Below are 57,671 nucleotides of genomic sequence, written 5' to 3'. Positions count from 1 at the left end.
ACCGACAGCTTGATCAACGGATGTTACGGTGCCACCTGGTGGTTGTGCGATCGAAAGCTTGCTAAGAAGTGCTTCGAATTTCTTACGATCTTCCGCTGTATCGATACTTTCTAGGTCAGAACCTAGGATACGAACGCCAGCTTTATGCAAAGGTGCTGCTAAGTTGATCGCTGTTTGTCCACCGAATTGGACGATAACACCGATTGGCTGTTCACGCTCGATCACGTTCATGACATCTTCAAAGAACAAAGGCTCGAAGTACAAGCGATCCGACGTATTGAAATCCGTTGAAACGGTTTCAGGGTTGTTATTGATGATTACCGCTTCGTATCCAGCAGCTTGAATAGCCCATACCGCATGAACCGTGGAGTAATCGAACTCGATCCCTTGACCGATACGAATTGGACCCGATCCAAGAACAACAACTTTCTCTTTGCTTGTTTCCGTTACTTCATCTTCTTGCTCATACGTGGAGTAGTAGTACGGTGTTGAAGCTTCGAACTCCGCTGCGCAAGTATCTACCATTTTGTAAACTGGTTTGATGTTTTGTTGCAAACGGAATGTTCTTACATCCGCTTCTTTCGTGAAGGTCGAGCAGCCTGCCAATGTACGGATTTCCGCAACAGCACGGTCTGTGAAGCCTTTACGCTTGATTTCGAAAATAAGCTCAGCCGTCAAGTCTTTTGCTGCAATTTCCGTCTCGTATGCGATAAGTGCAGATAGTTTATTCAGGAACCACCAGTCAATTTTCGTCATATTTTGCAACTGCTCCACAGTATACCCTCTGCGGAACGCTTCAGCTAATAAGAACAGGCGCTCATCGTCTGGTTTTTGCAAACGTAATTCTAATGTTTCTTTATCGAGTAGATCCGTTTCTTTCAAGAACAAGCGGTGAACACCGATTTCTAGGGAACGAATCGCTTTATGAATCGACTCTTCGAACGTACGGCCAATCGCCATAACTTCGCCTGTCGCTTTCATTTGTGTGCCTAGCTTACGGTTAGCTGCTGTAAATTTATCGAACGGCCAGCGTGGAATTTTGGAAACGATATAATCGAGCGCTGGCTCGAAGCATGCATACGTTTGACCTGTAACTGGATTGACAAGCTCATCAAGCGTGTAACCAATCGCAATTTTCGCAGCCATTTTCGCAATCGGATAGCCAGTCGCTTTGGAAGCAAGCGCAGAAGAGCGACTTACACGCGGGTTAACCTCGATCACGTAGTATTGGAAGCTATGTGGATCTAGTGCGTACTGAACGTTACATCCACCCTCGATGTTCAAAGCACGAATGATTTTCAGGGACGCGGAACGCAGCATTTGGTACTCACGATCGGATAGGGTTTGGCTTGGTGCTACAACGATACTGTCGCCTGTATGTACGCCAACTGGATCAAAGTTCTCCATGTTACATACAACGATACAGTTGTCGTTCGCGTCACGCATAACTTCGTACTCGACTTCTTTCATACCCGCGATACTGCGCTCTACGAGACACTGACCGATTGGGCTGTAACGAATACCGGAAGCTACGATTTCTACCAATTCTTCCATCGTGTTACAAATACCACCACCTGTTCCACCCAATGTGTAAGCAGGACGAATGATAATTGGGAAGCCGATTTCATTTGCAAAATCAACCGCTTGCGCCACTGTTGTTACGATAACGCTATCTGGTACTGGTTGCTCTAGCTCTCTCATCAAGTCTCTGAAAAGATCACGATCTTCCGCTTTCTCAATCGCTGTAAGCTGAGTTCCAAGAAGCTTAACGTTCTCACTCTCTAGAACGCCTGCGCGAGCAAGTTCAACCGCCATGTTAAGACCCGTTTGTCCACCTAGTGTTGGAAGCAAGCCATCCGGACGTTCTTGACGAATGATTTGAGTAACAAATTCAAGTGTAATTGGCTCGATGTATACTTTATCAGCCATGTTTGTATCGGTCATGATCGTAGCAGGGTTGCTGTTGATCAGGATTACTTCCATTCCTTCTTCTTTCAATGCTTGGCAAGCTTGTGTGCCAGCGTAATCGAACTCCGCCGCTTGACCAATTACAATCGGTCCGGAACCGATAACGAGAATCTTTTTGAGTGTATTATTTTTTGGCATATTGCAGTTCCTCCTTCACAGATGTCGATGCCGTGGAAGCATTCCACTGAGCAAGCATTTGCGCTTGGCGCGGCTGCTGTGGGTTATCTAGTTTATGCTGACGAATCAGCGAGATGAAATCATCGAACAGGTAGCTGGAGTCAAATGGTCCAGGGGCTGCCTCTGGGTGATATTGCACCGAGAACGCCGGGTATTGCTTATGGCGCAAGCCTTCGATGGTGCGATCGTTATTGTTAATGTGCGTCACTTCAAGGTTCGTTCCTTGGATGGAATCTTCCTTAACCGTGTAGCCATGGTTTTGTGAAGTAATGTAGCAGCGTCCAGAGATGAGATCCTTCACTGGGTGATTACCGCCGCGATGTCCGAATTTCAATTTATCTGTATCGGCGCCGCAAGCTAGTGCGAACAATTGGTGACCCAAGCAAATTCCGAATAACGGAATTTCTCCAAGCAGGCCTTTAATCATTTCTACTGCGTGTGGAACATCTTTGGGATCCCCAGGGCCATTGGAAAGCAACACGCCATCTGGTGCAAGGCGGCGAATTTGTTCAGCCGTTGCATTGTGCGGAACGACAACGACATCGCAATCGCGCTTGCTAAGATCACGGATAATTCCGCTTTTTGCTCCGAAGTCGACTAGAACGACGCGTTCTTTGTGCCCAGGAGCACCGAAAACGCTTTTCGTAGAAACTCTGGATACTTGATCCGTCATGAGCGGCGTATTTTTAAGAGTTGCCATCAATTCCTCAACGGATTTATTCGAAGTTGTGATGATACTTTTCATTACGCCATAATGACGAAGTTTGCGAGTCAACATACGTGTGTCGATGCCGCTGATGCCAACGATGCCGTATTCTTTCAACAGGCTGCCGAGCGTGTATTGCGCTCTCCAGTTACTTGGAATTTCTTCATGTTCACGCACAACGAAACCATGGATAAAAGGACGTACGGATTCAAAGTCGTCACGAATCACACCGTAGTTCCCCACCAGTGGATACGTCATCGTTACGATTTGTCCACAATATGAAGGGTCCGAAAGCACCTCTTGATAACCTGTCATACCTGTATTGAATACAACCTCGCCGACGGATTCACCTTCACTACCGAACGATTTTCCTGTAAAAAGAGTGCCGTCTTCCAGCAACAATCTTGCCTGCATGTTCTTTCAACTCCTTCGCTATTGTCAGGCGGTTCTCACGAACCGCAGATGTCATGCTTACGATTTCACATCATTCACGGACTTGCATAAAGATTAATCTTTCTGTATAAATATACACGATTTTTCATTCATCGTATAGATGCTTCAAGTGATTTAGGCTTCAAATCGGAGCCTTTTCCGAACTTTTTATGACCAAACGACCTTACCGGAAGCAATTGTAACAACTGGCCAGCCTTTCAGCTCCCAACCGATAAACGGCGTGTTCTTGCTGCGTGATACGATCTCTTCTTTGAGAACTGCTTTTGGAGTATCTAGATCAACGATCGTAATGTCTGCCGCGCTTCCCACTTCTAATGTGCCATAGGGAAGTCCGAATACATCTGCTGGTTTCTTCGTCATGCGATCCACCAGGAAGCCAAGTGTCCATTTGCCTGTTAGGACAAATTTCGTGTACAACAAGGAGAATGCCGTTTCGAATCCGAGGATACCGAATGGTGCTAACATCATGCCTTTCGCTTTCTCTTCTTCAGTATGTGGTGCATGGTCAGTTACGATGATGTCGATTGTGCCATCCTCTAAGCCTTCGATGACTGCCTGTACATCACGCGGCGTGCGTAGTGGCGGGTTCATCTTCCAATTCGCGTCCATTCCTGGAATGTCTTCTTCTGACAGCACTAGATGATGCGGACATACCTCAGCAGTCACCTTGATGCCGAACTGCTTCGCATGACGGATCAATCGAACCGATTGCTCTGTGCTCACATGACATACATGGTAGTGAACGCCTGTCGCTTCAGCTAGCAGCACATCGCGGCCTACGTGAATCGCTTCGGATTCATTCGGTATGCCTTTCAAGCCGTGCTTCTTCGCAAAAGTTCCTTCGCTCACTGGCGCGCCAACAACCAATGTGTCATCTTCGCAGTGTGCGATGATCGGCATACCGATGGAAGCCGCTAAAGCCATGGCATCCTTCATCATTTGCGCGCTTTGTACGCCAACCCCATCGTCGGTGTAACCGATAACGCCCGCTTCTTTCAATGCTGCGAAATCTGTTAGCTCACGGCCGAGTTCATTCTTCGTAATCGTTCCGTAAGGAATGACGCGCACAACACCTTCTGTTGCTGCTTTATCTAATATGTAATTCACCGTATCTACGGTATCAATAACCGGTCTTGTGTTTGGCATACAAGCAATCGTTGTAAAGCCGCCTCTTGCCGCGGAGCGTGTGCCCGTCGCAATATTTTCTTTATGTTCAAAGCCAGGCTCTCTCAAGTGAACGTGCATATCAATGAAGCCAGGTGATACAAGCTTGCCAGCTGCGTCAATCACTTCATGACCCGCAGTTTGTGGCACTTCACCATTAGAAGCGTCCAGCACCTGTGCGATCTTATCATTTTCAACTAAAACGTGTTTTTTCGTTTGAACGTTATTGGCATCAACGGTAAGTCCGTTTAGAATCCAAATTCCCATGCTGTGAAATCCTCCTCAAGTTTATGATAAAGCTCGTTCGATGACGGCCATACGTATCGGCACGCCGTGAGCAATTTGTGTAAAGATTTTGGACTTATCATGCTCGACCAGTTCATCATCTAGCTCAACGTTGCGATTGACTGGAGCCGGATGCATGATGATCGCGTGAGGCGCCATGCGGCTTGCGCGTTCTACGGTTAATCCGTATTGCTCGCGGTATTCCTCAGCCGATTTGATAAGCCCTGTGTCGTGACGTTCCAGCTGCACACGCAGCATCATGATCACATCGGCTTTCAAAGCCTCCTCGAAGGTCACATACGGTGCGAACTGCGCTAGCTCTGGAGCCTGCATACTGGCAGGAGCACAGAACTGAACTTTCGCTCCTTGGGCGATGAGGCCCCAGAGGTTCGATCGAGCCACACGGCTGTGCAGAATGTCTCCGATGATGGAGACGGTCAATCCTTTGATGGCGCCGAACTGCTTGCGCATCGTATAGAAATCAAGCAACGCTTGCGTTGGATGCTCGTTATTGCCGTCCCCCGCGTTGATGAGCGGGATTTTGATTTTCTCAGCAAGCTCTTGCAGCACGCCATTCGGTTTCAGACGAATCACACCAGCATCGATACCCATGGATTCAAGAGTACGAACTGTATCGTAGATGGACTCGCCTTTTTGCACGCTGGATTCAGCTGCCGAGAAGTTCAGCACATCTGCACCTAGACGTTTTTGCGCGAGTTCAAAGGAGAAACGGGTTCTTGTACTATTTTCAAAAAATAAGTTAGATACGAATTTACCTTGAAATTGGTTGGTTACCTTGCTCGGGTTATGTTCCCAATAGGCTGCACGATCAAGAATGCTTGTGATCTCCTCTGCGCTTACGCCTTTCAGTCCCAAGAAATGTCTAGTTGTATATGTACTCACGCTACTCACTCCTGTTTCCCCCTTAGAATAATGACTTCATCTTTATGATCAATTTCCGTTAGTAACACTGCTATACTCTCACTCTTCGATGTAGGCACGTTCTTTCCAACGTAGTCAGGCCTGATCGGCAGCTCACGATGCCCTCTGTCTACAAGGACTGCTAGCTGAATCATTTGCGGTCTTCCCAAATCAATCAGGGCATCCATCGCCGCTCTCACTGTTCTGCCCGTGAACAGCACATCATCAAAGAGGATGATTTTGCGATCCTGAATTTGAAGTTTGCCGCCTTCTTGCACATTCTCCACCGACTTTACCTTCACGCGATCATCGCGGTAGGAAGTGATGTCGATCTCACCCACAGGGATCGGAATCCCTTCAATCTCTAGAATTCGTTCTGCTACTCGCTTCGCTAAGTAAATGCCTCGGGTCCGAATCCCAATCAACGTACAATTCTCAACACCTTTATTCTTTTCCAGTATCTCGTGTGCAATCCGCGTAAGTGCTCTGCGAATTCCCATTTCATCAATAATGGTGTGTTCGGCTGTTTCATTCATCGTTACTCGCCTCCTGGCAAAACTAGCTTAGTCCGTATTCACTTTCGTTTCCTGGTCAAAAACCAAAAACTCCTTGCCCAATTCTTGGCAAGGAGTCACGACTGCATAAAGAGATAGAGCGGGGCTTTGTTGGATGCGCACACCCTCAAGCTTACTGAATGCACGATTCAGTATTTCCCGACTTTTCTTATCGTTTTACCTTGCCAGCCTCTCTGGACTGTTTTTAAAGGCACATATGTAATTAAAAGAATTATGCCACTTTCGACATGATAAGTCAATATATTTCCTGCTTCTTTTTTTGAGCAAGTTCAAGACCATGTGTTATAATTTACATATAAATTCATTTTTTCACCTAGTTATTCCCAAAATCAATGCGGCAAAATGTTAAGGAGGAAACTATGTTCAAATTGTTTAGATTTTTGAAGCCTTACCGGGTTTCAGTGGTTGTCATCATTACGTTGATGCTTCTGCAATCACTAGCTCAACTGTATCTGCCAACACTCCTTTCTGACATTGTGGATGTCGGTGTTGTGAAAGGTGATGTTGGTTATATTCTGCGATTCGGGGCTTATATGCTTCTCGTCGCGATGGGAGGGATGGCCTGTGTCATGGTAGCAAGCTATCTGCTCGCCAAGACAGCAACAGGCTTCGGAAGGGATTTACGACGCAAGCTCTTCTCCCATGTCGAGAGCTTTTCCCTCAATGAATTTGATAAGCTTGGTACGTCATCGCTTATCACGAGAACTACAAATGACATCGCACAAGTTCAGCAATTGGTTGTCATGATGCGGATGTTCATTGGGGCACCTACCATGCTCATCGGTGGTGTTATTATGGCTACCTACAAGGATGCTCATCTTGCTAATGTACTGATCGCTGTGATCCCGATTCTAGCCCTCGTCATTATAGGCGTAATGCGGCAAGGACTTCCGTTATTCAAGACATTACAAGTAAGGATTGATAAGATCAATCTTGCGCTGCGGGAACATCTGACTGGCATTCGCGTGATACGCGCTTTCAACCGCTCGGACCACGAAAAGCTTAAATTTGAACGCGCCAATCAGGATTTTACGCAAACAGCCATTAAAGTTAATACGATCATGGCCACAATGATGCCTATCATGATGCTTGTATTCAACCTCGGCATCGTTGTTATTTTATGGTATGGCGGCATTCGAATCGATAATAATCAAATGCAAGTCGGCGATCTCATGGCCTTCATTCAATATGCGATGCAAATTATGTTCAGTATGTTCATGATGACGATGATTTTCATGATGATTCCCCGGGCATCTGCTTCTGCGGTTCGCATTAATGAAGTGCTGGCTATCGAATCCGTCGTACATAATGCTAAGAACGCTGTTAACCTGAAAGAGGATCAAATTACTGTTAATTTTAACCATGTAACCTTCAGTTACCCCGGTGCAGAGCAACCAGCTATCGAGGATATTACTTTTAGCGCTAGACCAGGCGAGGTTACAGCCATAATTGGCGGTACAGGTTCAGGCAAAACGACCCTAATCAATTTGCTCTTGCGATTTTATGATGTCCAGTCAGGTTCAATCACATTAAACGGGCAACCGCTACCTTCTCTTGCGCTAGAAAGCGTGCGTGAACAAATTGGATATGTCCCACAAAAAGCCGTTCTCTTCTCCGGTACAGTGGCCGAAAACCTCCGATTTGGGAATGATCTAGCCTCTGATGAGGAGCTTACTCATGCAGCTTCTACCTCACAAGCAGCCGATTTCATTGGCGGTATGAAAGACAACTTCCAGTCCATACTTGCACAAGGTGGCACCAATTTGTCCGGTGGTCAGAAACAGCGTCTTGCCATTGGTCGAGCACTTGCTCGCAAACCGAATATTTATATTTTCGACGACAGCTTCTCCGCATTAGATTTCAAGACGGATGCGAAGCTTCGAGCTGCACTAAAGTCAGAAACAGAACGTGCCACGTTGCTTATCGTCGCCCAGCGTGTTAGCACCATAATGGACGCTAATCAAATTATTGTCCTAGATGAAGGCAGAATCGCTGGAACTGGTACACATAATGAACTCATGAAAACTTGTGAGGTCTATCAAGAAATTGTTGCTTCTCAGCTATCAGAGGAGGAAAGTGCATGAGTGACAAACCAAAAGAACCACAACGACCCGCAGCAGGCATGAATCCAGGTTTTATTGGCCGTGGCGGTATGGCTGGCATGGGGATGCCTGTACAGAAGGCGAAGGATTTTAAGGGTACATTAAAAAGACTAATGACGTACATGCAGCCTTTTCGTGTCTCCATATCCTTTGTTCTCCTTGCAGCTATACTAAGCACACTATTTAGTATCGTTAGCCCGAAATTGATGGGTAACGCAGTTACGAAGTTATCTGAAGGCGCTATCGGCAAGTTCAAAGGCATCGCAGGAGCCAAAATCGATTTCGATGCGATCCTCCAGATCGTAATTATCCTAGCTGCTCTTTACATTTTCAGCTCCATATTAATGTATATCCAGCAACGAATCATGGTAAAAGTTACGCAGCGCATCGTATTTAATTTACGCAGAGATATTAGTGAAAAGCTTACGCGTGTTCCCTTATCTTTCTTCGATGCCAGAAGTCATGGCGATACCATGAGCAGAGCAACGAATGATGTGGATACGATAAGCTCAACGATGCAGCAAAGTTTAACGCAGCTCATCACGTCCATCGTCACTTTAATCGGGATCATTATCATGATGTTGACGATAAGTCCTCTTCTAACATTAGCTACAATTATTACCCTCCCGCTTAGCATTTTAGGAACAAAAATGATTGCTACCCGCTCTCAGAAATATTTTAAAGGGCAGCAACGTACCTTAGGTGAGCTCAACGGACATGTCGAAGAAATGTATACGGGACATACGATCGTGAAAGCTTTTGGAAGAGAACAGCAATCTGTTGATAAATTCAATGAAATTAACGATCGGCTGTATCATTCCGGCTGGAAGGCACAATTTATCTCAGGACTTATCTTTCCTTTGATGTCCTTTATCGGGAATATTGGTTATGTCCTCGTTAGCGTCATCGGCGGCATCATGGTTACGCATAATGCGATTAAAATTGGTGATATCCTAGCCTTTATCCAATATTCCGGTCAGTTTAGTATGCCGATTACACAAGTGGCGAATATTGCTAATGTCATTCAGTCTACGATTGCTGCTGCTGAGCGCATTTTTGAATTATTGGATGAACCGGAAGAAGTATTGGAGAAAAAGGTAACAGATACCGATATTCAAGTGAAGGGGCATGTGCAATTTGAAGATGTTTCCTTCTCCTATAAATCAGATACACCGCTAATTGACAATATGAATATCGATGTGAAGTCAGGTCAAACCGTAGCAATTGTCGGACCGACAGGCGCAGGCAAAACAACCATTGTCAATCTACTCATGCGTTTCTATGAATTGCAGAAGGGGTGCATCTCAATTGATGGCGTTGATTCACGGGAAATGTCACGCAGTCACCTTCGTGGATTGTTCGGTATGGTGCTGCAGGATACTTGGCTATTCAATGGCACAATCCGCGACAACATCGCTTATGGACGTCATGGTGCCACAGAGGATGAAATCGTCGAAGCCGCGCGCGCGGCCTACGCCGATCATTTCATTCGTACGTTACCAGATGGGTATGATACGATTTTAAATGAAGAAGCATCTAATCTATCCCATGGTCAAAAGCAGTTGCTTACAATTGCCCGTGCGATCCTAGCTGATCCAGCCATCTTGATTCTCGATGAAGCGACAAGCAGCGTCGACACTCGGACGGAAGTTTCTATCCAACGCGCGATGAATAATTTGATGGCGAATCGCACAAGCTTCGTGATTGCCCATCGGTTATCCACGATTCGTGAAGCTGATTTAATTCTTGTTATGAATCAAGGAACCGTCATTGAACAAGGTACGCATGGCGAGTTGCTCGCACAAGAAGGATTCTATGCCGAGCTGTATAATAGTCAATTTGCACAAAAAGCCGTGTGAAACAGATTGGCTCAAACGCCTCCTTTCTGCTAATATAGGAGAGTCAATCATAAATTTGAAGGAGATGTCACCATGACCGAAATGAATACCTTAGAAATTATCCAGTTTATTAAAGAAAGCAAAAAGAAAACTCCGGTGAAAGTATATGTAAAAGGAAACCTTGAAGGTCTTGAATTTGGCGAAGGCAGCCAAGCATTCATTTCCGGCGGTAGCGGTGTTGTTTTCGGTGAGTGGAGTGAGCTTCAACCCATCCTTGAAGCAAACAAAGATAAAGTAACTGATTTCGTCGTTGAAAACGATCGTCGTAACTCTGCTATTCCAATGCTAGATTTGAAACACATCAATGCTCGCATTGAGCCAGGTGCAGTTATCCGCGATAAAGTACATATTGGCGATAACGCAATTATCATGATGGGCGCATTGATCAACATCGGAGCTTCTGTTGGTGATGGCACGATGATCGACATGAACGCGGTACTTGGTGGACGTGCACAAGTAGGCAAAATGTGTCACATCGGCGCTGGTGCCGTTGTAGCTGGTGTTATCGAGCCTCCTTCCGCACAACCATGTGTGATCGAAGATGACGTTCTTGTTGGCGCTAACGCAGTTATCCTAGAAGGTGTTCGCATCGGTAAAGGTTCCGTTGTTGCAGCTGGAGCTATCGTAACACAAGATGTTGAAGAGTACACTGTCGTTGCAGGCGCACCTGCTCGTGTTATCAAAAAAGTAGACGACAAAACAAAATCCAAAACCGAAATTCTACAAGATCTACGCACCCTGTAAGGTGATCTGGAGGAAATCGTTATGTTTAGCCCTTTTGTAGAGCTGCGACGTCAGCTTCATCAAATCCCAGAACCGGGATTCCAAGAGTTCAAGACGCAGCAGCTTCTGCTTGACCAGTTGGCCAAGCTGTCACAGGAACGACTTACGATCCGCACTTGGCGTACGGGCATTCTGGTCTATATCAAAGGCTTAAACCCGAGCAAACGCTTCGGTTATCGCGCCGATATGGACGGGCTTCCGATCACGGAAGAGACTACACTTCCCTTCCCTTCTCAGCATCCAGGCTATATGCATGCATGCGGGCATGATTTTCACATGTCCATCGGGATGGGAGTTGTGACTCACTTCACGGAAAATCCGATGCAGGATGATCTCGTTGTGTTGTTCCAACCAGCAGAAGAAGGTCCTGGCGGTGCGTTGCCGATGCTTGACGCAGAGGAGTTGCAGGATTGGATGCCTGATCAGATGGTCGCGCTCCATATTGCACCGGAGTATCCTGTCGGAACGATTGCTGTCAGACCTGAAATCTTGTTCGCCAACACCTCGGAGCTATTCATTGATTTGCTAGGTAAAGGCGGCCATGCGGCCTATCCGCATCAAGCGAATGATATGATCATCGCGGCAACGCAGATGGTTGGGCAGCTTCAAACCATCGTGTCACGGAACGTGAATCCGCTGAATTCAGCTGTCATTACGATTGGTAAAATGGAAGCTGGGACGAAGCAGAATATAATCGCGGAGAAGGCTCGCTTAGAGGGGACAATTCGAACGTTATCTGCTGCTTCTATGGACAAGATCAAAGGACGCATTGAAGCCGTTACCGCAGGCATCGAAGCTTCATTCGAATGCAAAGTCTCCATCGATTGGGGCTCAAATTATCGCCAAGTCTATAATGATCCGGCATTGACAGTGGAATTCATGGACTGGCTTCGCGGACGTGACAATGTTACGTTGTTCGAATGTACAGAAGCGATGACCGGTGAAGACTTTGGTTACTTTTTAGAGAAGATCCCCGGCTTCATGTTCTGGCTTGGGGTGGATACACCACATGGCCTGCATAATGCCAAGCTTGATCCAGATGAGCGCGCGATTGATGTAGCCATCGAAACGATTACAGCGTATCTGCGATATAAATCTAGCTAAATTGAAAAACCTCCAAATCCCATGAACGGTGGTGATTTGGAGGTTTTTATTTATTGGATTGATAGTTGACAAGATGCTGACAACACATGCCTATGACTCGCGAATCCACTACCACCTCGCATCAAGCCGCATATGTCGATTCGGGAGAAATGGATTTACTAGCTATCAAAAAAAGGAACCGAAACTGCATCTGCAGCCAAGGTTCCTTTTCCTTTAAAGCTTACTCACAAACCGCTGAAGTCGATCCAGCGATTGCTCCAACACTTCCTGTGCATAAGCATATGAAATACGGATATAGCCTTCTCCGTAAGGAGTAAACGCATCTCCAGGTACGACCGCGACATGCTCTTCATGCAGCAGTCTCATCGCAAACTCTTGCGAGGATAAGCCGTACTGCGCAATGGATGGGAACAAATAGAACGCCCCATCCGGCTTTTCTAGCTCGATACCCATCGCGAGCAACCGTCCGTAGACGTAGTCTCTACGCGCTGCATAAGCCTCGCGCATGGGCAGCGCATCGTCGATGCCAACCGTCAACGCCTCCAAAGCGGCGTACTGGCTTACAGAGCTAGCGCAGGTTACATTATACTGGTGAACCTTCACCATGTGCTCTGTGAGATAGGCAGGCGCCATTGTGAAACCAATCCGCCAGCCTGTCATGGCATGCGATTTGGACAAGCCATTAATGACAATCGTCTTCTCTCTTAGCTTCCCTACGGATGCGATGGAATGATGACGAACCCCATAAACCAACTCGCTATAAATTTCGTCGGACAAAACAAACAAATCGCGATCCGCCAACAATTCCGCTAAATCAGTAATTTCCTGCTCCGTCAGTACCTGCCCTGTTGGATTCGATGGATAACATAGAATAACACAACGCGTTTTATCCGTTAAGTATGGCCCCAACAACTCCGCAGTTAGCTTTAAGCCGTTCTCTCTTGTATCCACATAAACCGGAACGCCTCCAGCTAAACGGATTAAAGGTTCATAACCAGGATAAATCGGAGCCGGAATGATGACCTCAGCGCCTGGGGTCAGAATCGTCCGCAATGTGATATCGACGGCTTGGCTAGCCCCAGCTGTGACGATAATTTCATCCGCCGCGCGATATACCTGCCCGTATTTGACCTGTACAAAGTTAGAAACAGCTTCACGAAGCTCTAGTAGTCCCGGATTTTGCGTGTAGACGGTTTTGTTCTGATCCAAAGCTCTTTGACCCGCTTCGATTATATGTCGCGGCGTTGGGAAATCAGGCTGCCCAATTGTTAACGTTAACGCACCAGGAATAGTGCTGACCAAATTCGAAATTTTGCGAATACCGGAAATTTGAATGTCTTTCACTTGCGGATTAATCAAATGTTCCAACATATCCAGCTCTCCTCTCTCCCTCGAACAAGAACTAGGTTGTCCGTATCGTTTGTATCAGGTTCTCCATATCCGGAGGAATAGGCGCTTCAAACTGCAGCCATTCCCCAGAACGCGGATGTTTGAAGCCTAGAATCGCAGCATGCAACGCTTGACCGTCCATCAGCATGCCTTTGCTTTTCCCGTACATCGGATCTCCTACGAGTGGATGGCCAATGAACTTCATATGTACGCGAATTTGATGCGTACGCCCAGTTTCAAGCTTCAACTCGACTAGGGTGAAGTCCCCAAAACGCTCCATTACGACAAAGTGCGTCACCGCGGTCTTGCTGTTTTTCTCTGTCACCGTATACATCTTACGATCATGCGAATCCCGGCCAATAGGTGCATCGATCGTCCCTTGATCATGCTGAATATGTCCGTGGACCAAGGCAATATACTTACGGTTAACTGAATGTGATTTCAATTGCTCAGCAAGACTCGCATGTGCTTTATCATTTTTGGCAGACATAATTAATCCTGAAGTGTCTTTATCTATACGATGAACAATACCTGGGCGAAGCTCGCCATTAATACCAGATAAGTCTTTACAGTGGTACATTAAAGCATTCACTAAGGTACCCGAATAATGTCCAGGCGCCGGATGAACGACAAGACCTCTCTGCTTGTTTATTACGATGACATCGCTATCCTCATACACCACATTTAGCGGAATGTTTTCAGCTACAAGCTCTACGCCTTGAGGTTCAGGAATTTGCAACGCTATCACATCTTGCACCGATAATTTATAATTTGGCTTTACCGCTTTCCCATTCACCTTAACGTGACCGTCTTTGACCCATTGTTGGACAAGTGTTCTTGAAATATCTTCTTCCAACGCTTCTGTAATCCATTTATCAATCCGTTCGTTGGCAAATTGATCTTCAACTGTCCATTCAATCGGTTCTTGGGATGTGGAATCAGGTGAGGTCTGGTTTGTGTTCATGTGTTGCTCCTTTTTTCTCGTTTCTTGCTGCAAATATGGATTCAATAAAGATTAGAATAACCCCTACTACAATACAGGAATCAGCAACATTGAAGATCGGGAAAATATAATCAATCTCTTTGCCAAAAAAGCTGAAATCAAATGTAAACTGGAAGAAATCGACGACTTCCGCAAACCAGACGCGATCCACAAAATTACCGAGTGCTCCACCAAATAGTAAACTAAGTGCGAAAGGTAATAGTATCTTGCCTTCCTTAATTGTGCGACGCATGTACCAAATAATGGCACATAGCACAATCGTCGTAATCACAATAAAAAACCAACGTTGATTTTGTAAAATGCCAAAAGCGGCACCACGATTACGATGGGAAGTAATCATGAAAAAATCGCCAATGACTGGGCGTTCCTCGCCGAGTGGAACCTTTTTTACGATGATCCACTTCGTTACCTGATCCAAGATAAAAGCAAGAAGCGCATAGGCGTAATATTTCAAATATTTCATGTTTATTCCTCCTACAATATTGAGAGCATGTACATACCTAATTTGCAAGGAATTACCTCACTAAAAAAAGCGGTCTATCGGCATGATAAACGGTATGAATGAGCTGTTTGAAGGGAGCCGTATGACCTATGAGCCATTTAACTGAAGAACAATTAAAAACGTTATATGTACAACTATTGGAGGAAAAGGTTGCACTTGAAAAACATTTTGCTACTAATGACAAATTCGGACTCGCTAATTCCTTCTCTGATTCCATTGGAGAGTTATCCATGTATGATAATCATCCAGGAGATATCGGATCCGAAGTTTTCGAACGAGCGAAAGATATCTCACTCAATGAACATGCTGAAATGCATTTACAACAAGTCAATGAAGCTTTAGCTCGTATGGAAAGCGGCGAATACGGCATTTGTGTATTTAGCCATCAACCTATTCCCTATGAACGCCTACAAGCCATTCCAACCACTTTATACAGCATCGAACATGTTCCCGATCCAGATCAATCTTTCCGACGCCCTGTGGAAGAGCAAGTTCTTTATCCGCCTTTCGGTCGAACGAGCTTCGATGAACGAAACGACGAAACCGAATTCGATGGTGAAGATGCTTGGCAAATCGTAGAGAGTTGGGGAACCTCGAACACACCTGCATTCGCCGAAAGTAACCAAGTTGAAAGCTACAACGACATGTACATCGAAGCCGATGAGTTAGAAGGCTATGTGGAATCTTTCGAAAGCTTCGTAGCCACGGATCTATATGGTGAACATGTTACCATTGTAAGAAGTAAAGCCTACAACGAATATATGCATAGTGATGAAGGTGATCCTTTCCTTGAACCTGAAAGAACTGCCGATTTGGATGATGAGTGAGAAAAACTTCTATCGAAGTAATTCGAGGATGAGCGACCACATCTAGAGATTGTTTTTATCGCTAATAAGAATTTGTTTTTCCGAGCACCGAAAACTTATTCATTCTTATGTGGTAAATAGCCCGATTAAAAACAGGACAAACGAGCTTCGCATTGTGCGTAAGCTCGTTTGGTTCCTCTACTCGTGATAATGAGCAGTCACAACATCGTTACATCTGACACAGAGTGTTGGATGCTCTTTACTGTGCCCAACCTCTGGTGTCACTATCCAACAACGTTCACATTTTTCACCGTCTGCAACAGCGATTGCAATGGTAACATCTTTGGACTGAAGAGCACCTTCAGGTACTGATGACGTACCTACCGGGTGAAGGTTAACAGCGGATACGATGAATAACTGATCCAATTGCTCGAATTGTGTTAACAACGCGAACATTGCTTCATTCGGATACAAATTCACAGCTGCTCCCAAGGAATTACCAATGACTTTCTCCTTACGCGCTTCTTCTAATGCTTTCAAAACATCATCTCTTACTTCCAAGAAGGAGTTCCATTTATTTTCCAATTCCTCGTTATATACATTCGCCTCTACTTCCGGTAATTCCGCAAGTTGCACGGAGCTTAACGTTACACCAGGGATGTATTTCCAAACTTCATCCGCTGTATGTGGTAGAATCGGTGCGATCAGTTTCGTAATCGCTGTAAGTGCAGCATATAACACGGTTTGTGAAGCTTTACGTGCTGGATCCTCAGCCGCATTCGCATAGAGTCGATCCTTGATGATATCCAAATAGAAGGAGCTCATTTCCACAGCACAGAAATGGTGAATTGTTTGATATACCACATGGAATTCGTAGGCTTCATAAGCTTTGACAACCTTCTCGATCATACGGTTCAAACGAATGAGCGCATAACGATCTAGCTCGGATAAACTCGTAGTTGCGACGCGATCTGTTTCAGGGTTGAACTGACTCAAGTTCCCTAATAAGAAACGCATCGTGTTACGGATTTTACGATAAACCTCTGTCGTTTGGTTCAAAATATTATCTGAAATCCGGTGATCGGATTGATAATCCACGGAAGAAACCCATAGCCGAAGAATATCTGCGCCTAATTTGCCACACACCACATTCGGATCAATCGTGTTGCCGATCGATTTGGACATTTTTCTGCCTTCGCCATCCAGCGTAAAGCCATGACTGAGAATACCTTTATACGGCGATTTCTCTCTCGTAGCAACACCCGTGATCAGGGATGAATTGAACCATCCACGATATTGATCAGAGCCTTCGAGATACAAATCAGCAGGCCATTGAAGCTCTCGACGCGACTCAAGAACTGCCACATGACTGGATCCGGAGTCAAACCATACGTCCATAATGTCTGTTTCTTTACGGAACTCACCTTGCCCACATTTGGAACAGCTAGTGCCGTGTGGAAGGAGATCCTTCTCATCTTTGATGAACCAAGCATTCGAGCCTTCTTGCTCAAATAATTGCGCTACATGCTCAATCGTTTGCTCGTTCACAAGCGGCTCATTACAGCTGCGGCAATAGAAAATCGGGATTGGAACCCCCCAGGCCCGTTGTCTCGAAATACACCAGTCTCCACGATCTGCGATCATGTTATGCAGGCGAACTTCGCCCCACTCCGGTGTCCATTTCACTTGCTTGATTTCGTCCAGCATCTCTTGTCTGAATTTATCGATCGACGCAAACCATTGCTCCGTTGCACGATAAATAACAGGCTTCTTCGTACGCCAATCGTGCGCGTATTGATGCTGAATATCTGCAGCTTTCAGCAATAGACCAGACTCTTGCAGCTTCTCGATAATGAGCTTGCCGCCTTTTTCATAGAACATGCCTTCATAGCCTGGCGCTTCTGCCGTAAAATGACCTTGGTCGTCCACGGGACACAGCACACCAATATTATAGCGTTGTCCAATCGCGAAGTCGTCTTCCCCATGTCCTGGTGCGGTATGAACGCAGCCAGTACCTGCCTCTAGTGTCACGTGCTCGCCAACCATCACGAGGGATTCACGATCGTAGAAAGGATGTTGGCACGTTACAAACTCCAACTCACTGCCTTTTACCGTCGCTAGAACTTCGTACTCGCTCCAACCGATTTCTTTAGCCGCTGAAGCTAGTAAGCCTTGTGCTAACACATATTTCTTGCCATTCGCTTGCACAACCGCATACTCGAATTCAGGGTGTAGAGAGATACCCAAGTTCGCTGGTAATGTCCAAGCTGTTGTTGTCCAAATGACGATAGAAGCATCTTGAGGAAGCTTACCTTTGCCATCTTTTACTGGGAACGCCACATAGATGGAAGTTGATGTTTTCTCTTTGTACTCGATTTCCGCTTCAGCCAAGGCGCTTTCGGAGGAAGGAGACCAGTAGACAGGCTTCAACCCTTTGTAAACGAAGCCTTTCTGCACCATCGTACCGAAAACCCGGATTTGCTGTGCTTCATAGCCAGGTTGCAGCGTGATGTAAGGGTTCTTCCAATCTCCGCGAATACCTAGACGTTGGAATTGACTTTTCTGCTTCTCAACCGATTGCAGCGCGTACTCTTTGCAATATTCACGAAACTCAGGAACAGTCATCTTCTTACGATCGACTTTCCCGCTGTTTGTTATCACTTGCTCGATCGGCAAGCCATGCGTATCCCAGCCAGGCACGTAAGGCGCGTCGAAACCTTGCAGTGTTTTGAATCTCACGATAATATCTTTCAGCACTTTGTTTAGTGCATGACCGATATGAATATCTCCATTCGCATAGGGTGGTCCATCATGTAAAATGAACTTCGTTCTGCCCTTACGACTTTCCTGTACTTTGGCATAAATGTCTTCCGCTTCCCAATGCTCTTGCATTTTCGGTTCCGCTTGCGGCAAATTACCTCTCATCGGAAATTCGGTTTGTAATAGATTTAATGTTTTGCCATAATCCATGCTTACCACTCCATCCCTACTTCAATCTGTGAGAAAACCTATATCGAGGTTATTCAAGGATGAGCGACCGCGTTAGAGGTTAGTTTTATCGCCAATAAGAAAGCCGTTTTCAGAAACCGAAAACTTATACTTTCTTATGTGGTAAAAACAAAAAAAGCCTCTCATCCCCAAAAAGGGACGAGAAACTCAACTCGCGGTACCACCCTCGTTAAAAAGCATCATGAACACACGCCTTAGGCGAGCCGAACACAGCTTCTTCACTCGATCATGTGTAACGGCATGACCCGTTTCTCCCTACTCACTTCAAGAGACGCTCCTGGGGGATATTCGGTACGCTGCAGAGATTAGGCTCACACCAAAACCCTAATTCGCTGACACTGCTCATAACGTCCTACTCGTTCCAGTCATAGCTTTATTGCGATACATTTAACAGGAGTATAACCAATTCGACAGTCATAGTCAATATGAGAATGGCCTATGGCACTATGCCTACTCTTCCGTATGTTCAAACTGCATACTTTGCCAGCCTTCTGTGTTCAATAATTCAAGTTGAGCTTCAAGTAATGTCCGAAAGCGCGTGCGATAGATGGAAGCTTGCTTCTTCAGCTCTTCAATTTCAAGAGCTACTTTGCGAGAGCGCGTCAACGATTCGTTAATAATGCGATCCGCATTCTTCTCTGCTTCCTTCAAAATAAGCTGTGCTTCTTTCTTCGAATTGCTTCTGACTTCATCCGCTGCTTCCTGTGCAACGATAATCGTCTTACTCAACGACTCCTCAATATGCGTGAAATGATCCAAACGCTCTTGCAAGGCTAACGTTTGATTCTGTAAATCCTTATTCTCACGAATGAGGGCCTCGTAGTCTTTGATGACTTGATCTAGGAATTCGTTAACTTGATCTTCATCATAACCGCGAAACGAACGTGAAAACTCCTTATTATGTATATCTAGCGGTGTTAATGGCATCAGTGCCCCTCCTTAGCGTTTTGCGTAGCAAAATTGACTTCGTAAGTATATGCTAAGCTTATCTGAAAGCTAGCCTACACCCATGTCTATACAGTTCAGTTCGACAGAAAATTAGCAATTCCTGCAAAGTTCGTGGATAAATTATCCACGATCATGCAAACTTGCCAATCTTCACACGAATTCGACCTTTTTTCGATACGCCTTCCACTTCAAGCACTTTAAATCTACCAAAGCCCTGCAAGGAGATCATATCCCCTTCCTTCAGCGGCTTACTTGGATCTTCTTCCACCTTCCAGTTCACGCGGCATCGGCCTGCTTGGATCGGTAGCAGCACTTTGGCTCGACTTAATCGGAATACATCGCTTACAATACCGTCCATGCGCATGGAGGCAACGGATAGATGAAGCTCATCCAATTGCACTTGCGCTAGCTCTAACTTATCTAAAGAGAGCAACTCCGTTTGAACATGTACTCTATGTACTTGGGACAAATTTAAATGCAAATAATCGGCTGCATCCTGGGTCACCAGACAATGGCAGCCACCCTCTATAACATGAATATCGCCAACCTTGTCTCGCTTCATGCCGAGTCCAAGAATGGCGCCCATGTAATCTCCATGTTCTAATGTTAGAAATTTGCCATCCCCTGAGGAAACAGCTAGCACAGCCATAGCCATGTCTTCGCCTTCCAAGCTCCGATAATCAGGGGCAATTAAGGCTCGCCTGCGTTCTGCTGCCTCATAACCGCCATCCAAACGGCAATGTACATCCGGGTGTCGGTTGACGAGTGAATTCAGAATGAAAGCTTGTCTAGGATCGAGAAAATCGGTTAATTTCACAGCATGCTGCTCTGCAGCTCGCTCAACCCAATCCCAGGCCTTATCGACAAAATGATGCTCGTCGGAGTGAAAATGACCATAGAGTTCATTAACCAATGTTAAAATAACCCCGCGATGAACTGAAGCACTGCGATAATCCCCATCACCACGAATTTCAAAGCGATCAATCCCACAATTGGCGAAAGATCAATGAAACCTATGCTAGGGATGATCTTGCGGAACGGACTTAAATACGGTTCAACCAGCTTCGCAAGCAGTCCACCGACAAAACTGCCACGTGCATTTGGAAACCAGGATAAGATCAAGTAACCAATAATCATGAAATAATAAATTTCTTGTAAAATAATTAAAAAAGAGTAAACGTTATCCACGTAGTTTTCCACCTCTATCTCTGTGTTTGGATATGCGTCTATTCTTCGCCCATCATCTCGGAGATGTGGCCATGAATATCTACTGAATCTGGTGTACAGAGAAAGATATTCGGTCCAAGCTTAGAGATAGACCCATTCAATGCGTAAACAGTACCACTCAAGAAATCTACGATTCGTATGGCTTGATCACCACGAACGCGCTGCAAATTAACAACAACAGCTCGACGGGCACGTAGATGGTCTGCGATATCCTGCGTTTCCTCATAAGTGCGAGGCTCACTTAGGACAACGCGTGAATTCTTCTGTGAATGTATACTAACGACATTCGCCTTATTTTTATTACGTAATTCATAGGGATTGGTTTCAGGTTCTTCTGTTGCTTCTACAATCCGTTCACGCTCTACAATTTCTTCCTCTTCCTGAAGCCCCAGAAAATTCATAAATCGGTTATATACACCCATATTGGTCCCCTCCTGACGAAATCATACATCGGAATCAAGTTTTGACTCCTAGCCCTCTTTGCCTACCAAAACTGTACCTAAGCGCACCCAAGTTGCACCTTCTTCAATCGCAACCTCAAAGTCGCCTGACATACCCATCGATAACTCATTCACTTCATAAGGAAACAGATTGCGTTCATTCAATTGATCCCGCAACTCTCGTAAACCTCGAAAAACGGGTCTCGTTTCTTCGGATTCGAGCTCATAAGGTGCCATTGTCATCAAGCCGCATACACGAATACGTGCAAGCTTACTTACTTCCTCAGCAAAATGGAAGAACTCATCGGTTGCAACTCCATATTTCGTTGCTTCGCCGGAAATATTCACTTGCAAGAAGCAATTGACTTCTATCCCTAATGCGGCTGCCTGCTTGTCCAATTCCTTAGCAAGAGACATCCGATCAAGAGAGTGAATATAGGCAAATTTGCCGATAACATCCTTCACCTTATTCGTCTGCAGATGACCAAGAAAATGCCACGTTCCTCGCTCATGCAGGGCTTCCCATTTTGGTTTGACATCTTGCCAACGATTCTCACCAATATGCAGTAGACCCGTGTTCAACACTTGTTCAGTTGTTTCTAAAGATACATATTTGGTAACAGCAATGATCTTAATTTCATTCTCTTGACGGCCTGATTGCCGACATACTGCTGCAATCCGAGCTTCAACCTCTTGTTTGCGTTCTAATACGCTCATTTTACCCTACACCTCAATTCAACACACCTTGCTAGTTCCTCTCAACGTAGACCGATCCAAGCAATCATTCGTCCTGTGGAACCCCCCTCTTTTCGATGTGAAAAGAAGAGATCTGTTCGGCAACTCGTACATAACTGAGTTACTTCGATATGGGACGACAAAATTCCTGCTTGCTCGATCAATTTTCGATTTAATTGTCGTAAATTCAACATATACTTATCTTTGCCCTTATCGGTGATAACAGCTTTTTGTGCTTCTGGTGACGTCTGAGTTTCCTTCAGGACTTGCCTTACACGGGATGCTACCGTTTCATCAACCTCATAGCAGCACGCGCCAATCGAGGGGCCAATAGCCGCATGGATATCAGACGGCTGGCTACCAAAAGTATGTGTCATTAAGGATATTGTAGCCATGGAAATGTTTAACACAGTTCCTTTCCATCCTGCGTGCGCAAGCCCAACCACTTGCCTAACAGGATCGTAGAAAAACAAAGGAACACAATCAGCAAACTGCGCGCAGAGAACGATACCTTTCTCCCTCGTAATAAAACCATCCGTTGCTTGAAAAGCAGTTTCCCTGCTTTCTCGCCCCATTCCTTGCTCCTTTAGACTAACGATAGCGATGTCTTTCCCATGTACCTGCTCTGCATACGTAAAGGACGCGAATGGCTGCCCTAGGGCGTCAGCAATGCGCTCACGATTACGTACGACATCTGTCCTATTATCGTTCACATGCAGCCCACAATTTAGCGTGGAAAAGGGAGCCTGGCTAACTCCGCCTAAACGAGAAGTAAAGCCCGCAGTGAGTTCAGGAAATCTATCCATCCATGGCGCAATGGTTAAAAGGACCGGTTGATCCTCGTTAGATTCTTGTGATTGTACGATAAATGGTTCCAAACCCAATCTCCTCCATCTTTTCTCTTCCTTCTACTTTAACACACAAAATAAACGGAAACACGTCCATCTTAGATCGTTACATTTATCAAGAAATAGTGCCGACTGACCAAGTGAAACAGATACATGCATCTATCTAAACAAAAAAACACACGCTGGCTGTAAACTGCCTATATCACTAAGCAGCCTAACCCCGTGTGTCAACCGTCAATTCCGAAATTGACGGTTAAATTCATATACCCCCTCCGTCTCGTCCGTTTGACGGTACGGCCTGACATCTTCTAGCTTCACGAGCACAACATCAGCACCAATTTTCACGATATGCTTCCAAGGTATAATGACATCAGTCCCTGAACCGAACAGTCCGAAAAACCGGCTCTGATTCGGAACAACAATAGACTCGATTCTTCCTTGGCGCAGGTCAAGCTCCAAATCACTGATTTGTCCAAGCTTTTTGCCGTCCACAATATTAATTACGTCCTTCGTCTGGAAATCAGATATTTTCATGAGGCCTATCACCACATATCTCATTAGTATTTGTACTGATTTTTTATTAGTATATGTGCATGATGGGCAAAATGTCCTGATCCGCGAAAAAAGACCTTCACGGCTTGTCTACCAAGGCCGTTCCAGTCTTTGTTAATAACTTTTAGGATTTTACATGTTTCTGCATCTGACAAATAGCTGATTTCTCTAGCCTTGAGACCTGTGCTTGAGAAATGCCAATCTCATCTGCTACTTCCATCTGGGTTTTGCCTTCAAAGAAGCGCATGGAGAGGATCATTTTCTCTCGCGCATTCAGCTTATGCATCGCTTCGCGCAATGCAATTCCCTCGATCCATGACATGTCCTTATTACGTTCATCGCTTATTTGATCCATGACATAGATGGGATCGCCCCCATCATGATAAATGGGCTCGAATAAGGATACAGGATCTTGAATAGCATCGAGTGCGAACACCACATCTTCTTTAGGTACATTCAAGGCTTCAGAGATTTCGTAAATGGATGGCTCTCGTGAGTTCTGATTCGTCAGGCTGTCTCTAACTTGTAATGCTTTGTAAGCAATATCTCTCAAGGAACGAGAAACGCGAATCGGGTTATTATCTCGTAAGTAGCGGCGTATCTCACCTATAATCATCGGTACGGCATAGGTCGAGAATTTGACATTTTGACTTAAATCAAAGTTATCAATGGCTTTCATCAAACCAATACAGCCAACTTGGAAGAGATCGTCCACATACTCTCCACGATTGTTGAACCGCTGAATCACACTCAGTACCAGCCTTAAGTTGCCATTGACCAATTTCTCTCTTGCAGTTCTTTCCTGTTTAGTTTGCAGGTCAGTGAACAACTCACGCATCTCTGCATTGGTCAGCACAGGCAGTTTGGCGGTGTCAACTCCACATATCTCAACTTTATTTCGGGTCACCGTGATTACCTCCCAAGGAGAAACATTACTGTTAATTATCCCCGTGAGCGGTCGATTTATTCCTGCCCTAACCCCTAGCGAGCCACTTGACAAAAGGGTACCAACTTGCTCCCTCCCGTGACTGCTGAACAATTTCGACATTTCCTGCCAAAAAAAATTTTCAGACCATCTTGTTAAATTCTTTACGGAGCCTCTTTATGATCCGTTTTTCCAATCTAGAGATATACGATTGTGAAATACCCAGCAGATCAGCAACGTCTTTTTGCGTTTTCTCTTCCCCATCCTGCAGCCCGAAACGCAACTCCATGATGATCCGCTCACGTTCACTTAGCTTATCCAGTGCTTTATGTAAAAGCTTCCGATCGACTTGCTCTTCAATGTTCCGATAAATCGTATCATTCTCTGTTCCTAACACATCGGATAGGAGAAGTTCATTGCCATCCCAGTCAATATTCAAAGGTTCATCAAATGAAACTTCGGTTCGAATTTTACTATTCCTGCGTAAATACATAAGAATTTCATTCTCAATACAACGCGAGGCGTAAGTTGCCAGCTTAATCTTCTTTTCTGGATCAAACGTATTAACGGCTTTGATAAGTCCGATCGCGCCAATCGAAACTAAATCCTCAATGTTAATGCCCGTATTTTCAAACTTCCTAGCTATATAGACAACCAATCTCAGGTTCCGTTCAATCAACATGGCTCGAATTGCTGCGTCCCCGGATGGTAATTTTTCCAATAGGTATTCTTCTTCTTCACGAGTAAGCGGTGGAGGCAATGCTTCGCTGCCGCCAATGTAATAGATTTCCTCACCTTTGAGACCAAAGAACATCAAGATTCGATAATACGCTAGTTGAAAAAGCAGTTTCCACTTCAAGAACATGTTAGTTTCCTCCTAAGAGTTTTGCTGTGGCAAAACTTTCTTCGTAAGCGTAATCTGAGTTTTGCCTTGGCAAAACTTTCATCGTAAGCATAAGCTGTGATTTCCCTGGAAAAACTGACTTCGTAAAAGTGAACTTTGTTTATCGTCGTAACTCCTCTTGGGTCATGAACACGAATCCTGAGAATTGAAAGCGTTATCCAGCTGATATTAACGCAGGATGGATAATCGCTTGGTAGGAACCATCGCTGCACAGCTTTCCTCCGTCTAGCCCGATAAGTACCTTAGTTGCCTCCTGATGCGAATCATTATGAGTGATCACCACCTTATCAGGTTTTATGGCCAGCATGAATTGGGTATTTCGGTTAACACCTCGATAAGGAACTAAACGCAAACGATCTTGCCAGATAAACTCTTCTACTCCGATACCACTAATGATTTGATCCACATCGGCCGATCTTATCCTTTGCAGCCACGCGACAGGAAGTACATCTCCCCACTCGGCAACCTCCATAACCATAACAGGGGTACGCGTTAATGGGTCATAAAGTTGATTCCCAGTATCAATTAGCCCCTTGCAGGTGGCAACGAAGTCCCCTACATAAATCGTAACCTCCGCCAAATAAGTCGCCATAACCTCACGTTGCTTTGTACTTTGAAACACCGTTCGAAACCACCAAACGAGCGGAAGCAGCAATAGGAGCACAAACAGGATACTACCAATTTGAAATTGAAAGACAGCTACACCTGATTGGGTAAATACGATACCTTTCATGACATCAGAGGAAGATGCAAGTACATAATGGAGTCCGAACATCCCTCCGGCAACTGCGAAATTAATAAGTAGAAACGTCCCCATATTCCGCAATAAATTTTGTAAGGAGCCGTAGCCAAAAGCGGTCATAATCATACCTGTACAAAACATACATTTCACAGAAAATGTAAAAAGTATGGTTGGAACTGGTAAGAACATCATGACGACATACGAGGCACCTAATGCTGCTGAAAGCGTGATTCTCCACCATTTGAACGCTAATTTCCGCGTTTTCGCCGTGACAATGAGTAAGGCCGCATCCACAAGAAAGTTCAGCAGGAAAATGAGATCCGCATAGACGACCATACCATGCCTCACCCCCAAGACGAACACTATCTAGTAATTTCGTGACGAAACTTTCTGCTTCTAAATCAGTATAGGGGATTCAAAATTCAAAGTCTGTCTAAACTTGCTAGTAGGGTGCTACTTTTTTTGTCAGTTGGCGCGGCTTGCTCTACGTGAGAAAACCTTACAGAACAACAAAAAACCGAAGCTCCTACATCAAGTAGGGCTTCGGTCTCTAGACACATATTGTGTAATTATTTGTCAGTATTCCGTCCGCGGTTACGCAAGAAAGTCGGAATATCCAATTGATCATTCGAAGGCTGTGCGCCAAATGGTTTGAGATTATTCAGGCGATTGTCAGGTGCTGCTGTCTCAGGCTGTCCTGGTGTAATCGGACGTTTGATAGACTGATGAACAGGTGCTGCTTTATGTTCGAATCCAGTTGCAATAACAGTAACTAGAATCTCATCTTTCAGCTTCTCGTCAATAACAGCACCGAAAATCATGTTAACCTCAATATCCGAAGCAGATGCCACAATATCAGCGGCCTCATTCACTTCGTACAAGCTAAGGTTCATACCGCCTGTGATGTTCATCAAGACACCGCGTGCGCCTTCAATTGAAGTTTCCAACAACGGACTGGAGATCGCCTTTTTCGCTGCTTCCGCCGCACGATTCTCACCCGTAGCAACGCCGATACCCATAAGAGCTGAACCGCGCTCTGTCATAATCGTTTTAACATCTGCAAAGTCCAAATTGATAAGCCCTGGTACTGCGATCAAATCGGAAATCCCTTGTACACCTTGACGAAGAACATTATCCGCTTCGCGGAATGCTTCAAGCATCGGAGTCTTTTTGTCAACGATCTCAAGAAGACGATCATTCGGGATAATGATAAGCGTATCTACTTTCTCTTTCAATGCTGCTATCCCTTGCTCTGCTTGCAAAGAACGTTTGCGTCCTTCGAAAGTGAACGGACGAGTCACAACACCAACCGTAAGTGCGCCTACTTCTTTCGCAATTTCCGCAATGACTGGGGCCGCTCCGGTACCTGTACCGCCGCCCATACCTGCCGTTACGAAAACCATGTCAGCGCCGCGAAGTGTATTCAGAATCGTCTCCCTTGACTCTTCTGCTGCCTTCTTCCCGACTTCAGGGTTTGCACCTGCACCTAGACCACGGGTCAATTTATCCCCGATTTGCAATTTATGTACGGACTTGGCCAAATGAAGCGCCTGTGCATCCGTATTCACGGTAATAAACTCAACACCTTTTACACCGTTTTCAATCATGCGATTTACTGCATTGCTACCGCCGCCACCAACACCAATGACTTTAATTTGAGCCAATTGGTCTAAATCCATATCAAATTCAAACATATGAGCCATATCCCCCTAACTTAACGTTCACTAAATAAATTCACTGAAGAAATTTTTAACCCGTTCAACCCAGCCTGGCTTTTGACTATCGGAGGATTTTTTGGTAGTCTTGACTGCCAGTTTCTTGGTGAAACCTGAATTACGATTCTTCATGTATTTGTAGACAAATTGAATAATACCAACACCACTCGTGTAGGATGGATCACGCACCCCAATGAAATCAGGCACTGCAATACGAACCGAAGTGGCAAGCTCGGATTGTGCAATTGCCAGCATGCCTGGCATACAAACAGTTCCGCCTGTAAGCACATAGCCGCCTGTTAGATTACCATAGCCTAAACGATGAACTTCCGCGCGAATTAATTGAAAAATTTCTTCTACTCGGGGCTCAACGATATTTGCAAGATCAACTTGCGAGAACTCTTTTTCGACATTGCTGCCCATTCTCGTTACTTTAAACACTTGATCAGGCGCGGCGTCTTCTACAGATGCACAGCCATATTTCAGCTTGATTTTCTCCGCAATTTCCAGTTGTGTATGTAGGCCAATGGAGATATCATTGCTAACAAATTCTCCGCCGATTTGAATCGTGGACGTAGCGACTAGATTACCTTCATCGAATACGGCAATTGTCGTTGCACCGGCACCAATATCAACCAACACGGTCCCTACTGCCTTCTCATCTTTGGAAAGAGCCAGATTGCCAGATGCGAGCGACATTAGAATAAGTCCCGCGACCTTCAGTTCGGATTTTTCCACAACACGGATTAAATTATGTATGCCTGTTTTCGCTCCAGTGATGATCGTCGCTTCTACTTCCAAACGAACACCGATCATACCGCGTGGATCATTAATACCTTCTTGTCCATCAACCAAATATTGCTTAGGTACAACTCCAACTATTTCACGTTCGGGAGGTAATGCGATGACTCTTGCCGCTTGAATGACGCGATCAATATCTTCTTCTCCGATTTCACGGTCTTCATTAGAAACTGCAACAACACCGTGACTCGATTGAAGAGAAATATGATTTCCTGAAATTCCAACGTAAACCTCGGAAATTTGTATACCGACCATTCGTTCAGCATGATCAATGGCACTGCGAATTGAATGCACAGTTTGATCAATGTCAACGATTGCGCCTTTACGAATACCCTCTGACTCGGCAGATCCCACTCCTATTATATTAATGGTTCCGTTAACAACTTCCCCAATAATAGCTCGAACTTTGGATGTACCGATGTCTAAACTAACAATGATATCATTGTTGCTCAAGCCCCTGGCACCTCCTGTAACTTAGGTAAAATTGCAAAAACTCCATAAATACTTCTATACGTATTCCACACAACCGCCATATTCCCTCTTTTTTCTACATTTTTTTTGCATTTAAAAACCAGCTTCAATTTCTCATCTTAGTGTTGTGAAATGCAAACGTTCTCGTCTAGTAAAACCAAGAAAAAATAGAGTAAGCAGATAGATCCTATTTAACCATAAAACTAATTTTAACATTTTTTTCAGAGATTGAGTAGTCTCTGTCATGTTTTTTTGTCAGTAAGCGAGCACGGTTGCAATTGTTACGGTTTCGGCGTTGGTTTTGGCGTGGTCTTGGGATCTGTTTTGGACTCTCCATTTGTTGCAAATGGCGTGTGATACTCCGCTTCTAGCATCGTAATCACACCGTTCGTAATATGGTCTTCTTGTAGTCCAGCAATGTAGCCTGGCAAATTATCAATTTTATCAGGCAGGTAAGCGATTGTTGTGTGGATCTCGAATTGTGATCGCGTGTAAATTTTAATTTTGTCTGGGTAAGATTCGGAAGGATCAGGCTTAATCTCAGAAACATCGGACAACGCACTTTGCGGGATTTCGCCGAGCACTTTGCAAAGTGCCACCTTATTAGGATCCTTATCGTCCCACCCGGTTAAAATCGGCATATCGAGCGGAATACTGGTTCCAGCAGGCAATTGAATTACACCGCCGTCTGCAAGCACCGCTTGCTTTTTCCCGTCAGGATCGATTTGAAAAGCCACTTTAGGGTATTCCTCGACCTGAATGTGAATCACACCAGGAAAAGTCTTCTTCACAACGGCACTCTTGATCATAGGAACCTTAGAGATTCGCTGCCCAATCGTCTTGGAGCTCACAGCAAAAAAGCGATCACCCACAACAACCTGACTAGCTTGTCCAATTACATCCGCGGCTAATAATGTGTTACCCTCAACCTCAATATGACTAATGCGACTTAGGGAGGATTGGAAAAACAGAATGATGAGCACCGTTATGAAAAAAATGATCAAAAACGAGAGCAGCTTCCGATTCGTACGCGTTCGCGGCTTAGGTACAGGCAGCGTTGGTACTTTGTTATCTTCGGACAAGAGGGACACCACCAATTTATATTTATGACTCAAAATAAAAGGCTACTCCGTCCTACTTGGACGGGTTGCGTTTATCAAGAAATATAGCTTAATTACCGAGTGAAACATATAAATTCTTATTTCCATAGAAATGAAAACCGTGAATCCCCTCCTGCTCGCAGGAAGGGATACGCGATTGTCACACAAGATCTTATTCACTGGGCACCGGAGCTTGACGAAGTACAGAAGCCCCTAGTCTGACTAGCATATGTTCTATCCTATCATACCCTCTATCGATGTGATGAATTTGTTCAACGATCGTCGTGCCATGCGCAGCTAGACCGGCGATAACAAGAGCAGCACCAGCTCGCAAATCAGTCGCTTCAACCGTAGCCCCATATAACCTCGGTACGCCGCGGATAAAGGCTGAATTCATATCTACGCGGATATCTGCACCCATACGGGACAGTTCATCCACATGCTTAAATCTACCTTCAAATATCGTTTCTTTCATCACACTTAAACCATCTGCTAGAGATAAAAGTACCATGACTTGTGATTGTAAATCCGTAGGGAAAGAAGGATGCGGTGAAGTCACGATACGTTCAACTGCCTTCGGTCTTGCCTTGCAGCTTACATGTATTATATCACCGTCTGCGATGATTTGAACACCTGCACGCTTAAGCACATGGATGACCGAGGTTAAATGAGCAGGGTTCACACCTTCCAAGGTAATATTCCCTTTCGTTGCTGCAGCAGCGACAAGAAATGTACCTGCAACAATGCGATCCGGAATAATCCGATATGTGCAAGGTGAGAGCGTTTTAACCCCACGAATCGTAATGGTATCTGTCCCTGCCCCGATAATGTCAGCACCCATCGTGTTCAAGAAATTTTGCAAATCCTGTATTTCCGGTTCACGGGCTGCATTATAAATGGTGGTGGTACCTTCCGCTTTCACTGCGGCCATCATAATATTCTCTGTGGCTCCTACACTTGGAAAGTCCAGGAAGATTTCATTACCTTGCAGTGTATCTGAGGTACATACGATCCTATTGGCGAATTCTTCAATTTCGGCTCCAAGAGCCTGCAATCCTTTGAGGTGCAAATCGATTTTACGTTCGCCAATTGCACAGCCACCCGGTTGATACACGGTGACGGTGCCGAATCTAGCGAGTAGTGGACCCATAAGAAAGATGGAAGAACGCATCTGACCCATCAATTCTTCGGGGATGTGGGAGGATTGAACTGTGGATGTTGTGACGGTTACCGTATCTCCTTGCTGCTCAGCTCGACAGCCCAGTGCACGAAGAATGCACAGCATGGTGTCGATATCGAGCAGTTTCGGAACATTGTGCAAAGTATGCGTGCCACTAGCAAGTAGGCAGGCAGCTAAAATTGGTAATGCGGCGTTTTTCGCGCCGTGTATCTGGATGGCTCCCGTAAGAGGTCTTCCACCTTCGATAACGAGCTTCTCCAAAATTCCACCTCCGATTTACCTCTCACCCATTACCAGAACCTCAGGTACTAGCTTGATGCCGTAGACTCTCTCTACGATCTGCTGTACTTCGTTGATAAGTGTGAGAACGTCCTCGGCTGTAGCATCTCCAGTATTAACAATGAAATTGGCGTGAAGCATCGAGATTTCTGCTCCACCGACACGTTTGCCTTTCAGGCCTGCTTCTTCGATGAGCTTAGCTGCGAATCCCCCTTCGGGGTTGCGAAATACGCTTCCTGCGCAAGCTAATTGTAGCGGTTGCGTGCGGAGACGCCGATCCCGGTAAGCCGCCATAGCCCCCGCGATTTCATTGCGATCTCCTGCCTGCAATTCAAAAACAGCCTCTGTAACAATGCCAGGCAGTGCGTGCAAAATAGAATGTCGATAAGCATATTGTAAATCTTCTGCCTGCATGACGACCAATTCCCCTGTATCCAGGATAACTTCAGCCTGCTTGAGTATGCGTGACACATCGGACCCATGAGCCCCTGCATTCATGTAGACGGCGCCTCCCACTGAACCGGGAATGCCTGAAGCAAACTCCAGTCCGGTCAAACCTTCTCTGGCTGCTAGTACGGACAATTTAATGAACGAATAGGAACCTCCAGCGAAGACCCTCGCGCCCTCAAAGCGAAGTGTATCTAACGTCTGACCTAGCTTAATGACGACGCCTCGAATCCCTTTATCTCGAATCAGCAAGTTAGAGCCTCGACCGATTACAGTCCAAGGTTCGCCACGTTCATGGAGAAACTTGATGGCAGCAGCTACCTGCTCTTTGGAGTGAGGAATAATCAGGCAATCAGCCGGACCGCCGATTTTCCAAGTGGTATAAGGAGCCAGTCGTTCATTCGTTCTTATCTCGCCAATATTTGATGCCTGTAAGTCGGCTATTAACTTCTGCATGGGAAAACCTCCTTCACAGAACGTAGGGCGAAATGTAAGGACTAACAGATGGGAGTTCCTACATTTCATTCATAAGGAGCTTAACGAAGTTGGCCGGTCTTCGTTCCTTGAACACTTATGAAGCCTTAGGTGTCTGTCACGGTTATAGTGTAGTTTATGTAAAATCGGATAGAGTGTGACAATCGCCTATACCCTTTAACAAAATCAAAATGATTTACTATGCGTTTCAATCAGTTTCACAATGGCAGCGACAGCGTCGCTTTCTTTACGCGATTGCATCGATGCCTTGTAAGTCTCACGGTTCGCGTATAGCTTCTCGACATGTTCAGCAAGTCCTTCAACAGTTAGATCCTCTTCTTGAATCACATCGGCATAACCAGCCTTCTGGAAAGACGCTGCATTCAGAATCTGATCTCCCCGACTTGCTTGACGGGAAAGCGGGATTAACAGCATTGGCTTTTCTAAGCCTAGAAATTCGAAAATCGACGTTGCCCCTGCTCGAGAAATGACAAGATCGGTCATCGCCATGACGTCTGGCAGCTCCTCGTTCAAGTACTCGAATTGTTTGTAACCCCGGGTATGAAGATGCTCTGCAGACACATTTCCTTTGCCGCACAGATGTACAATTTGAAACTGAGCTAGTAAACGATCCAAGTTAGCTCTTACAGCCTGATTAAGCACTTGAGAGCCCAAGCTGCCACCTATAACTAAAATAACGGGTTTCTGTGAATGAAAATCACATAGCTGAAGGGCGCGTGAGGCTTTCCCACTGTTAATATGTTCACGGATGGGCAAGCCAGTAAGAACAGACTTTCCACCCGTTATATGCGATAGGGACTCTGGAAACGTTACACATACTTTCGTTGCAAAAGGGATTGAAATTTTATTGGCCAGTCCTGGGGTCATATCAGATTCATGAATAATAACGGGTATGTTGTTCAGACGACTCCCAAGAACGACCGGAACGGAAACGAACCCGCCTTTCGAAAAGACGATGGCGGGCTTCAAGCGTTTAAGTAATCGATAGGATTCATAAACACCTTTCATGACTTTGAACGGATCTTTTATATTTTTGAGATCAAAATAACGTCGTAGTTTCCCTGATGAGATCGGGTAAAAAGGAACCCCTTCCCGCTCAATAATATCTTTTTCAATACCAGTAGCCGAGCCTATGTATGTAATTTCCCAACCGAGTTGCTTCAGCTTATGCATCAGCGCTAGATTTGGCGTAACATGGCCTGCAGAGCCACCTCCGGTAAAAACAATCGTTTTCATTCCCCTGTCACCTCGAATAGCGGGATATATTAAGCAGGATGCCAACAGATGTCAGCATGAGCGTCAACGAAGAGCCTCCTGCACTTATGAATGGCAGCGTAATGCCGGTTACTGGGAACATCCCAATGACAACGCCAATATTAATAATGACTTGAACCGCGATCATGCCGATAATGCCGACCGCAATTAAGCTAGCAAACGTATCTGGTGCCGTGATTGCTGCGCGCATCCCTCGCCATACTAAGATGGTGAAGAGCAGCAAAACCAGTGTGCCTCCGATAAAACCAAGTTCTTCAGCGATGATAGAAAAAATAAAGTCTGTTTGCGGTTCCGGTAAGTAGCTATACTTCTGCCGGCTCATCCCTAATCCAAGCCCGACAAGACCTCCTGGTCCAATCGCATACAACGATTGAATGGATTGATATCCCGCACCGAGCGGATCCTGCCACGGGTCTAGGAAGGCAGTAATCCGTTTCAAGCGATAAGGCGCAGCGATAACCAGTCCTATAAAACCAGCACCCCCTATCATACCTAGATAAGAGAGATGAAGCAATCTCGCACCTGCGGTATAGATAATCAAGAGGGAAGCTCCAACGAGAACAACACCTGTTCCCAAATCCGGCTGGAGCATGATCAATCCGAACGCTAAGCCCATTATACCAAGAGGTGGCATTAAACCTTTGGTCAACAGCGTAATCTTGGATTGATTTTCGGATAGCAGCTTAGAAAGATAGAGAATCATCCCGATTTTCATGAACTCAGAAGGTTGAATCCCGAAAGCCCCGATACCTAACCAGCTACGCGCGCCGCCGCGAATAACCCCGATACCAGGAATCAATACGATAACCAGCAATCCAAAGCAAATAAACAGAGCAATTTTCCCAAATCGTTTCCATACCAAATAATCCACATTCATCGTGAAAAACATCGCAACAATGCCCAGGACTGCGAAAATTAATTGTCTTTTTAAATAATAAAAGGAATCGCCAAATTCACGAAACGCAAGAACACTACTAGCACTGTAGACCATAATAATGCCAATTGTCAAAAGCAGCAAGGTCGGAATAATAATCCAAATGTCAGGAGCGGAGCGTGCTTTACCCATTACAGACACCTCTTTGTCAGTTGTGGGCATCCATCTAATGAGGAATTAATTGACAAGGGTCAGTTAATCTACTAGTCCATTAAAGTGGATAAGCCCTACTTAAAGGTTATGCACGGACTCCTTAAACATGCGTCCTCTGTCCTCATAGGATGGAAACATATCCCAACTCGCACAAGCAGGTGAAAGCAGAACAATATCCCCCTGCTCACTCATTTGCCAGGCAAGCTGAACGGCTTGTGAGACCGCGTCCGCTGCATCTTTAGCAGTATCGACGGTTTGGACCTTGCTAATCCCTGCCAATTCGGCAATATGCATGATTTTTTCTCTTGTTTGACCTAAAGTTACAATTCCTTTGATGCGTTCACGGAAGGTTGGTAACAGTTCCATGTAGTCTGAACCACGATCCAAGCCTCCTGCGATCAAAACAATTGGTTGATTAAATGCTTCAATGGACTTCACAGATGCGGCTGCATTCGTTGCTTTGGAGTTATTATAAAAGGTTACGCCATCCAGCTCTCTCACAAGCTCCAGACGGTGCTCTACGCCTTGGAAACTTCTCAACACACCTGCGATAGCTGCGAGGTCAACCCCAACCGTAATGGCCGCTGCAGCGGCTGCTAAAGCGTTCTCCACGTTAAAGCTGCCTGGGATTCCCATTTCAGCAGCAGGCAAAATTATTTGAATGTCATCCTGACCATTTGCGTAAACAAGGCAGTCTGTTTCATCATCCAGATACACACCAAAATCAAGCTTTTCTTTCATCGAAAAAGGGAACTGTTTTGCCTTCAGACTCGGTATGAGACGTTGGCAAACTTCGTCATCCCAGTTCAAAATCGCGGTATCGGCTTCGGTTTGATTGTCAAAAAGTTTGGCCTTAGAGGAGATATAGTCCTCCATGGAGCCATGATAATCTAAATGAGTTTCATATAGATTCAACAGAAGGCCAATTGTCGGGCGGAAAGAGGTGGTCCCTTTTAACTGAAAAGAGCTCAATTCCACGACCATCCAATTCTCAGCTGTCACTTCGGGAGTCGCTTCAGTAAGTGCACGACCGATATTTCCTGCAACAACGGGCTTCAAGCCAGCCGCATCCAGCATTAAGCCGATAAGCGTCGTCGTCGTCGTTTTACCATTGGAGCCCGTGATCCCGATGATCGGAGCTTCACAAAATTGATACGCGACCTCAACTTCGGTCACAACCTCAATGCCCAGTTCTTCAGCTTTACGAATAGGCTCTATGGAGTAAGGAATGCCTGGGTTTTTGACAACGAGTGCAACCCCATCATGCACGAGGGACTCTGGATGAAACCCACATACAACAGAAATACCCAGAGCCTCCAATTCGTCGGCTTCAGGGCACGCGCTTCGTTCCTTTTTGTCGTTGACAGTGACGAGAGCTCCTTTTTGATGAAAAAGCTTAGCTGCAGCGACACCGCTGCGAGCCAAGCCAAGTACAACCACTTCAAGTCCACGATATTCCCGCGGATGCTTCATGTTCTACAACACCTCATTCATATATAATCCGAGCACGGCAAGCACGAGACCTACGACCCAGAAAGTAATTACAACTCGCCATTCGGACCAGCCAACTAATTCAAAGTGATGATGGATCGGACTCATTTTGAACACACGTTTTTTTCTAGTTTTGAAGGAAACGACTTGGATGACGACGGATAAAATTTCAATTAAAAATACGCCGCCAATAATAGCTAGCAGGAGCTCTGATTTCGTCAAAATGGCAACAGCGACAAGTCCACCGCCGATTCCTAGGGAGCCTGTGTCTCCCATGAAGACTTTGGCAGGGTGAGCATTGAAGACGAGAAATCCGAGTACCGCACCGACCATAGCTGCTGAGAATATCGCCGCCTCCGGCTGCGTATTATTCATAGCAATAATCGTGTAGGCACCGAAAGCAATCGCACTTGTCCCTGCTAACAAGCCGTCCAAGCCGTCTGTAAAGTTAACAGCATTCGATGCGCCTAGCATTAAGATCGCCATCAGCGGGAAATACAGCCACCCTGCATTGATGTGGTAGGAAACAAACGGCACGTAAATATCTGTACTGTGTCCTTGCATAATAAGTAAATAACAGACAATGGCTGAAATCAATAATTGACCAAACAGCTTTTGCTTCGCTGTAAGACCTAAGGATCGCTTAAAAATAATTTTGATATAGTCATCTAAGAAGCCAACAAGTCCATATCCTAATGAAGCTAATAAAAGAATGAGTAAATCTGTATTTTTATCCGCAAAACGAAGCGTAGCCAAGGAAAGCGCGAGTAAAATAATAACGCCGCCCATCGTTGGTGTTCCTTGTTTTTTGAGATGACCCTGAGGGCCATCTTCGCGAATTTGTTGCCCAAATTTCATGCGTCGTAAAATAGGTATACATAACGGCCCCATGATTAGCGCAAGCACAAATGCCACACCCATTGTTAATAAAACTGCGTTTTCCACGTTGGTTCCCCCTGCTCATTTCCGTCACTCTATTTCATATGCCTAATTCCATAACTCTTACTAGGCTAATAAGCTTTGTACAACCTGCTCAAGCCGCATCCCCCGCGAGCCCTTCACGAGCACAAGATCCTCGCCTCGTGCGATGGCGGCGAGCTCCTCCGCGAGCTGCGCCTTATCCTCATAGGCACGCACATGCGCCTCCGGGAAGGCTTTCGTCGCTTCATCCGCGATGAAGCGGCCAAGCCGGCCGAACGTGAAGACGTAGTCTACACGTTCGGGAGACAGCATCGCGCCAATGCCGCGATGGAACTGCTCTTCGTGCTCGCCAAGCTCCAGCATGTCGCCGAGCACGAGGAACTTCCGACCGAAGCCGCTCAGCTGCTCGGTCAAGGCAATCGCCGCCCGCATCGAGGCGGGGCTAGCGTTATACGCATCGTTAAGCACGGTCAGCCCAGAGGCTGCCGTGAGCTTCTCGATGCGCATGCTTGTCATCTGCAGCGCGCGAAGCCCCGCTGCAATGCCTTCAGGCGAGACGCCGAAGGCCTCGCCGACGGCGATGGCTGCAAGCGCATTAACGACGTTATGCGTACCGAGTAAGGGAATAAACAATTCCGGATATTCCGGTGAATGGATCGTGAAGTACGCCCCCTCCGCATCCATGCGGATATCCGTTGGATAACGATCATTGTTCTGACTATGACCGAAACGGATTCGACGTAAGCCGACCGGTAAGTCCAATTCGCCCAGTACTTGTTCAATTAACGGCTCATCCCCGTTATAAATGATCAAACTCCCCTCAGGCATACCTGTAACAATCTCCGCTTTCGCCCGGGCAATCTCATCCCTTGAGCCCAACTGGAGCATATGCGATTCACCGATCATGGTGATAATGGCAGCTTCTGGCTCGGCAATTTCGGACAATAAGGCAATTTCGCCGCGTCCGCTCATCCCCATCTCAACGACAGCAAATTGCGTCGTTTCTTCAAGAAGCAGTAACGTTAGCGGCAATCCGATATGATTGTTCAGATTTCCCTTGGTTTTATGAACCTCATAGGTGCTCCCCAAGACAGCCGCAACCAAATCTTTGGTCGTCGTCTTCCCATTACTTCCTGTAATGCCGATAATTCGTACAGGGAGCTCTTTGCGATAGGCTTTCGCCAATCCTTGAAGCGCGGTAAGCGTATCTTCGACAAGGATGAAAGGAATACCACTAGGCACTGGACCGTGATCCTTTTGCCAGAGTATAGCCGCTGCCCCTTTATGATAAGCATCTTCCGCATAGTGGTGACCATCGAAATTTTCTCCAATAAGCGGGATAAACAGACTGCCAGCCTGAATCGATCGCGTATCCGTAGAAACCCCTTTTATCGAAATGTCACCTTGAGCACTTGACACCTCGCTGCGGAGCATCATTGCTACTTGACCTAATGTGCGCTGAATCACTGTGTTCTCCCCCTTATCGCGGCCTTAGCCACCAAACGATCGTCGAAATCATGTTTAACCCCCATGATATCCTGATACGTTTCGTGGCCTTTTCCCGCTATCAATATTACATCTTTAGGGCCTGCCCCTTCAATAGCCTTTTGTATCGCTTTTTTACGATCTGCCAGCAAAACATACTGCTTTTCTGGGTAATGAACTTCTTTGAGACCAGGCTCGATATCGGCAAGAATCGCTTCCGGATTCTCTGTTCGCGGATTATCAGAGGTCACATATAAGAAGTCGCTGTATTGCGCAGCAACCTTCCCCATTAGTGGACGCTTCGTTTTGTCGCGATCCCCACCACAGCCAAATACGGTAATGACCTTACCTTCGGCAAATTCGCTAACTGTGGACAGCGCATTCTCCAACCCATCAGGCGTATGTGCATAGTCAACCAAAACCAAGTAATCTTGACCCTCGTTCACAACTTCCATTCTGCCGTCAACGACAGTTATACTTTCAAGGCTAGTGCGAATCGCGTCCAATGAGAATCCTTCTGCCAATGCAGCTGCTATGGCGCCAAGGGCATTATACACATTGAATTTGCCAACTAATTGCATACGGAAGAACGCTTCTCCTGCGAATGATTTCAGCTGAAATTCCGTCCCGGTTCCAGTCATGCGTATATCAGTAGCCCGTACATCGCACTCATTTTCAATACCATAAGTAACGACTTGCGCAGCTGTCAGTCTCTGAAAAGTCTGTGAAGCCTCATCATCGGCGTTAAGAATGGCATATTGGCGAGCATCGGAATCAGCCGAAAAGCCGTTTCCTAGACGAGAAAATAACAATCCTTTCGCGGCTGCATAGGCATCCATCGTTTTGTGATAATCCAAATGATCCTGCGTTAGATTTGTAAAAATGCCTGATCGAAACTGGATCCCTTTGACCCTTCCCATGTCTAAGCCATGCGAGGAAACCTCCATAATACAATACTGAGTTCCACTATCAGACATTTTCCTTAAAATACGTTGAAGCTCCAGTGCTTCTTGCGTATTCGTTGCTTTATTTTCTATGTATTGGTCACCAATTTTAATATGGATATTTCCCATTAAGCCCGTCAAATAGCCTTGATCAGCGATGATTCTTTCCAGTAAGTACGTGGAGGTCGTTTTACCATTCGTCCCTGTAATCCCGATGATCTTCATCTCTTTGCTAGGATACCCGTAGAAATGAGCAGACAGTGCAGCCATAGCAAATCTGGCATCTTTCACTACGAGCTGCGGGACAGGAAGGTCCAGCACTCGTTCTGTAACAAGCGCAGAAGCCCCGAGCGCAATCGCTTTGGGGGCATAGTCGTGACCATCAGCTGTCAATCCAGGGATGCATAGAAACAAATCTCCAGGTTTAATTTTACGAGAGTCTGCCTCAATTCCCGAGATCTCCGTGTCTGTATCGCCGTGTATATGGGTAATGAGCAGTGCGGAAGCAAGCTCCTGCAGTTTCATAAGCAACCCTCTCTTCCTTGAAATATAAGAACGTATATGTTTCACTTGATAATTCGGCTTAATTTTTAGATAAACGCTCTAGTCCCTTTCAGGACGGCGTAGCCGTTTATTTCAAATTCCCTATCTATTATGGACAATTTTATGCAAGTAGAAAAGCTAAACATGTCTTATTCTTAAATCTTTTTTTCATTTCTACTTTTCCGGATCAACATCCGATAAGAAAATTCGAATCGTTGAGCCTTGATCCACCCGTGAACCCGCTTTAGGCGCTTGTGAGATCACATATTTGCCATTCCCTGACTTCGCAAGCCTAAAATTCATGTTCAGGTCTTCTAATATATCATCAACTGACGCTCCAACCAAGTCCGGAACTTCAACTACTGGAATTTCCCCATATCGGTATTCTTTGTCCAGTTGATTTTTGTCGGGTTCTACTTTCATGTACCGTAGGGCATCCGCCATGATATCTCTGACGAGCGGAGCTGCAATCAGACCCCCGAATTGGATTCCTTTCGGGTCATCCACTGCGGCATAGACAACAATTTTGGGATTATCCGCTGGCGCGAAGCCAATAAAGGAAACGATATGTTCATCCGGTGAATAACGTCCATTAATGACTTTCTGTGCAGTTCCTGTTTTCCCGCCGACCCGATAGCCATCAATAAAAGCATTACGTCCTGTCCCCTTCGCTACTACACTCTCCAGCGCTTCGCGAACTTGTCTGGACGTATCCTCTGAAATCACATTTCGCACCAGTTCCGGCTCGACAACATCGACGACTTCACCTGTATCCGGATTGGAAAAGGATTTCGCGACGAAAGGTTTAAACAGCTTGCCACCGTTAATCGCTGCGGAAACTGCTGTAATTTGTTGGATTGGCGTAACAGACACCCCTTGACCAAAAGCTGTCGTTGCCAGCTCCACTGGACCTACTTGGGATGGTTTGAACATAATCCCGTTCTCTTCCCCGCCAAGATCAATCCCTGTCTTTTTACCAAAGCCAAATCGGGAAATATAGTCAAATAATTTCTCTTTGCCTAAACGTTGACCCATGACGACGAAACCAGGGTTACAGGAGTTTTGAACAACTTGCAGCATCGTTTCACTGCCATGACCACCACGTTTCCAACAGCGCAGCCGAGCGCCGCCAACCTCAATGGAGCCAGGATCATAAAACTGCTCATTTTTTAAATCAACTTTCTTTTCTTCGAGCGCTGCGGCTAACGTAATGATCTTGAACGTTGAACCAGGCTCGTACGTTTTCCATATTGGTAAATTCCGGTTATAGGTTTCAGCCGGAGACTCCATATATTTACTTGGATCATATGTAGGACGACTGCCCATCGACAAGATCTCACCGGTATTCGGATCCATCATGATGGCAATGACATTCTGTGCTTGATATTGCACCATCGCTTGATCTAGCGCACGTTCCATCACGGATTGCAGATGACTGTCAATGGTCAACTTCACATTAAGACCATCTTTAGGCGGGGTGTACGTATCCGTAGTTCCTTCTAAGGTCCGGCCAGCCGCATCCGTCATATACGAAATACTGCCCGCAATGCCAGTTAATTGCGAATTATATTTCGACTCAATGCCTGTCAGGCCCTTATCGATCCCTGCGAAGCCAAGAATATGTGCAGCTAAAGCCCCATAAGGATAATAGCGTTTATTATCCTCCGCTACGACAATGCCTGGCAATTGCAGCTTCCGAACCTCTTGTGCCTTTTCAATCGAAATTTTACGACCAGAGGGTCTTATATTATTTTGCGACGTTTTTTTGGTAATTTGTTTGTAAATATCATCTTCATTGCCTTCTAGTACTTCCGCAAGCTTGGCAGCTGTACCATGAGCATCTTGAATTTGTACAGGTATGGCAATAATCGTGGGAGTACTCATACTATAAGTCAAAGTCAACCCATTGCGATCTTGAATCTCGCCTCGCTTGGGCGCAAACGCGATTTCTCTTCGCCAGCTGTCCTCGGCTTTTTCTGCTAGGTCTTGTCCAATCCAAAGCTGGACATAAGCTAAGCGTATGATTAGTGCTGTAAAGATGACAGTTCCAATGATTAACGCCGTAAATAATCTGCGACGAACGGTAACGTTAGAAGCCCGCATGAACGTTCAGTCTCCCTTCCCACTATTGTCATGTTCATTCCTAACATGACTATTCGGGACAAACAGGGGTTAGAACAAGCTGTTTACGATCATTGTTTATTTGAGGCTGCTCGTTTCGTATCCGTTTTGGAGTTAGGTGTTGACGTTGGTGTCGGTGTTGACTTTGGTGTTGGCGTTGGTGAACTAGATGAAGATGGAACAGGCGTTGAAGCTGCCGACCCATCTGACTTATCACCTAGTGGTTTAAGTTGGAGGGTTACCCCGCGACCTTCATCTGCAGCAGATTGCTCTGAGACATATCCTTCACCGGATGTTTGACATTCGACCTTGAAGAAGGAGCACGCCTCAACGGCATCTCTCAGTGATCTTCCAACTAGGTTAGGAAGCGGCATTTCCTCGACAGGCTGCATGGCAACGTAGATGCGCTGCGTTGACAAAATTTGAGTTCCTGCCTTCGGGAATTGATCAACAACCTTCTCGCCTTTCCCAAATACTTCGAGAGACAACCCGATATCTTTGGCCGTTCCTTTCGCGCCATTTGATGAAACATCCATAAAATTAGGCACATTAAGCTTATTCGCTTCTTTAGTAACCGTTTTTGGTTTCTTACTCGATGCCACACCCATGTACTGCAAGGACTCGCCTACGATTTCTTTAAATGCTGGCGCAAGTACTTGTCCACCCAAGTGATAGTTCCCGCCCAAATCGGGCTGATCCGCGATCAGTGTAATTAGAATCCGCGGATCTTCTACAGGCGCATAGCCAATAAACGAGATTACCCACGTATCAGGTGAATACGTTTTTTCTCCTGGAAGTACGATGTTGGCGGTTCCCGTTTTGCCAGCTACACGGTAATCCTCCATAAAGGCAAGTTTACCTGTCCCAATCTCTTGGTCAGATACGACCTGTTCTAAGTAGCTGCTCACTTGCGCAGCGGTTTGCGGGCTTACAACCTGTCTAACCACCTGTGGTTCATAGGCTGTAATTACTTTACCCGTTTTCGGATCAACAATATCTTTGACAATGTGTGGCCACATCAATTTGCCGCCGTTCGCAATTGCAGCGTATGCCGCCGTTTGTTGAATCGCCGTAACTACGACTTTCCCCTGACCATACGTCGCTGTTGCGTACTCAGATGGATATTTCATATCAATAAGACCTGAAACCTCGCCCGGCATGTCAATGTTTGTTTTCTGATCAAAGCCAAACTTCGTAATAAAATCACTCAGCTTTTGAGGTGTTAGCTTCTCGATGCCTAGCTTCACAAAAGCAACATTACTAGACCGTTTAAGTCCTTCTAGGAAGGTTATTTTCCCCCACCCGACGAGATTATGGTCATGAAGTACGCGGTCTGATACTTTAATCGAACCTGATTGATAGGTTTCATTCGGATTAAATAAACCCTCTTCCACGGTTCCTGCAAGGGTAACTAACTTAAAGGTAGAGCCCGGTTCATAGCGAGAAGAAATGGCGCCATTCTTAAAATCGCTTTGATCATTAATCGTCCAATAGGAGTTAGGGTTAAAGGTCGGCGTATTCGCCATCCCTAAAATTTCCATCGTTTTCGGATCAACCGCGATAGCTGTCAAGCTTTTCGGGTGCCATTTGTCATTCACTTTAGCTAAAGCGCTCTCTAAGTAAAATTGAATATTTTTGTCAATCGTGAGGCGGACATTATTTCCGTCTTCTGCAGGCTTAAAGTTGACTTTGGCATCTGGAAGCTCAACGCCTTTGCCATCCTTTTCGTAGCTAAGCATGCCGGGAACACCCTTCAGCGTATCGTTTAATTTCAGCTCCAGCCCCAGCGCCGCTTCACCTTCTTTATTCGTATACCCCAGGATATGGGATGCCAAGGATTCACCTGGATAGTATCTCTTCTTATCTTCAAGAATGGAAATACCGACACTTGCTTTGGTACTCAACTTTAGTTTGGTTTGTAAATTGGAAATGAGCGTACGGACTTGATCCGCCTTCTCCTTTTCAATCTTCCACCCTTCGTTCCGAACTTCTACGTTCGCAGCGAAGTCTGTACCATCTAGGTTCTTCTTCGTTGCTCGTTCGCGAATCTTATTCACAAGCTCCGCACGGGAAGCCTCGGAATCCTTCAGAATATCCGCTAACCCTTGGGTCACGTCCTCGGCAATGTGCAAAGCATCGATCACTTTCGGATTTAGCGCTATCGTATAAGCCGTTGACTCTACCGCCAGCACCTTATCATTACGATCCAAGATAGAACCACGCACAGGGGTTAAGACTTTGTCTGTCTCCCATCTTTTCTCGGCCTTCTCTAGCAACCAAGAAGCTTCTACGACTTGAATCCAATAGACTTTGACCATGAGGACAACAAAAAGAAGGGTAAAGAACCCTCCGATTAGCAAAGAACGCAGCTTAATTTTTTTTGTCATATGAGTACCTGCCTGCCTGTTACGGTTTAGAAGCTGATTTCGTATTTTTGCTACTCGTTGCAGCAACACTAGTTGTACTAGACTTCGATTTCGTAGTTGTCGTCGTTTGCGCTACGACATTCCCTTGCTTCTCATCTTGTAAATTAAACCCGAGACGGACAGCTTCCTCTTTTAAACGATCTGGGCTTTGCAGCTTCTCTACTTCTTGCTTGAGCGCGCTGTTCTGTGCTTGAATTTCACGAATCTCGCCTTGCATTTTCAAAATATTCGCATTCATCTGATAGATCGCGGCAAACCGCCAAATGATCACACCAGCAACAATAACACAAAGAACAACTGTAAATAAATATAGCATTTTTTCTTGTGCAGGCAATGAGGAATTCCGATAAACAACCTTGGTTGTTTCTTTTATCTTTACACGCTGTTGTGGATTCGGTTTGCGTTTCGGATCAAGTGCCAAATTGCCTTGAATATATGATGACATCGCTTATTCCTCCCTTGGTCAAAGCTTTTCTGCAATTCTTAATTTAGCGGATCTAGCTCGTTGATTAACTTCTAATTCATGTTCACTAGGTAGAATAGGTTTGCGCGTAACGAGTTTTAAATCTCCCGCTTTGGAGCAAACACACATTGGAAAGGCCGGTGGGCACGTACATTTCTCCACATTTTTCACGAAAAATTGCTTACAGATGCGATCTTCCAACGAATGGAATGTGATGACCGCAATGCGCCCTTGAGGTGCTAGACAGCGTAGAGACTGTTTAAGCGCTTCTTCAAACGCCCCTAGCTCGTCATTCACGGCGATCCGTAACGCCTGGAAGCTCCGTTTAGCCGGGTGACCACCAGTCCGTCTCGCTGCTGCTGGAATCCCCTCTTTGATCAACTCAACGAGCTCGCCAGTTGTTTCAATCGGTTTCTTGGTCCGCGCTTCAACGATCACACCAGCAATACGTCTCGAAAACTTTTCTTCGCCATATTCAAACAAAATTCGCGCAATTTGGTCAGCCGGCCATTCATTGACGATCGTTTTGGCCGTTAATGACGTATCACGATCCATTCTCATGTCGAGTTCTGCATCCTGATTGTAGCTAAACCCGCGATCTCCATCATCCAGCTGAGGTGAAGAGACACCTAGATCAAACAAAATGCCATCTACTTGTGGTTTGCCATCTCGCATTGCTTTGGGTACTCCACGGAGCACAAGCTCTATATCTCTGAAGTTGCTTTTGATAATCGCTACGCGATCTAAATAAGGAGCTAATACGGTTTGAGCGTTTGCTAATGCTATATCGTCTTGATCAAGGGCAATGAGCAACCCTTCTGGACCTAACTTTGAAGCAATAAGCGAGCTATGTCCCGCGCCTCCCATTGTACAATCCACGTAAACGCCATCTGGTTTTATATATAAACCTTCTACAGATTCCTCTTTAAGTACAGTCACATGATGAAACACTCGTTGTCCTCCTAAAGGTTTTGCCTTGGCAAAACTGACTTCGTAAGCATAGTCTTAGTTTTGCCTTGGCAAAACTTACTACGATATCTTCTATAAATCAAAATTAAAATCGACCAGCTTCTCTGCAATTTCATTGAATGACTGTTCAGACTCATTGGCATAGCTTTCCCAAACTTGCTTGCTCCAAATCTCCACACGATTAGAAACACCAATAACAACACAATCTTTCGTAAGCTTCGCATGATCAACAAGATTTCCCGGAATGTTTGCCCTTCCTTGTTTATCAAGCTCACACTCTGTTGCACCAGAGAAGAAAAACCGGGTAAAGGCACGTGCATCTGACTTCATTAATGGCAATGCTTTCAGCTTCTGCTCGAGGATTAACCATTCTGATTGCGGGTATACAAACAAACACTGATCCAAACCACGGGTGATGACAAAAGCTTCGCCAAGGGCTTCACGAAATTTAGCCGGGATAATCATTCGGCCTTTCTCGTCAATGCTATGTTGATATTCGCCCATAAACATAGCATTGCGCCCCCTTTCCCTCCACTTTGTACCACTTTTCACCACATTTGAATCAATATTCGCTAAAAATAAAAGAAATCCTGCTTAGTTAGCAGGATTAATTAAATTTATTTCATTTTTTGGGTCTATTCTGTGCCTTTTGTTCCTTGTTCTGTAGCTTCAAGTGCGTTTTCAGATGGATTTTGCTCTTTCAATTGTAATCGTAGTTCTTTTAATTGCGAGTTTCGTTTACGCCTGTATACCCAGATCGGAATGGCAATGAGGAGTAAAAGCACCAAAACAGGTACCGCGGCAGCTAGAAAAACAAGTACGCCTTGCAAAACCGCGACCAACACATTCAGGCTTGAGCCCCATGCCTTTTCAACTCGTTCAGCTAAAGTTAGTTCATTAGGGTCAGACAGCAACGGCTTTTTACCCGTTTGTTGATACATTCGAAGTTCAATCGTAGAGTACGAAACATTTTGATCCAAGTACCGCATTCTCCCCTTAATTTGCTCAATGGCCTCTTGCACCTTGGCTAGCTCATTGGAGAATGCAAGCAGATCATCAGTCTTCGAAGCCTTATCCATAAAGCTAAGCAATCTTGTTTCAACCAGTTGTTTGGCGGTTAGACGGGAACTTAGATCCACATATTCTTCCGTCACATCCTGCCCTTGCACATTGCGTTGTAAGGAAGGACTTATCTTTTCTAGGCCGTCCAGCATGGATACAAAGCCGTTCGCTGCGACTTTAATCGTGTACGTGCCGCCCTTTTCACCAGTATTGGCACTCTCAGAGAACTGCAAAATATAGGCCCCGCTTAGTGCAACCAGGTCTCGCAAAGCCGTCTGGGCTTTCGCGTAGTCTTCTACAGGCATTACCAAATTGGCACGGTAGATGAGTTTTCGGTTAAACCCTGCATCCTGATCGTTCCCGCTTGCCGGTAACACATTACTAGGTACTTGTTTATTCTCATCTAGTTTGGAAGTCACCGCCTCCGCCTTGGCGGCAGGAACCGCAGCATCACTGGCTTTCGTTTCTTTGCCGGTTGCAAACTGATCTGTAGTCGCGACAGAAGACTGCACTTTCAACTTTTCACTGCTAGTTGCAGTATTCGCCCCTGAAGATGAAGCTTTCTCATCTTTCGATGATGATGAACTGCACCCCGCTAGCAACCCTACCATTAGCAAACACAACACAAGTAGTACCGATAAGCCAACCTTTGTCTTACCCCCCATTTTACCATGCCTCCATTTTCCATTTTTAGGATATACACCCTCCAAACGGAAACTCGTTCATGAAAGTTGCAAGATGCGGCTCTCCTTTTCAAATAAAAAAAATGCCCTTCAGCCCACAATATGGACCGAAGGACATCATTTTCATTATCGCCTAGTGCTCATCCCAGCTATCGAGGTAAGCCTTTTGCTCGTCAGATAGCGCATCTACGCTTGTACCTAGAGACTCAAGCTTGAAGCGAGCAACTTGCTCATCAAGTACATATGGAACGTTTACTACAGTTTTACCTAAGGATTGGTAAGCATCATTCACATGCTTCAAGGACATCGCTTGCAGCGCAAACGTCATATCCATAATTTCAGCCGGATGACCATCGCCAGCAGCAAGATTTACTAAACGGCCTTCAGCAAGGATGTAAACTTTACGCCCATCATTCAATTGGTATTCTTCAATATTACGTCGAACCGTACGCTTAGAAGAAGACATCGCTTCTAGCTCAGGTTTGTTCACTTCAACATCAAAGTGACCTGCATTTGAAAGAATAGCGCCATCTTTCATTACTTTGTAATGTTCACCACGAATCACATCGCGGTTACCAGTTACCGTTACGAAGAAATCGCCCAACTTCGCGGCTTCGATCATAGGCATAACAGCAAAGCCGTCCATATAAGCTTCTACACCTTTAATCGCATCGATTTCAGTTACGATAACGTTGGCACCCAAGCCTTTCGCACGCATCGCCACACCTTTACCACACCAGCCATAACCCACTACAACAACTGTTTTACCCGCTACAACCAAATTCGTCGTACGGTTAATGCCGTCCCAAACGGATTGGCCTGTGCCATACCGATTGTCAAACAAGTATTTGCAATAAGCGTCATTCACAGCAACCATAGGGAACCCAAGCTTCCCTTCTTTTTCCATCGCTTTCAAGCGAAGAATGCCTGTTGTTGTTTCTTCTGCGCCACCGCGAACATTCACAGCCAAATCTTTACGTTCGGAATGAAGTAATGACACTAAGTCGCCACCGTCGTCAATGATTAGATCTGGTTTGGATTCCAATGATTTAATAAGAAGTTCTTTGTACTCTTCTGGCGTTGGGTTGTATTTCGCAAATACAGTAATGCCATCTTCAACTAGCGCTGCACAAACATCATCTTGCGTGGAAAGCGGGTTACTACCTGTAATCGTAACTTCCGCACCACCCGCTTTAACAACCTTCGCTAGATAAGCAGTTTTGGCTTCTAAGTGCAAGGAAATTGTTACTTTCAAACCTTTAAAAGGTTGTTCCTTCTCAAATTGTTCACGGATTCTGTTTAGAACAGGCATGTGCGCCTGGACCCAATCAATTTTCAAATGGCCATCTGGCGCTAACGCCATGTCAGTTACGATACTTTTTGTCACAGTTGTCATCTTCGTTCCTCCTACAAATAATAGATACGGTGCAAGCCATCTACGGTTATCGGCGTCTCAAGTAAAGTATGTAGCCAAGCATTCCCATAACGATTCAGATAAGCACACCCATTATACACTCTTTCCTGCGGCTTAGCTAACGGAAATATCGTGAGTCGAATACGTTCCAATTGACGGATGGCTGCGTCGAATTGCGTATGGGAAGCTTCACTGGCTTTATGATGTAAATAATCAATCTGTTCTACGATTTTAGTAAGATTCGTATCTCCAAGCTTTTTAACGCCAGGATTAATTGAACTGAGCGACTCTACAAGCGGACCGTAGCTACTGAGGAACAACTCTTTTACGGCTTGAAATCGGTCATGGAGCTGTAACGTATCCTGTGCATCCAACCACGCTTGTTTCTTCTCATCAAATCGTTCCAAAACATCCGTCAACGAAAGGTCGTATTTATCCATCTGCTTCTTAATTGTACCTTCAATCAAGGTAAACTCCATACGTGGCACCACGATTGGCATGCGCATTTGGAAATGCTCAAACGCTTGCTTGGTTAACGCCCAGTACGCAATTTCTCCAGGACCCAGAACTGTCGCCAGAACGGGAAAAAGAAATTCCTGCATGAGCGGCCTAGACATAACATTGTTACTTAACTGTTCAGGCGTGGTTATCGCTTTATCGCGAAGCTCTGCCTTCGTATAGCGAACGGTATTTTTCTTATCTGCAAAATGTTCGCCCTCACGGTGAAGTAACAACCGGCCCCCATCCGCAAAAACAAATAAATTCGCAGCATCCTCATGGATCTCTGCTTGAATGCCATAACCCGCTTGGCTGACTTCAGACTGACTTCTCATCAGGGATGAGGCAAACGGAATATTTTGATCAATGATCGCCTCGAACATAGAAGTCTCTAAGGCACGAAGATCAGACTCATCGGAATCAATCAGCACAAGTCCATATTCACCGAACAGCATCGCCATCCAACGCGCAAAAGCGTCTGAGAGCGTCGCGCCATTCTCAGTAGCAGCGCGCATTTTCTCCAGTAAGGATGCTTTGAATTCGGTATCCATCAACGATTGGTCCAACTTAATTAATGCTTCCTCCCACGCTTCTGGGGACAGAGGAAGGCGACTTACGGACGTCCGCAGTCCAGTAGGATGCTCCACTTTCAACTTCTCAATGTGCTGCGTATTGGAGAGAACATGGACATGATTGACTTCATCGAAATCGTGATCCTCACCGGCAATCCAAAAGATCGGAACGACCGCACGCTGTAATTTGGAACTCCATTCTCGCGCCAACTGGATAATCGTAATTGCTTTATAAAGAATCATCAATTGTCCGCCAAATAACCCTGCTTGTTGACCACCTACGACCGCTAGCGTCTGTTTATCGCCTAATGCAGCAACATTCGCCAGAGCAGCTCCAGTATTCCCTACGCGCTTATTATAGGCCTCTAGCACCCGTACAAGACTCTCACGTTGGACGTGAGGAGCATCACTCGCCTCTTCTAACCATTGGACTCGTGCTTTCCAGTCTTTCTCCTGCTTGAAATGGTACGAAAACAACGGCTTCGCCGCATCCGTGCCCGCTATATAATCTTCCGCCAATTTCTGATTTTTCTTCCAATGAAAAGTTTCCATTTGCATATGCGACTAGTGTCTCCTCTTCATGACAAATAAAACAACTATCCTTAATTGTACACGGAAGCCCGTTAATCGTCAAAACTGTATTATTTATAATTACAATTATATAGATGGCAGCTTAATGCCGAAAAGCCGCCCCTTTCGGGACGGCTGAACTTTTTAATATAAATGACAAGCAACAAAGTGATTTGGTTCCACTTCTTTGCTAGGCGGCATGGAGTCTGCACACTTCGCCATCGCCTGCGGACAACGTGTACGGAACGGACAACCACTTGGCGGGTTGAGCGGACTAGGTACATCACCTTGAAGAATGATACGTTCACGCGTACGTTCAACTTCTGGATCCGGAATCGGAATTGCAGAAAGAAGTGATTGTGTGTAAGGATGTAACGGCTTCGCGTAAAGCGCGTCGGACGTTGTTACCTCTACGAGGTTCCCCAAATACATAACCCCGATGCGATCGGAGATGTGCTTAACCATCGCCAAATCATGCGCGATAAACAAGTAGGTTAAACCCATTTCTTTTTGTAATCTTTTGAAAAGATTCACGACCTGAGCTTGTACGGAAACGTCCAATGCGGAAATCGGCTCATCGGCAATGATGAATTTCGGTTCAATCGCAAGCGCACGGGCAATCCCAATACGTTGACGTTGACCACCGGAGAATTCGTGTGGGAAACGACTAGCATGCTCATCGTTCAAACCAACAGCACGAAGCAATTCCATCACTCGTTCTTTACGTTTAGCACCTTTGTATAGACCATGAATATCAATACCTTCGGCAATGATATTCCCAACTGTCATACGCGGGTTCAGGGATGCGTAAGGATCTTGGAATACCATTTGCATATTCCGGTTAAATTCCTTCAGCTTTTTCCCAGTCAGCTTATGAACATCTTCCCCGTCGAAAATAACTTCGCCTTCTGTCGCGTCATAAAGATTAATAATCGTTCTACCTGCTGTGGACTTCCCACAACCAGATTCCCCAACGAGACCAAACGTTTCACCACGTTTAATTTCTATAGAAAAATTGTCTACGGCCTTCAAGATCTTGCCGTTTCCAAGATTGAAATGCTTCTTCATATTGCGAATTTGCAAGATAGGTTGTTCATTCTTAGACATGTTAGCTGACTTAGACATGTTGATTACCTCCCACTCCTACAGGACGTTCAACCTTCGGCGCATCAGGGTGAAGTAACCAGCAAGCTGCAGAGTGTGTCTCAGACAACACAGAATGCGCTGGATCTTCTTCCAGACAGTGATTCATCGCATAAGGACATCTAGCTGCGAATGCACACCCTTTTGGGGGAGCGAACAAATCTGGCGGCGTACCCGGAATAGGTATAAGCTCTTCATTACTGTTCGTATCCAACCGCGGCACCGAACGAAGCAAGCCCCACGTATATGGATGCTGCGGCTCATAGAAAATTTCATCTACGGTGCCTTGTTCAATAATTTTCCCTGCATACATAACAACAACACGTTGCGCCATATCAGCGACAACACCAAGATCATGCGTAATTAAGATAATAGAAGAGTCCGTTTTCTCCGAGATCGTCTTCATCAAATCAATAATTTGCGCTTGAATCGTTACATCTAGCGCTGTTGTAGGCTCATCCGCAATGAGGAGCTTTGGTGAACAAGCTAGAGCAATAGCGATCATAACACGTTGACGCATACCACCGGAGAGTTCATGTGGATATTGATGAATACGACCCTCAGGGGAGTTGATCCCGACAAGTTTGAGAATTTCGATCGCTTTCTCATTTGCTGCCTTCTTATTCAAACCTTCGTGCTTGATCAAACCTTCCGTAATTTGATCGCCGATTTTCATTGTTGGATTCAAAGAGGTCATTGGATCCTGGAAAATCATACCCATTTCTGAGCCGCGAATTTTCTCCATCTGTCTGTTGGAAAGCTTCGTAATGTCCACTTTCCCGTCAAACATGATAGTACCGCTTTTTATATAGCTAGGCGGAGTAGGAATTAAACGCATGAGCGTTTGTGCCGTTACGGATTTGCCACAGCCGGATTCACCTACAATCGCCAACACTTCACCTTTTTTCAAAGTAAAAGATACGCCGCGAACAGCTTGAACTTCACCCGCATACGTTTGGAATGAAACTCGCAGATCTTTCACTTCTAGTAAATTGTCTTTGGTGCTCATCATTATTCACCCCTTCTTACTTGCGCATTTTTGGATCAAGCGCATCACGAAGCCCATCGCCGAGAAGATTGAAGCTCAACAAGATCAAGCTGAAAATAATCGTCGGGAAAATAAGGCGATGCGGATATAACCGTATATAGTTAGCACCGTCTGACAGCAAGTTTCCTAGCGATGCCAGCGGAGGCTTAACACCAAGACCGATAAAGCTTAAGAACGCTTCGGTAAAGATCGCAGATGGCACAACAAATGTGATCTGTACAATGATTATACCAAGAGCATTAGGGATCAAGCTACGCATAATTATTCTCATGGGAGAAGCTCCCAATGTGCGTGAAGCCAGTACGAATTCTTGCTCTTTGAGCGTCAGCATTTGTCCACGCACGAGACGCGCCATCGGCACCCACCCCGTGATACTGTAGGCGATAATAATCGATGAAACCCCAGAGCCGATAACCATGATCAAAAGAATCGCGATCAATAAGAATGGAATGGCATACACGATCTCGATGGAACGTTGCATCACTTCATCAACTTTTCCGCCGTAGTAAGCCGAAATCCCACCATAAATAACACCTACAACCAAATCAATTAAAGCTGCTGTAATACCAATAAATAGTGATATGCGAGTGCCCCACCATACACGCGTCCAAATATCGCGGCCGAAATCATCCGTACCGAATAAGTGCGAGCTGCTTGGAACAGCATTTTTAAGTTTTAAGTTTTGTGTCTGATAATCGTAGCTTGAAACAAATGGAACGATTATCGCAAGAACGATTAAAGTAACCAATATAATTAAGCCAGCCATAGCCAGTCTATTTTTCTTAAGTCGTCTCCATGCGTCCTGCCAATAATTGAGCGAAGGTCTAACAATCACTTCACCAGTTAGAGATTTATTTGAAACGGGAGCAAACTTGTAGTTAGTCTCAGTTGATTCATTTGGAGTTTGCATGAATTATTTCCCGCCTTTCCCAAGACGAATTCTAGGGTCTACTAAGCCATAGACAACGTCAGTAATAAAGATAACGACGATCAATATACTTGAGTAAAAAATAGTCAATCCAGATATCATGGTATAGTCATTCGAATATACGGATGACACAAAATGTTTACCCAAACCTGGTACACTAAAAATTTGTTCAACAACTAACGTACCTGTGATGACGTTTACAAATATTGGACCGATGATTGTGATAACCGGTAATATCGCATTACGAATTGTATGCTTAACTACAACAGTCAAAGTTGACAAACCTTTTGATTTCGCTGTTTTAATATAATCTTGATTCAATACATCAAGCATGGATGTACGCATTAAACGCGCCAAAATAGCTATAGTTCCGAACGATAAAGCAATAGCTGGTAATACCTTGTAACTCGGTCCTTTCCACAAACCAGCAGGAAGAATCCCCCACTTCACTCCAACATAATAAGAAAGCATTGGTCCGAGAACGAATGAAGGGATGGAAACACCTAGAATCGCGATAAACATAGCTGTATAATCCCCAGCTTTATTATGTTTCAAAGCTGCAATAATCCCTAAAGTCAAACCAACTACGATAGCAATTGCAATTGAAATCAATCCAAGTTCTAAAGATGAAGGGAATGCTTGTTTGATAATATCCGTTACTTTGTGAGCAGGAAATTGAAAGGAAGCTCCTAGATCGCCATGGATGATGTTGTTCATGAATGTCAAGTACTGTTGCCACAATGGCTTATCCAGACCGTATTGCTTCATCAACATATCTCTCGTAGCTTTCGGAATCTTCTCAGCGCCTTCTCCTAGTGGATTACCTGGCAAGTTTTTCATCAAGACGAAAGTAAATGTTGCGATTAGCCATAACGTAATAAGCGCATATAGGAACCGGCGAAGAATGAACTTAACCATATTGCTCCTCCTTTATTAATATATACAGACAAGAAAGTTAGAAGGGGCCGCTCCCACGAGGTGCGAACGGCCCCTTCTGCTTTAAACTACTTTAAAGAATTACTTAACTGTAACCCATTTCAATTCCCACTCTTGACCGAACGACGGAAGAATTAATCCATTGATTGTTGGTTTCTTCAAGTATGCACGAGTACGGAAGTACAATGGAGCTACACCTTGATCATCCATAAGGATTTTTTCAGCTTCAACCAAGGATTTCGCACGTTTTGTTGTATCTGTTTCTGTTTGTGCGGATTTCACAAGTTTATCGTATTCTGGATTGCTGTAGTCGCCTTCATCAAACTCGCCGCCAGTTACCCACATATCCAAGAACGTCATTGGATCGTTGTAATCTGCGCCCCATAGGGAAAGAGCGATGTCGAAATCATGTTTGGAGGAAAGCTCGATACGCAATGCGTGAGGAACTGGGTTCGCTTCAGCTACGTAACCAAGATTTGTTTTCCATTGTGCAAGGATAAACTCAAGTGATTTTTTCGCAGTTTCAGTATCATCCGCGTTCACTTTCATTTTTGGAAGCTCTTTTAATCCAAGCTCAGCCAAACCTTCAGTAAGCAATTGTTTCGCTTTAGCTGCATCGAATTTCGGTTGTGTGTCGCCAGCCGTTTTACGGAATTCGCCGCCAGCACCATCAGAAGTACCGCCTGGTACTAGACCCGTGGAAGCTACAGAACCGTTAGCAAGAACTGTATCTACATAAGCTTGACGGTCGATTGCCATACCAAGTGCTTGACGAATTTTTTTATTCGCAAGTGCTGGTTGTTTTTTCACTTGGTACATCAAGTAGGAGTTCGTCAACTCTGGTTTAGGTAGGTTGTCCGGTTTACCTTTGTACAAAGTAAGTTGATCACGGTTGATTTCAGTCAAATCAGCCGCATCTGTTTCATATAGGTTAAGGCCTGTATTTGGATCTTTAACGATATTGATAGTTGCTTTTGTTAATTTCACATTTGCAGCATCCCAATATTTTTCGTTTTTAACAAGCTCAAGTGTTTGACCATGATCCCATTTGCTCAAAATGAACGGACCAGCACCGATAACTTTATCAGCTTCAGCGCCATATTTATCGCCAGCTTTAGTTACGAAATCTTCTCTTTGTGGCAAGAAAGTTCCGAATGCAAGCATTTGCGTAAAGAATGCGATTGGTTTTTCAAGCGTAATTTGAAGTTGTTTGTCGCTAAGAACCTTAACACCTAGAGCGTCTTGAGCTTTTTTCACATCTTCAGGAGTTTTAGCTTTAGTAACAGCTTCTCCACCTTTAATCCATGCTACTACGAAGCTATATTGCCCTTTTGTAGCTGGATCCAATGTACGTTTGAAGGAGTAAGCGAAATCTTGTGCTTTAACTGGCGTACCATCCGACCAATTCGCATTATCACGAATGTCGATTGTATAAGTAAGACCATCAGCGGAAATTTTAGGGAAATCTTTTGCAAGACCAGGAGTTGCTTTGCCATCTTTATCTGTACGATATAGACCTTCGTTAAATGCGCTAATGAAAGTAAAAGCAGCATTTGCTGTTGCTTTGGAGCTATCCATAACAGGTGGCTCTGCTGAGAAATTGATTTTAACTTCTTGAGGCTTGTTGGAAGCTGGAGCCGTAGTTCCTGTTGCTCCACCAGTTGGTGATGTTGTTGGTGTTGTATCCTCTTTTTTAGCACAACCAACTGCCACGCTACCCATGAGCGTTAATGCTACTGCTGTAGAAACCCATTTTGTCGTTTTCATAAAACTCCTCCTTTAAAATATGTATGTCTAGACATCTATGGCTAGGTGTTTTGTTAGCTTTATTCACATAAACCTTACACCTTTAACCCAGATATCAATGAAACCGCTTCTTTAATGTCATATTACATCACATAAATCTCTGGTAAAAAAAATTACTATAGTCTACGCAAGGAATTATAACATATACAATGAGTTTGTCCACAAATAATTTACCTTTGACTAATTCAATGGTAAAAAAATTTACTCTCACGGTTTTTAATTATACAACCAACGGTTAATAAAATCTAGACGATTTTGTTTGTTATTTTCTACAAATCTCAAATAAATATTACAAACATCCAGTGAATTATTGTCCACTACATCCAATATCAGCTAAAGCGATTGAAAACTATGTGGAAAACAGGTAGTTTTTACCGATATGTACAAATAAGAGCAGAATATATAGCGCAGATAAGCCTACAAAGCTCAGCCGCCATACAAGCCTGCCTACTTTAATTAAATTAGTTTCGCCTTTCAAATGGTTTTGATAACCACCAATAATACCAAAAGCGATTAATAACATCAGAACAATCAGCCAAAAACCAAATTGTGTATGAAAGAGTTTATTCCACATCAAGGAAACGGATCCTAGTAGAAACAATGTCGTTACGTCCATAGTAAACCTAGTGGTC

Annotated in this window: 49 protein-coding genes and 1 other annotated feature (2 of these 50 running past the window's edge); of the genes, 5 read left to right on the top strand and 44 right to left on the bottom strand. The window is 45.1% G+C overall.

Going from position 1 to position 57,671, the window contains the following annotated elements:
• The 5 genes from carB to pyrR form a co-directional block, all read right to left on the bottom strand.
• Window positions 1-2,106, bottom strand: the 5' portion of a protein-coding gene (gene carB / locus AC58P7_RS07285) for a carbamoyl-phosphate synthase large subunit (protein ID WP_497341295.1). 1,104 nt of this gene lie to the left of the window's left edge; only the first 2,106 of its 3,210 coding nucleotides appear in the window; its start codon is at window positions 2,104-2,106; its stop codon lies off the left edge, out of view.
• On the bottom strand, window positions 2,093-3,265 hold the full coding sequence (gene carA / locus AC58P7_RS07280; RefSeq protein ID WP_497341293.1) for a glutamine-hydrolyzing carbamoyl-phosphate synthase small subunit: 1,173 nt from the start codon (window positions 3,263-3,265) through the stop codon (window positions 2,093-2,095). The genes carB and carA overlap by 14 nt, the downstream gene beginning before the upstream one ends.
• A gap of 186 nt (window positions 3,266-3,451) precedes the next feature.
• Window positions 3,452-4,735: a dihydroorotase gene (pyrC, locus tag AC58P7_RS07275; protein WP_497341291.1), complete on the bottom strand. Its 1,284-nt coding sequence runs from the start codon at window positions 4,733-4,735 to the stop codon at window positions 3,452-3,454.
• A gap of 21 nt (window positions 4,736-4,756) precedes the next feature.
• Window positions 4,757-5,665: an aspartate carbamoyltransferase catalytic subunit gene (locus tag AC58P7_RS07270; protein WP_497341289.1), complete on the bottom strand. Its 909-nt coding sequence runs from the start codon at window positions 5,663-5,665 to the stop codon at window positions 4,757-4,759.
• Window positions 5,662-6,210, bottom strand: a complete 549-nt coding sequence (gene pyrR, locus AC58P7_RS07265; protein WP_497341287.1) for a bifunctional pyr operon transcriptional regulator/uracil phosphoribosyltransferase PyrR — start codon at window positions 6,208-6,210, stop codon at window positions 5,662-5,664. The genes AC58P7_RS07270 and pyrR overlap by 4 nt, the downstream gene beginning before the upstream one ends.
• A gap of 398 nt (window positions 6,211-6,608) precedes the next feature.
• On the opposite strand from pyrR, the gene AC58P7_RS07260 reads away from it, so the two are divergent.
• The 4 genes from AC58P7_RS07260 (at window position 6,609) to AC58P7_RS07245 (ending at window position 12,136) form a co-directional block, all read left to right on the top strand.
• Window positions 6,609-8,333, top strand: a complete 1,725-nt coding sequence (locus AC58P7_RS07260; RefSeq protein ID WP_497341285.1) for an ABC transporter ATP-binding protein — start codon at window positions 6,609-6,611, stop codon at window positions 8,331-8,333.
• Window positions 8,330-10,210: an ABC transporter ATP-binding protein gene (locus tag AC58P7_RS07255; RefSeq protein WP_497341283.1), complete on the top strand. Its 1,881-nt coding sequence runs from the start codon at window positions 8,330-8,332 to the stop codon at window positions 10,208-10,210. The genes AC58P7_RS07260 and AC58P7_RS07255 overlap by 4 nt, the downstream gene beginning before the upstream one ends.
• Before the next feature lie 72 nt (window positions 10,211-10,282).
• The gene (gene dapD / locus AC58P7_RS07250) at window positions 10,283-10,993 is read left to right on the top strand and encodes a 2,3,4,5-tetrahydropyridine-2,6-dicarboxylate N-acetyltransferase (protein ID WP_497341281.1); all 711 of its coding nucleotides are present in this window, start codon (window positions 10,283-10,285) and stop codon (window positions 10,991-10,993) included.
• 21 nt (window positions 10,994-11,014) lie between these two features.
• Complete coding sequence (locus AC58P7_RS07245) at window positions 11,015-12,136, top strand: N-acetyldiaminopimelate deacetylase (RefSeq protein WP_497341279.1); 1,122 nt, start codon at window positions 11,015-11,017, stop codon at window positions 12,134-12,136.
• A gap of 213 nt (window positions 12,137-12,349) precedes the next feature.
• On the opposite strand, the gene AC58P7_RS07240 is transcribed toward AC58P7_RS07245, so the two are convergent.
• The 3 genes from AC58P7_RS07240 to lspA are packed head-to-tail and all read right to left on the bottom strand — an operon-like array spanning window position 12,350 to window position 14,982.
• On the bottom strand, window positions 12,350-13,504 hold the full coding sequence (locus AC58P7_RS07240) for an aminotransferase A (protein WP_497341564.1): 1,155 nt from the start codon (window positions 13,502-13,504) through the stop codon (window positions 12,350-12,352).
• A 34-nt stretch (window positions 13,505-13,538) separates the two neighbouring features.
• Window positions 13,539-14,489, bottom strand: a complete 951-nt coding sequence (locus tag AC58P7_RS07235) for an RluA family pseudouridine synthase (RefSeq protein ID WP_497341277.1) — start codon at window positions 14,487-14,489, stop codon at window positions 13,539-13,541.
• Window positions 14,464-14,982, bottom strand: coding sequence for a signal peptidase II (gene lspA, locus AC58P7_RS07230; RefSeq protein WP_497341562.1), 519 nt, complete (start codon window positions 14,980-14,982; stop codon window positions 14,464-14,466). The genes AC58P7_RS07235 and lspA overlap by 26 nt, the downstream gene beginning before the upstream one ends.
• 137 nt (window positions 14,983-15,119) lie before the next feature.
• On the opposite strand from lspA, the gene AC58P7_RS07225 reads away from it, so the two are divergent.
• Window positions 15,120-15,857, top strand: coding sequence for a TraR/DksA C4-type zinc finger protein (locus tag AC58P7_RS07225; protein WP_497341275.1), 738 nt, complete (start codon window positions 15,120-15,122; stop codon window positions 15,855-15,857).
• A 177-nt stretch (window positions 15,858-16,034) separates the two neighbouring features.
• Here the strand turns inward: AC58P7_RS07225 and ileS are convergent, their stop codons facing one another.
• The 36 genes from ileS to AC58P7_RS07045 all read right to left on the bottom strand — a co-directional run.
• Window positions 16,035-18,806 (bottom strand): isoleucine--tRNA ligase, encoded by a 2,772-nt coding sequence (gene ileS / locus AC58P7_RS07220; protein ID WP_497341273.1) that lies wholly within the window; start codon window positions 18,804-18,806, stop codon window positions 16,035-16,037.
• A gap of 170 nt (window positions 18,807-18,976) precedes the next feature.
• Window positions 18,977-19,223 (bottom strand) — a binding site (T-box leader).
• Window positions 19,224-19,295: 72 nt separating this feature from the next.
• Window positions 19,296-19,772 carry a DivIVA domain-containing protein gene (locus tag AC58P7_RS07215; protein ID WP_497341271.1) on the bottom strand — a complete coding sequence of 159 codons (477 nt, stop codon included), beginning with the start codon at window positions 19,770-19,772 and terminating at the stop codon, window positions 19,296-19,298.
• A 151-nt stretch (window positions 19,773-19,923) separates the two neighbouring features.
• Entirely contained in the window at window positions 19,924-20,706 is a 783-nt protein-coding gene (locus AC58P7_RS07210) for a YlmH family RNA-binding protein (RefSeq protein WP_497341269.1), read from the bottom strand.
• 2 nt (window positions 20,707-20,708) lie between these two features.
• Window positions 20,709-20,981, bottom strand: a complete 273-nt coding sequence (locus AC58P7_RS07205; RefSeq protein WP_497341267.1) for a YggT family protein — start codon at window positions 20,979-20,981, stop codon at window positions 20,709-20,711.
• 38 nt (window positions 20,982-21,019) lie between these two features.
• Window positions 21,020-21,442 carry a cell division protein SepF gene (locus tag AC58P7_RS07200; protein ID WP_056612633.1) on the bottom strand — a complete coding sequence of 141 codons (423 nt, stop codon included), beginning with the start codon at window positions 21,440-21,442 and terminating at the stop codon, window positions 21,020-21,022.
• Between the two features lie 48 nt (window positions 21,443-21,490).
• Complete coding sequence (locus AC58P7_RS07195) at window positions 21,491-22,177, bottom strand: YggS family pyridoxal phosphate-dependent enzyme (protein WP_497341265.1); 687 nt, start codon at window positions 22,175-22,177, stop codon at window positions 21,491-21,493.
• 41 nt (window positions 22,178-22,218) lie between these two features.
• Window positions 22,219-23,073, bottom strand: a complete 855-nt coding sequence (pgeF, locus tag AC58P7_RS07190; RefSeq protein WP_497341263.1) for a peptidoglycan editing factor PgeF — start codon at window positions 23,071-23,073, stop codon at window positions 22,219-22,221.
• Window positions 23,074-23,277: 204 nt separating this feature from the next.
• On the bottom strand, window positions 23,278-23,577 hold the full coding sequence (locus AC58P7_RS07185; RefSeq protein WP_497341261.1) for a YlmC/YmxH family sporulation protein: 300 nt from the start codon (window positions 23,575-23,577) through the stop codon (window positions 23,278-23,280).
• 142 nt (window positions 23,578-23,719) lie between these two features.
• The gene (sigG, locus tag AC58P7_RS07180; protein WP_056612640.1) at window positions 23,720-24,502 is read right to left on the bottom strand and encodes an RNA polymerase sporulation sigma factor SigG; all 783 of its coding nucleotides are present in this window, start codon (window positions 24,500-24,502) and stop codon (window positions 23,720-23,722) included.
• Between the two features lie 160 nt (window positions 24,503-24,662).
• Window positions 24,663-25,385: an RNA polymerase sporulation sigma factor SigE gene (sigE, locus tag AC58P7_RS07175; RefSeq protein WP_497255148.1), complete on the bottom strand. Its 723-nt coding sequence runs from the start codon at window positions 25,383-25,385 to the stop codon at window positions 24,663-24,665.
• A 193-nt stretch (window positions 25,386-25,578) separates the two neighbouring features.
• On the bottom strand, window positions 25,579-26,502 hold the full coding sequence (gene spoIIGA / locus AC58P7_RS07170) for a sigma-E processing peptidase SpoIIGA (RefSeq protein ID WP_497341259.1): 924 nt from the start codon (window positions 26,500-26,502) through the stop codon (window positions 25,579-25,581).
• A 233-nt stretch (window positions 26,503-26,735) separates the two neighbouring features.
• Complete coding sequence (gene ftsZ, locus AC58P7_RS07165; protein ID WP_497341257.1) at window positions 26,736-27,860, bottom strand: cell division protein FtsZ; 1,125 nt, start codon at window positions 27,858-27,860, stop codon at window positions 26,736-26,738.
• 30 nt (window positions 27,861-27,890) lie between these two features.
• Window positions 27,891-29,135, bottom strand: coding sequence for a cell division protein FtsA (gene ftsA, locus AC58P7_RS07160; protein ID WP_497341255.1), 1,245 nt, complete (start codon window positions 29,133-29,135; stop codon window positions 27,891-27,893).
• A gap of 299 nt (window positions 29,136-29,434) precedes the next feature.
• Entirely contained in the window at window positions 29,435-30,235 is an 801-nt protein-coding gene (locus AC58P7_RS07155) for a cell division protein FtsQ/DivIB (RefSeq protein WP_497341253.1), read from the bottom strand.
• A gap of 190 nt (window positions 30,236-30,425) precedes the next feature.
• Entirely contained in the window at window positions 30,426-31,694 is a 1,269-nt protein-coding gene (gene murA, locus AC58P7_RS07150) for a UDP-N-acetylglucosamine 1-carboxyvinyltransferase (RefSeq protein WP_497341251.1), read from the bottom strand.
• A 15-nt stretch (window positions 31,695-31,709) separates the two neighbouring features.
• Window positions 31,710-32,615, bottom strand: a complete 906-nt coding sequence (murB, locus tag AC58P7_RS07145; protein WP_497341249.1) for a UDP-N-acetylmuramate dehydrogenase — start codon at window positions 32,613-32,615, stop codon at window positions 31,710-31,712.
• A gap of 204 nt (window positions 32,616-32,819) precedes the next feature.
• Window positions 32,820-33,890, bottom strand: coding sequence for an undecaprenyldiphospho-muramoylpentapeptide beta-N-acetylglucosaminyltransferase (gene murG / locus AC58P7_RS07140; protein ID WP_497341248.1), 1,071 nt, complete (start codon window positions 33,888-33,890; stop codon window positions 32,820-32,822).
• Window positions 33,891-33,897: 7 nt separating this feature from the next.
• The gene (spoVE, locus tag AC58P7_RS07135) at window positions 33,898-34,995 is read right to left on the bottom strand and encodes a stage V sporulation protein E (protein ID WP_497341246.1); all 1,098 of its coding nucleotides are present in this window, start codon (window positions 34,993-34,995) and stop codon (window positions 33,898-33,900) included.
• A 99-nt stretch (window positions 34,996-35,094) separates the two neighbouring features.
• Entirely contained in the window at window positions 35,095-36,489 is a 1,395-nt protein-coding gene (gene murD, locus AC58P7_RS07130) for a UDP-N-acetylmuramoyl-L-alanine--D-glutamate ligase (RefSeq protein ID WP_497341244.1), read from the bottom strand.
• 3 nt (window positions 36,490-36,492) lie between these two features.
• Entirely contained in the window at window positions 36,493-37,428 is a 936-nt protein-coding gene (mraY, locus tag AC58P7_RS07125) for a phospho-N-acetylmuramoyl-pentapeptide-transferase (protein WP_497341560.1), read from the bottom strand.
• An 84-nt stretch (window positions 37,429-37,512) separates the two neighbouring features.
• A complete protein-coding gene (locus AC58P7_RS07120) occupies window positions 37,513-38,895 on the bottom strand; it encodes a UDP-N-acetylmuramoyl-tripeptide--D-alanyl-D-alanine ligase (protein ID WP_497341242.1) in 1,383 nt (460 codons plus the stop codon).
• Window positions 38,892-40,382 (bottom strand): UDP-N-acetylmuramoyl-L-alanyl-D-glutamate--2,6-diaminopimelate ligase, encoded by a 1,491-nt coding sequence (locus AC58P7_RS07115; RefSeq protein WP_497341240.1) that lies wholly within the window; start codon window positions 40,380-40,382, stop codon window positions 38,892-38,894. Before AC58P7_RS07115 ends, AC58P7_RS07120 begins: the two co-directional genes overlap by 4 nt.
• Before the next feature lie 192 nt (window positions 40,383-40,574).
• Window positions 40,575-42,503, bottom strand: a complete 1,929-nt coding sequence (locus AC58P7_RS07110) for a stage V sporulation protein D (protein ID WP_497341238.1) — start codon at window positions 42,501-42,503, stop codon at window positions 40,575-40,577.
• Between the two features lie 89 nt (window positions 42,504-42,592).
• Window positions 42,593-44,908 (bottom strand): penicillin-binding transpeptidase domain-containing protein, encoded by a 2,316-nt coding sequence (locus AC58P7_RS07105; RefSeq protein ID WP_497341236.1) that lies wholly within the window; start codon window positions 44,906-44,908, stop codon window positions 42,593-42,595.
• Between the two features lie 19 nt (window positions 44,909-44,927).
• Window positions 44,928-45,392, bottom strand: coding sequence for a cell division protein FtsL (gene ftsL2, locus AC58P7_RS07100; RefSeq protein WP_497341234.1), 465 nt, complete (start codon window positions 45,390-45,392; stop codon window positions 44,928-44,930).
• 18 nt (window positions 45,393-45,410) lie between these two features.
• Window positions 45,411-46,361, bottom strand: coding sequence for a 16S rRNA (cytosine(1402)-N(4))-methyltransferase RsmH (gene rsmH / locus AC58P7_RS07095; protein ID WP_497341232.1), 951 nt, complete (start codon window positions 46,359-46,361; stop codon window positions 45,411-45,413).
• 90 nt (window positions 46,362-46,451) lie between these two features.
• Entirely contained in the window at window positions 46,452-46,889 is a 438-nt protein-coding gene (gene mraZ, locus AC58P7_RS07090) for a division/cell wall cluster transcriptional repressor MraZ (protein ID WP_497341230.1), read from the bottom strand.
• 125 nt (window positions 46,890-47,014) lie between these two features.
• On the bottom strand, window positions 47,015-48,106 hold the full coding sequence (locus AC58P7_RS07085) for a DUF4349 domain-containing protein (RefSeq protein WP_497341228.1): 1,092 nt from the start codon (window positions 48,104-48,106) through the stop codon (window positions 47,015-47,017).
• A gap of 151 nt (window positions 48,107-48,257) precedes the next feature.
• Entirely contained in the window at window positions 48,258-49,520 is a 1,263-nt protein-coding gene (locus AC58P7_RS07080) for an adenosylhomocysteinase (protein ID WP_497341226.1), read from the bottom strand.
• 11 nt (window positions 49,521-49,531) lie between these two features.
• Window positions 49,532-51,166, bottom strand: a complete 1,635-nt coding sequence (bshC, locus tag AC58P7_RS07075; RefSeq protein ID WP_497341224.1) for a bacillithiol biosynthesis cysteine-adding enzyme BshC — start codon at window positions 51,164-51,166, stop codon at window positions 49,532-49,534.
• Between the two features lie 156 nt (window positions 51,167-51,322).
• The gene (locus AC58P7_RS07070; RefSeq protein WP_497341222.1) at window positions 51,323-52,303 is read right to left on the bottom strand and encodes an ABC transporter ATP-binding protein; all 981 of its coding nucleotides are present in this window, start codon (window positions 52,301-52,303) and stop codon (window positions 51,323-51,325) included.
• Window positions 52,296-53,330 (bottom strand): ABC transporter ATP-binding protein, encoded by a 1,035-nt coding sequence (locus tag AC58P7_RS07065; RefSeq protein ID WP_497341220.1) that lies wholly within the window; start codon window positions 53,328-53,330, stop codon window positions 52,296-52,298. Before AC58P7_RS07065 ends, AC58P7_RS07070 begins: the two co-directional genes overlap by 8 nt.
• 16 nt (window positions 53,331-53,346) lie before the next feature.
• On the bottom strand, window positions 53,347-54,279 hold the full coding sequence (locus AC58P7_RS07060) for an ABC transporter permease (protein WP_497341218.1): 933 nt from the start codon (window positions 54,277-54,279) through the stop codon (window positions 53,347-53,349).
• Between the two features lie 3 nt (window positions 54,280-54,282).
• Window positions 54,283-55,215, bottom strand: a complete 933-nt coding sequence (locus AC58P7_RS07055) for an ABC transporter permease (RefSeq protein ID WP_497341216.1) — start codon at window positions 55,213-55,215, stop codon at window positions 54,283-54,285.
• A 99-nt stretch (window positions 55,216-55,314) separates the two neighbouring features.
• Window positions 55,315-57,000, bottom strand: coding sequence for a peptide ABC transporter substrate-binding protein (locus AC58P7_RS07050; RefSeq protein ID WP_497341214.1), 1,686 nt, complete (start codon window positions 56,998-57,000; stop codon window positions 55,315-55,317).
• 388 nt (window positions 57,001-57,388) lie between these two features.
• Window positions 57,389-57,671 carry the 3' portion of a DUF3397 domain-containing protein gene (locus tag AC58P7_RS07045; protein ID WP_497341212.1) on the bottom strand. It continues 119 nt past the right edge of the window, so the window shows 283 of its 402 coding nt (coding positions 120-402); its start codon lies beyond the right edge, outside the window — the gene reads right to left on this strand; it ends in the stop codon at window positions 57,389-57,391.

The sequence above is a fragment of the Paenibacillus sp. J22FR5 genome (genome assembly GCF_059691975.1).
The sequence above is the reverse complement of the archived record's forward strand: the minus strand, read 5'-3'. Positions and strand labels throughout refer to the sequence as shown.

Bases quoted from the DNA above. Each gene is read 5' to 3' on its own strand.
- carA (WP_497341293.1), bottom strand. From the start codon at position 3,265: ATGCAGGCAAGATTGTTGCTGGAAGACGGCACTCTTTTTACAGGAAAA.
- pyrC (WP_497341291.1), bottom strand. From the start codon at position 4,735: ATGGGAATTTGGATTCTAAACGGACTTACCGTTGATGCCAATAACGTT.
- pyrR (WP_497341287.1), bottom strand. From the start codon at position 6,210: ATGAATGAAACAGCCGAACACACCATTATTGATGAAATGGGAATTCGC.
- AC58P7_RS07260 (WP_497341285.1), top strand. From the start codon at position 6,609: ATGTTCAAATTGTTTAGATTTTTGAAGCCTTACCGGGTTTCAGTGGTT.
- AC58P7_RS07255 (WP_497341283.1), top strand. From the start codon at position 8,330: ATGAGTGACAAACCAAAAGAACCACAACGACCCGCAGCAGGCATGAAT.
- dapD (WP_497341281.1), top strand. From the start codon at position 10,283: ATGACCGAAATGAATACCTTAGAAATTATCCAGTTTATTAAAGAAAGC.
- AC58P7_RS07245 (WP_497341279.1), top strand. From the start codon at position 11,015: ATGTTTAGCCCTTTTGTAGAGCTGCGACGTCAGCTTCATCAAATCCCA.
- AC58P7_RS07235 (WP_497341277.1), bottom strand. From the start codon at position 14,489: ATGAACACAAACCAGACCTCACCTGATTCCACATCCCAAGAACCGATT.
- AC58P7_RS07225 (WP_497341275.1), top strand. From the start codon at position 15,120: ATGAGCCATTTAACTGAAGAACAATTAAAAACGTTATATGTACAACTA.
- ileS (WP_497341273.1), bottom strand. From the start codon at position 18,806: ATGGATTATGGCAAAACATTAAATCTATTACAAACCGAATTTCCGATG.
- AC58P7_RS07215 (WP_497341271.1), bottom strand. From the start codon at position 19,772: ATGCCATTAACACCGCTAGATATACATAATAAGGAGTTTTCACGTTCG.
- AC58P7_RS07200 (WP_056612633.1), bottom strand. From the start codon at position 21,442: ATGGGTGTATATAACCGATTTATGAATTTTCTGGGGCTTCAGGAAGAG.
- AC58P7_RS07195 (WP_497341265.1), bottom strand. From the start codon at position 22,177: ATGAGCGTATTAGAACGCAAACAAGAGGTTGAAGCTCGGATTGCAGCA.
- AC58P7_RS07185 (WP_497341261.1), bottom strand. From the start codon at position 23,577: ATGAAAATATCTGATTTCCAGACGAAGGACGTAATTAATATTGTGGAC.
- sigE (WP_497255148.1), bottom strand. From the start codon at position 25,385: ATGTTCTTGAAGTGGAAACTGCTTTTTCAACTAGCGTATTATCGAATC.
- spoIIGA (WP_497341259.1), bottom strand. From the start codon at position 26,502: ATGGTCGTCTATGCGGATCTCATTTTCCTGCTGAACTTTCTTGTGGAT.
- ftsZ (WP_497341257.1), bottom strand. From the start codon at position 27,860: ATGTTTGAATTTGATATGGATTTAGACCAATTGGCTCAAATTAAAGTC.
- murB (WP_497341249.1), bottom strand. From the start codon at position 32,615: ATGCAGAAGTTAATAGCCGACTTACAGGCATCAAATATTGGCGAGATA.
- murG (WP_497341248.1), bottom strand. From the start codon at position 33,890: ATGAAAACGATTGTTTTTACCGGAGGTGGCTCTGCAGGCCATGTTACG.
- spoVE (WP_497341246.1), bottom strand. From the start codon at position 34,995: ATGGGTAAAGCACGCTCCGCTCCTGACATTTGGATTATTATTCCGACC.
- murD (WP_497341244.1), bottom strand. From the start codon at position 36,489: ATGAAGCATCCGCGGGAATATCGTGGACTTGAAGTGGTTGTACTTGGC.
- mraY (WP_497341560.1), bottom strand. From the start codon at position 37,428: ATGGGTGTGGCATTTGTGCTTGCGCTAATCATGGGGCCGTTATGTATA.
- AC58P7_RS07115 (WP_497341240.1), bottom strand. From the start codon at position 40,382: ATGAAACTGCAGGAGCTTGCTTCCGCACTGCTCATTACCCATATACAC.
- AC58P7_RS07110 (WP_497341238.1), bottom strand. From the start codon at position 42,503: ATGCGGGCTTCTAACGTTACCGTTCGTCGCAGATTATTTACGGCGTTA.
- AC58P7_RS07105 (WP_497341236.1), bottom strand. From the start codon at position 44,908: ATGACAAAAAAAATTAAGCTGCGTTCTTTGCTAATCGGAGGGTTCTTT.
- ftsL2 (WP_497341234.1), bottom strand. From the start codon at position 45,392: ATGTCATCATATATTCAAGGCAATTTGGCACTTGATCCGAAACGCAAA.
- mraZ (WP_497341230.1), bottom strand. From the start codon at position 46,889: ATGTTTATGGGCGAATATCAACATAGCATTGACGAGAAAGGCCGAATG.
- AC58P7_RS07085 (WP_497341228.1), bottom strand. From the start codon at position 48,106: ATGGGGGGTAAGACAAAGGTTGGCTTATCGGTACTACTTGTGTTGTGT.
- AC58P7_RS07080 (WP_497341226.1), bottom strand. From the start codon at position 49,520: ATGACAACTGTGACAAAAAGTATCGTAACTGACATGGCGTTAGCGCCA.
- bshC (WP_497341224.1), bottom strand. From the start codon at position 51,166: ATGCAAATGGAAACTTTTCATTGGAAGAAAAATCAGAAATTGGCGGAA.
- AC58P7_RS07070 (WP_497341222.1), bottom strand. From the start codon at position 52,303: ATGTCTAAGTCAGCTAACATGTCTAAGAATGAACAACCTATCTTGCAA.
- AC58P7_RS07065 (WP_497341220.1), bottom strand. From the start codon at position 53,330: ATGAGCACCAAAGACAATTTACTAGAAGTGAAAGATCTGCGAGTTTCA.
- AC58P7_RS07060 (WP_497341218.1), bottom strand. From the start codon at position 54,279: ATGCAAACTCCAAATGAATCAACTGAGACTAACTACAAGTTTGCTCCC.
- AC58P7_RS07055 (WP_497341216.1), bottom strand. From the start codon at position 55,215: ATGGTTAAGTTCATTCTTCGCCGGTTCCTATATGCGCTTATTACGTTA.
- AC58P7_RS07050 (WP_497341214.1), bottom strand. From the start codon at position 57,000: ATGAAAACGACAAAATGGGTTTCTACAGCAGTAGCATTAACGCTCATG.